Source organism: Methanosarcina sp., from assembly GCF_049706645.1.
Taxonomy (GTDB): domain Archaea; phylum Halobacteriota; class Methanosarcinia; order Methanosarcinales; family Methanosarcinaceae; genus Methanosarcina.
This window is the reverse complement of record NZ_JBNAKP010000043.1, coordinates 1-57,671: the sequence shown is the minus strand read 5'-3', so window position 1 is coordinate 57,671 and position 57,671 is coordinate 1. Positions and strand designations below refer to the sequence as shown.

Here is a 57,671-nt window from a genome sequence, read left to right as displayed (position 1 = left end):
AGCATTGAACTTTTTACCGGAGTAAAGCCTTTGATTGTCGAAAATTTCCGAATCAATCTTCCGTGCAAAGGCGATAGGCCGCTTTCCTGCAGTGGCGAAGATGCAATCTTTTTCCCGCCTGAGGGAACTAAAGTGAAAATCGACGGCAAAGAGGAAAACCTTGTCAATATCCTTTTCGGAGCGGAAAGGTTTGCTTTTTCGGTTTTCCTGCAGGGTTCGGGCATTACTCCAGCTATCCTGAAACAGGTCGGGAGGATTATTGACGAACAAAAGCCTGTACACACATGCTGCAACCTGAAAATGCTCGAACCCTGGTTCTATCTGGATATGCATACGTACCTTGGAATTAACACCACACTTACGAAACCTGAGTTCATTCTTGGAAAAACAGCGGTTATTGGCAGGAATACTGTCCTGCACGATGGCGAGAAGGCGGGGCAGGTCGAAAGGCATTCCAGGGTGGAAATCGACACGGTTCTTTCTTAACACTTTTTAATCCTAACTTCTGCAATGCTTGTTACAATGCTTGTGACATTTTGTGTAATAGTGCTAAACCTTCCTGTAATAGTGCTAAAACTTTCTGTAATACTGCTAAAACTTTCTGTAATATTGCTAAAACTTTCTGTAATACTGGTAAAAACGTACTTTCTTAAAATAAGAGGGGTAATGGTATGTCAAATAATACGGATGAGACTGATAAGTGCAGACTGCACCGATTCGAGAAAAACAACTATTTTTATGGCAAGTTAATGACGGTCCGAGATTTTGAGACCGAGCAGAGTTATTTTGACGGGAAAAACCACCTTATCAACAGGCTGCTTCACGGCTCCGGGCTTGTATGTGGTTTCGAAACCCTTGAGATCAAAGACAACGGCGACAGAATTACAATTAATTTTATAGACGGGGGTATGGCGCTTGACTGCTGCGGGCGCGAGCTTGTAGTGCCGGCAAACACACTGGGAAAACCGATAATAGACCGTGGGGGGAATTCCGTTCCTGACTTAACAGCCAGTCCGTATCTCTATCTGAAATATAAGCCCTGTTACGACGGGTATGTTGCTGCAGCTTCAAATCCTTCAAGCTGTGAAGAAAAATGCTGTCCCGGAAGGATTGTTGAAGATTTTGAAGTAATAGCCTCGAATGTAGAACCCGACTCAAAAAGCATTACTTGCCGTGCCGAATTATCAGGGGAGTCAGAAGAAACTATCAGTGTAAACGAGTGGCTGGAAACGCTTGAAATAGATCACATCTCCTGCCCTGAATGCGGGGAGAACCAGGAATCTAAAATTTTCCTTGGGAAAGTTGAGGCTGTGGAAAATGGTTTTGCAGTTAATCCGCGGAACACGGAGAAGTACAGGATTTTCTTTACCCGGAAGGAACTTTACCAGCTTTTAAAGTGCCATATCCTGGATCTGGATAACCCTCATGGGGTAACTGCCTCCCAGACCGGGGCACTCGTAAGTGTGGACGGGGTAAGCAATCCGGGTGGAAATGTTGATCTTGTTCCAGCAAATGCCATTGTTATTAATCCTGACGATACGAACAATCTTATCAATATAGGAGAAACCCATTCTGCAAAAACGGACAATCCCCATCAGGTTACTGCTGAACAGACAGGGGCACTCGTTAGTATAAATTCAGTCAGTAACCCCGGAGGGAATGTTGACCTGAAGCAAGGTACAAATATCACAATAACTGCGAACCCTGCAGCTCATACTATAGAAATTGCTTCCAAAGGAGGCGCAGACCCTGCAACGACGGTGCAAAGCGTGGGCACCAGCCTTATTGTGGGCACTTCGGATAAATATTCCCGTGAAGATCATGTACACGACCTCGGAAGAGAAGTTGTTGACTTCGGGAACCTTTCCGGAACGCTTCAGAACCAGCTCAATTTGCTTTTTATGTATCTGAGAGAGAGGGCTCTGAAATGTACGGTCAGTAATTTTAAAGCAGCTGCGAACAGGTTAGACAGTGGTATGGCCTTTAGAATTTACCAGGTAACCAGGGAGGTAGTAGATAATAGAATTTACGAAAAAGAGGAGGATTTCATTTCTTTTATGAAAGACCTTCTGGAGTTGATGATAGGATTTGCAGACGAAATTCAAGGAAGAGTTCCAGGTGATATTTTCGAAATATTTATGAGATTATTGGAAGAGCTCAAAGAAGCGATCAATTCAGGCGATGCTCTTCGGATAGCTATCCTGCAGGATGAGGTTTGCTTCTATGTTACGGAGATGGAAATACGAGGATGAGTTCCGGAACAAGCCAGGAATTCTCTCTTGAGTGTAGATTTTTCTGATTTACACTCTAACTATATTTTCAGTATCTTTTCTGATTGTTTTGATGGTTTAAAATCTATTAATTTTTTATTATAATTTTGAGGTACGGATCTTTCTCTTCCAGCAATCTAATTCTTGTTTTTGCACAGTTTTCAATTTTTAGCTGGCATATCTAAGTATAAATTACTAAACATAAATTTGGGACGGGTATATGGCTGAGAAAACTGGAGTTCATGCCAGAGTGCAGGAATCAAAGCCGAAATGTTCGAATTTTTGCAAACAAAAATCCGGCTATAATTCTTCAGGGTCTTCTGCTGACAGAATATTACAGCTTCAAAGGACTGCGGGCAATCAGGCAGTTCAGAGACTCATCAAATCAAGAGCTTTGCAGGCAAAACTTACTGTTGGCCAGCCCGGGGATATATATGAGCAGGAAGCCGACCGGGTAGCTGAACAGGTACTGGCCACGCCGACGCATCAGGTCGTTAGTAACACATCAACACGCATTCAATGCTTTCCAGAACAGTCGACTGGGCAGACGGGGGCGACGCCCGCGAGTGTTAACCAGGCACTTTCCAGCCAGGGCAGGCCGCTGGAGCCGGCTTTACGGCAGGATATGGAGCAACGCTTCGGCTACAACTTTTCAGAAGTGCGGGTGCATACCGGCGAAATTGCTGAAAAATCGGCCCGGGAGGTGAGCGCCAATGCCTACACTATGGGCAACAAAATTGTGTTCGGTGCAGGCCGATTCGCGCCAGAAACGCAGACTGGAGTCCGGTTGCTTGCCCACGAGCTGGTACATGTAGTTCAGCAGTCAGGAGCAGATTCAATGCGTGCCGGCCAGAGCGATAATGAACGCGGCTTGCCTCTTCTTGCCTCTTTGATTCCGCAGAGGCAAAACGTGCCGTCGCCGATTGGTGCCTCCATCGGCCAGGTGTCCGATCGATTGATTCAGCGCGACCAGGACCCCAAGAAACCGGAAAAAGGCATTGAAAAGGCTGCTGAGAAAGCCGAAAGCAAGGCGCTCGAGGAGTCAAAGAGCACTGCCCTGTCGGAGCTGAAGGAGATCGAGTTAAACTGGAAGGAGCTTCGGGACCCTGCGGCAGGCTTCGGCGATGTTACGGACTGGCTCGTCAAGGGCGACATGGTGATTGGCCTCCTCCGGAAGCATACGGAACTCGCGCTTGATGCTATCGACAAGGGCGACTTTGCTCTGTCGAAGTTCATGACGTCTATAGTGGAATCCGATATGGTGATGTACCGGTTTATCGCCTGGCACTTGGCAGTCTATGTTAACTTGCTTTCACTGGAACCAGATCTGAAGGATCTTATCCGTGCCTTTGACGCCGACGACCGCGCATTCACCGGGCGCGCCAAGGCGGAGGAGATAGTGAGGCTGCTTATACAGCTTGCAGGCAGGTATCGCAAGCAAGCTCCGAAGTGGCTTGAACTCGTTAAAATCCTGCCTGCCGAGGTAGAAAGGACAAGCGGCCACAAGATCAGTCTGACAGTAACAATCGCTGCACACCAGGATAAATCCGTTAGAGATCTCTTTGCTAATGAGACCGGGAAGTTCATCCAGGATCAGGCTGAGCTCGAGACCCTCGTTGGTGCGACAAACCAGTTTCTCGACACCGCTTTTGAAGAGGGACTCGTTCAGGCGGCAGAAGCCATTGTTGAGTTCTACTCTGTTAGAGGTGGCAAGCGCGGAGGGCCCAAGGCCAGCAGGAAGAAGAAAGAAAAAAAGAAGGAGAAAAAGAAGAAAAAATACCAGTGTACCGCCAAGTGCCAACAGCAGTGTCCGGGTGGGGTGGAAGGCACTGTTCCCGGCATATCTAACAAGAATTGCTCAGAGGCGACGCAAAGGGCAAAGAGCGCAATCCGTAAAGGCTGTTATCCTCGCCATTGCAATTGCAAAGATACTGAAGGCTTCATAGGCACGGGCACGCAATGTGAGAATCACACCCGGTGACCGCCATAGCTATTTCTTCAGATATCAAGAGACTTGACGCACATTTCGGTATAAAAAATCTATTTATTTTAAATATTTGACTTTGAGTAGTTCGTAGACCTGAATCTTTAGCTTGTCATATTTAATATATAAATTATCAAATACTAAACTGGAGACGGATACATGGCTGAAAAAGCTAAAGTTCGTGCCATAAAACAGGAACCAAAGCAGAAATGCTCGAATTCTTGCAAACAAGATACTAGCTACAGTTCTTCAGGAGCTCCTGCTAGCAGAATACTGCAGCTTCAAAGGACTGCGGGCAATCAGGCAGTTCAGAGACTGATAAAATCAAAAGCTTTGCAGGCTAAACTTACTATTGGCCAGCCAGGGGATATCTACGAACAGGAAGCTGATCAGGTGGCCGAACAGGTAATGAGAATGCCGACATCACCTTCTGCGGCAATGGGCCAGGCCACTATCCAGCGGCAAACCCTGAAAAGAGACGAAGTGACGCAGATTAAGCCACTGGCGTCTACCATTACTCCACTCGTGCAGAGGGCTCCCTCAAACTCGATGAAGAGTTTCGAGCCAGGGACTAATTTTGAATCAAAACTGAACATAAGCAGTGGGGGCATCCCTTTGCCTGCAAGCACACGCGCTTTCATGGAACCGCGTTTTGGGGCCGACTTCAATGGGGTGCGGCTGCACATGGACAGCCAGGCAGAACAGTTAAATCGCTCCATCAGTGCGCAGGCGTTCACTCTGGGGCAGGATATTTTCCTGGGTGGGAGCTGGAACGATCTCGAATCGAACACTGGAAAAAAGTTACTGGCACACGAGTTGACGCATACAATTCAGCAAAGTTCTGGGCAGGTTACCGGTCTACAGCGAACCATCGGTGAGGGGCATGATCTTAAATCATCGAGGTTTGCGGGCGATCCTATCCTGGAGGCATGCTACGATGATAAGGCCCGTCTAACCAGAGGATCTCAAGGCCGTTCGGTAGCGAAGATCCAGCAAGCGCTTATGGATCTTGGGTATGATCTTGGGCCGAAAGGTGCTGATGGCAATTACGGACTAATGACATGGAACGCCGTAAAACAATTCAAAACAGATCAACACCTTGGTTGGGAGCATGTGGGTGATGTCGGGCCTGGCACTATGGGCCGTCTGGATGAGCTTTTCCCATCGGGTCTGGATATCCCAGAAGAAGAGGACGAAGCTGCTGATGGTGATACAGAGGTTTTAGGCCTGGCTGAGGTTCCAGAAGAAGTGTCAGATACTCCAGAGATCTTAGATACGTTAACGGAAACTGTTCCTTTAGGAATTCAGATGTTTAAGATCCAAATGAAAGAAACTAGTAAGAAAAAGCCTAAAACTAGTAAGAAAAAGTCTGCTGCCAGTGCAGAGAAAACTATTACGCTGATTGAGGTTGACCAAGAGAAACAGAGAATGAAGATTACTTTTAGTGATGGTAACTCTGTTAGCCGTGCCGTATCCACTGGCAGAGGGCTGCCAAATACGAAGGATGACCCCTGTAAGACGCAGACCGAGAAGAATTGTACCCCGAACGGCACATTTAAGATAACTTCCAAGGGCGATGCCAAAACGGAAAATTCAGAAGGTGATGCCATGGCCTGGTATGTAGGTTTTGTGGATACAAGAGGTATCGGTATACACGACTCTCAACCAGTTCCAGGCGTTCCTCATTCACATGGTTGTGTCAGGGTTGGGGATTCACCCGAGGCTATGAAATTCGCAGAGATGATCAATAAGCGTTCCGTTTTAAACAAGACTATGGTAATCGTCAGGGGAAAGGCACCAACTCACCCCTGGAAGAAAAAGTTAGCTAAGAAGAAACCATAATAATATTGTCGGTGCATAATGTTATTCGAGCACCTTAACGCAGAGAGTCTGCACAATCAGTAAATGTGCAGGCTTATACTGTCAGACAAAATTGTCTCCGGAAAACCTCAGGACTCTCTACTTGAGGGCCTTCCGGCAGATATACAGTACAAATTCTTATTTTGACAAATAATTCTTTTAATTTTGATCATTTTTTGAGGCAAACTTTTTCTTTTCGATTTGATTCGTTTCCCAATCTAAGTCTTAACTGAAATATTTAATATATAAATTACTAACTATAAATTCTGGACGGGTATATGGCTGAGAAAACTGGAGTTCACTCCAGAACACAGGAACTAAAGCCGAAATGTTCGTATCTTTGCAAACAAAAACCTGGTTATAATTCTTCAGGATCTCCTGCTGACAGAGTGTTGCAACTTCAAAGAACTGCGGGCAATCAGGCAGTCCAGAGACTGATCAAATCAGGAACTTTGCAGGCTAAACTGAGAGTAGGTCAGCCTGATGACGTTTATGAGCAGGAGGCGGAACGGGTGGCTGAGCAGGTTATGCGGATGCCTGATGTTCCTTTGCATACCGGAGGTGCCCGAATCCAGCGAAAATGCTCCAGGTGTGAGAACGACAAAAGAGATGAGAAGTTACAGGCAAAAAAAACATCAGGTGAAATCTCTGAAGCCTTCTCGAATATAAGGGCAGATGTTAGCACAATAAGGGGCGGAGGTCAGCCTCTTCCTGAATCGGTACGTGCTTTCTTTGAACCTCGGTTCGGCCATGATTTCAGTCAGGTGCGGGTGCACACGGATTCGAAGGCTGCGAAATCAGCGGGGATGATAAATGCGCAGGCTTATACGATAGGGAGAGACGTGGTGTTCGGGGCAGGACAATACCTTCCGGAAACTAGCAAAGGAAATAGGTTGCTGGCTCATGAATTGACACACGTGGTGCAGCAAACAGGCAGCTCAATTGGATTGGACCATACTCCGGATTACCCTGAAATGTTTCACCCTGAGCGACCTTTTTCGGGAAGTAAAAGCGTTGAGACTGTGAGCACTGGTAGAACAAAATCTTTGATTCTCCAGTACCAGCTTGAAGAGCCACCTGGACCGCCAGATTTGCCCGAATTCCCAGAGTGCAAAATAGATCCGTTCAAAATAATAATGTTGCTCTTAGGGAGGGGAGATAAACAAACAGCGCAACAAGTTATAGACTGCTGCAATCTCGTAGAAGATATTGATTTATGTACAAGTGATATCATAGAGGCTGCGCAAAGATTACTGGAAAAACCTGAACTTAAATGCCCTGCTCCATTTAAACCAGGCTCAGGAGAAAATAGAGGTCTCTGTTGTGAGAACGAAAAGCGAGATAAAGATCATTGCTGCAATAACGATAGAATAAATCTTGAATCGAATAAATGCTGTCCTGAAGGGACATTCCCTTCTGGAAGGATATGTAAGCCTCCTTCTCCACCTTCTCCAATATCTCTTTGTCCAGAGTGGCAAAAGACAAAAGGTGGAATTTGCTGTAAGCCACCACTGGTTCCTCAGGAATATAGATGCATTTCGTCACCTCAGCCCTGCCTACCACAGCAGATGACAAGAGATGGAAAGTGCTGTAAACTGCCGCTGGTTCCGCAGGGATTCCAATGCATTCTGCCAGCAAAACCTTTGCCTCCATTGCCACATTCTGAAGAGATTTTCTTCAACTTTGATATGCCAAAAAGAGGGGCAAGCGGCGCATCGGCTTTTAGCAGTAGTATTACCTCCGAAGGAAGAAGTAACTTCCGGAAGCTTATCAAACAAATTAAAGCTAATCCGAACCTCCTGGTGCAGTTTATGGGGATGGCTTCGCCAGAAGGAAATATAGAGTATAATCTAAAACTTGGTGAGAGACGGGCGAATCTGGTTGCTGAAGCGGTAATCCGCGAAGGCATTCCGGAATCGCGCATAGCTGATCCACCTGCTGATTTGAGACCCGAATGCCAGACCGTGCGTCTAGGGATTGTCACATGTGGCAAGGCTGGAGGTACAGGTCCACGGGACCGCCGGGTTTTAGCACGACTCTTCGTGCCTAACCTGACTCAATGAAAAAAAGAGTCACTGATTTATTAAATTCAAAAACCATGTCAAGATTCAGGAAATAAAAACTATTGAGGGCAGGTTTATCGGTAGGAAATTAACACTTTTTCAATTTATAAGCAGGCATTCCTGAAATGTGAAACCTTTCGTATCTTTTGGTATGATTTCCAATATTTTTTAAAGCTCTTAATCTTTAACTTACATTTTAATCTCTAAATATACTATATTAAATGGGGACGGGTATATGGCTGAGAAATCTGGAGTTCACTCCAGAACACAGGAACTAAAGCCGAAATGTTCGCATCTTTGCAAACAAAAACCTGGTTATAATTCTTCAGGATCTTCTGCTGACAGGGTACTAGAACTTCAAAAAGCGGCAGGCAATCAGGCAGTTCAGAGATTGATCAAATCAGGAACTTTGCAGGCAAAACTTACGATTGGCCAGCCTGGGGATATATGTGAGCTGGAAGCTGACCGGGTGGCGGAACAGGTAGTAGCACCTCAGTTCCAGCGCAAGTGCCGACCATATCCCGAAGAAAAAGAGCTTGTCCGATGCAAAACCGCACCCGGTACAGAGGGCTTATCAGTCCAGGACAGTTTTATCCGTGACCCCGGACAGGGGCAGCCTCTTGACCCTGCTGCACGTGCATTTTTTGAGCCGCGCTTCGGACATGATTTCAGTCAGGTACGGGTGCATACTGGCCCTAAGGCTGCAGAATTAGCTGGCGCGGTAAACGCACTGGCATATACGGCTGGGAAGAATGTAGTATTCGGCATCGGGCAGTACCAGCCGAATACTGGCTTGGGAAGGAAGCTGCTTGCTCACGAACTGAGCCATACAATTCAGCAGGGGGCAGCACCGCGCCAGGAACTTGAGCCCGATTCTATCCGCAAGGACCTTGTCCGGACTCGCTCAAGAGGGGCGCACATTATCGCCAGAAAGAATGATCCGAAAGCCAAACGTGACGATATGCAGCTCAAAAGCACACTGAACCCTTCAGGCAAGGCACATCTCTATGCGAATCAGGTTGCATCAATTTACTTTACAACCAAAAACTATGTGCCTGATCAGGATGACCACAAAGTGCTCAGGCTTCTGGCCCAGGAATATTTTTACACCGCCCAGAGAAAAGGAGGGCTTAAAGGAAAGGTCATCGGGCACGCCGACATCGAATTCTCCTTGAACCCGGACAATCAGGAACTATCTTTTCAGCGCGCCAGGTGGACGGCTGCAATTTTCAAGCATCATCTGGTTGAAGCAGCCGCAGGCACAGCAAGAGTTTCGCAGGCTGATCTCCAGTTTGATATCGAGGGAAATGGGACTGGTTTCTGCCTGGGCGATCCGGATTGCGCAGGGAAAGTCCGGCCTGAAGCCCTGGCACGGTATCGTCGGGCCGATGTGCTCATCTTTACCGAAAAAATATCTGCCCCTGAGATTTCTTCCTGCCCGCCGGGTTCCGGAGCCGCCGTAAAAACCCTGGGCGAATACATAGAATTGATACGTTGTGCCGAAGTTAAAACCGGGTATACACCACGGCAGATGCTGGCAATGCTCAGACAGATGTATTACGGTAAGGATTGGAGTGCAACCTCTCAGGACCCGAACTGGAAATTCGTAATTCCATGCAGTCCTGATCTGGGCAATCCGAAAGGTAAGCTGGGAGAGAAACTTTTTGAGGCATTGTATAACAGCGACACGGTTGAAGGAACTGATCTCGGCCATGTTTTCACCGGATTGGAAGCAATGACATGCCCTTCATCGTCAGTGACCTTATCCAGAACAAAGACTTTTGCAGGTATGAGCATCGGAATCAGCCTTCGTGTTGATCTCAGTAACGAATCGTTTGCTACCTGGGGCGGAGACCTTGGCGCGGTGGCTGGCGCAATGACCGCCTGCTGGATGATGACCAATGAGGAGCGTGCGAAGAAATCGAAGGACTGTCACCAGGGGAATTCCCCAAAAGGCCTGATTTATTACTTTACAGAACTGCACGCACCCTCTCATGACCTTGAAGGGGATCTCGCCCCGTTTGTCATGCGTGCTGCGGAAGGAAAGGCATGCGGAGGTTCACTGGAGACACAGTTCACTCCCCAGGCTCCAATCTCCAGTATTTTTAAGAATTTCTTTTACAATATAGGCCCTGCCGGACGTACGGGCAAAGCTCGTTACCAATGCTTTGCGGTGGCTATCGGTGCGGATGTCGTAAATGGCAAAATAACCAACAGGGCATCACTGCTCAGTAAATATGAAGAAAAAGTGCTTTCCTTTGCATGGGCATACTATGTCAACCTCAAGCATGAAATCCCGCGGTCTGATCCGATTGTCCCAATGCTGCTACGTCATTCTCAGGGAGCCCTGAACCTGTTTTTCGACTGGCTCCAGGCGAGAATGCAGGAGTAAAATTCATAAGCCAAAAATATATACTGCCTGAACGCCATTTGAGCCAGGGTAAAAGGGATCTTTAACCATATATGCCAGGAGTGAAGAACCGATGTGGAAAGTAATTCACTGGAATTGCGAAAACTGCAAATGAAAATACTTGATTTTGGTTAAGATAAAATTTTTTTCTTTTCTATTTGATTTTGTTTTTTTATAGCTTTCAGTCTTTAGTCAGCATATTTAATATATAAATTACTAATTATAAATTGGGGATGGGTATGGCTGAAAAATCCGGAATTAGTGTCCGAACACAGGAACCAAAACAAAAGAGTTCGAATTTTTTCAAACAAAAGCCCAGCTATAATTCTTCAGGGTCTCCTGCTGAAAGCGTGCTGGAGTTTCAAAGAACAGCAGGTAATCAAGCTGTTCAGAGACTGATAAAGTCAGGAGCCTTGCAGGCTAAACTCAAAATAGGCAAACCCAACGACATATACGAACAGGAAGCTGATAGGGTGGCTGAGCAGGTCATGAGGAAATCGGATCCTGTTATCCAGCGCAAGTGTGCAAATTGCGCTGAGGACAAAAAAAAGATTTTACAGTCAAGAGAGTCTTCTGGACAGTTACTGGGGACCCAGAGCCAGGATATACCTTCTATCGTGCATGAAGTGCTGCATTCTCCCGGCCAGCCGCTTAACGCTGCCACGCGTACTTATATGGAACCGCGCTTTGGACACGATTTCAGCAGAGTGCGCGTGCATACCGACACTCATGCAGCGGAGTCGGCTCATAAAATAAACGCGCTGGCTTATACGGTTGGACAGAACATAGTTTTTGCAGCGGAGCAGTATTCCCCAGGAACCGAGAGGGGTGATAAATTGCTAGCTCATGAATTAACACACACTGTGCAACAAATGCCAAACCCTTCTGTTTGGCGGCGTCGTCTTTCTGCTTGTGATGACGAAAAAGAAGACGAATTCCTCGAGAAAGAAGGTGCGAGTTCTACACAAATGTTGAGGCGAACCCCTGCAATCGGTGGAACCCCGGTGACTACGGTTATGGAAAGCTACCTGGGCCTTGCCCTCCAGAGAGCGCCAGATGATGAAATTCTGGAAGAGACAGCTGGCAAGATCACCGAACGAAGCGCAGAGAAGGCCTGGTCTGAAACTTCACCAGGGATTACCAAGCAAGAACAGCCTCGGGAGAGCTTCCTTCTGATGAACTTCGCTATCAGCAAGGACGAGTTAAAGAAGGAGCATCAAGAATTTCTCAGGGACACGATTTACTTTAGAACTTTGACCAGTGACCCGATGGCGAAGATAGTAATCATCGGCCATGCTGATTCGACCGGCTCGAAGAGCTTTAATAACCGGCTTGCCAGGAGTAGGGCCCAGGAGACGGAGAAGGCATTCAGGCAGATGGGCAGGCACAACCTACGCATAGAAACTGTGACGGGTAAAGGAGCTAACGAACCTATCGCTCAGAATGACAGTGTCTTTGGCCGCGCCGAAAATCGCCGGGTTGAGATTCTCGTGAAGCCATGGAAGCCCGAAAAGCCTGTTCCCGAACTCCTGACCGAGCTGCAGAAAGGCATGAAGCCTTTTGTGGTTAAGGTGGATAATTTCACTGCGTGCCCGTTTCAAGACACCGTAAAGAGCATCGCGGAGGAGGCTTTTAAGTCTATCCCCACCGTCCGCTTTGATTGGGAAGGCAAGTCTACCACCCCCGAAGCTTTCATTTCCTTCGACGATACAACAACCTTTTCAAAGGCTCTGGGTCTTACCGGCGATATTTTCCTGAACAGTTTTAGAAAAAACAAAATTTGCAAGATCCCCGGAGATGACAAAACCTGTGAAAAGGTCTTTCCGGAAACGGCGAACTTTATGGGTCATGCCATCGCCAATACGGTCGTCCATGAAACGGGACACGCTCTTGCCCTGGATCATGTGCCCGCCACAGACAATTTTATGTGGACCCCTGAGCTACACCCACTACACGCCAAGGCTAACAAGACTTTTGATGAAAAGGTTCTCCTACAGCGCACGCTCCAGTTGGTGTCCGGGACGTTCAACGCTTCGCAATTTGTCCACATGGTTAACCGAATCAAAGAGAAACGCAAGACAAAACCAGGAGTTGTTGAGTTTGAGTGAGACCGCGTGCAAGCAATAGGAAGGGCCGCCTGTGAAGTATCCCGGAGAACCCATAGATCGGCGCCTAGGAAGTGACAGTCTTTGGCAAGCAGCTTCAGTGCGTCGGAAGAGGCAGGAAACAGCACTTCATAGCCGACTTTCTAATGGAACAGATAAAGGGACACAGTACCTCCGGCACGGTGAAGATGATCAGGAAGTGCGGGAAGGGAATTTAAGATTTCGTTGTTCATCGAGCCATTGAAGTTAGCATTCGGCTCTGAATGAGTTGGCCGACTTCAGGGTCAAACCGCCAAGCTGGGACTTTAAAGGATTGTTCGAATTGAATCTGCTACCTGTAAATCCCTGAGCTCTCAAACAAATGCGCCGATAATTCGCCTGCAGTAAACCAATTTGTTTAAAGGTTGTCGTGATGTTGCCTGATCACCCGATTACATCTGGGCACTCCATGATTCATAATTTTTCTCTTTATCTAACATATTTAATATATAAATTACCAACTATAAATTGGAGATGGGTATGGCTGAAAAATCCGGAATTAGTGTCCGAACACAGGAACCAAAGCGAAAGAGTTCGAATTTTTTCAAACAAAAGCCCAGCTATAATTCTTCAGGGTCTCCTGCTGAAAGCGTGCTGGAGTTTCAAAGAACAGCAGGCAACCAAGCTGTTCAAAGACTGATAAAGTCAGGAACCTTGCAGGCTAAACTCAAAATAGGCAAACCCAACGACATATACGAACAGGAAGCTGAGAAGGTAGCGGATTCGGTTATGCGGGCTTCTGAATCTTCGATGGTATCAGCAGGGGAGTTTCAGGTCCAGAGGAAGTGCTCAGGTTGTGAAGAAGAATTGAAAAGGCAACTTGAGGAAGAGCCTGTTCAGGCTAAGAAGATTACAGGCCGGAATCCTGAAGTAAATACGTTTATCGAGTCACCGATTAAAGGCTTGAAAGGAAATGGTCAACCTCTTTCTAAGGAAACAAGGGAATTTTTTGAGCCACTTTTTGGGCATGACTTTAGCCAGGTGAGGGTGCATACTGATGCAGATGCTGCGGAATCGGCGCAGAAGGTAAATGCAAAAGCCTTTACCCTTGGAAAGGATGTGGCTTTTGGCTCAGGCCAGTATACCCCGGAAACAGCTGAAGGAAAAAAGCTGATTTCACATGAATTAACACATGTGGTACAGCAGGGAAAAAGTTCCCGGTTGGGGGTACAACGGCGGGTTGGACCGAAAAATGCCTGCCGCAGTATCCACAAAAGACCCATGCCGGCAATAAATACTGATAAGATACCTGTTTCATCGCTTTATTCTTCCTCTGAAGTTATACAAAGAGCCATGATATGTTCCAAACGCCTCGAAGCTCCAGTAATTGGCTGGTTTGCGAACCATGCATATATCGACGACACCGGAGGTAATGACTGCCTGGGAGCCGGTGTATCAGGGAACTATGCAATAACTAATCTAATAAGAGGCAATTTTTTGAAGGGCTGTGCAACCAAGACGGACCATTCTGCTGATCCGCGCGGGCGCAAACCAAATAAAAAACCCTGTGAACCAAAACCTGGTGTAACAGATGTTTCCCAATGTTTGAGGAACGCTTTTAACAGTTATATCGATCCCAGCCTTTACAAAAATCCTTCAGGACCTAATAGCAACACTTTTGCCGGAACCCTTGCCCGTGCCTGCTGCAAAGATGCAAGTTCAAAAGGCCTTGGATGGGTGCCTGGCTGGAACCATGCACCTGCAACTCCCTGTCCTCCACGGACAACATCTCCGGCTCCAGTGCTTACAGCTACGGGGCTGAGTACAGGAGGAGGTTTCAGGGGTTTAATGGAAAGAGATCGGCAGAGAGTAAGGAAAATGCTTGAAGGTGACAGGGAGTAGACGACAACAGAAATAGTCGAAAAAAATAGCTGAACAAAATTGTTGAACCGTGTAATAATTGATGAATTACAAAAAGGTTCAAACTTGCCGATTTCCCTGGAAATCAAAATGATTAAACCATTTTCATCAGGACGGGATAGGTAATCAGCAGCTGGATATGAAAGCTTTTCACCTCATATACTAAGGATGAATCGGTTATGACAACAGAAGATGTGCGCAATATAATTGAAGATCTCAGCAGGCAATTTGAGGCTGCAATACAAACGCAAGATATAGTAAAAATCGTACAGTTATATACAGAAAAGCCGAAATTTATGCCGCGTGGCGGGGATATCCCGCAGTTCGGGCCCATTCCGGATGACCGCTGGTCCAGGGAATATATAAGTAGGTACTGGTACGATGTTTTCCAGGTCCCTGAATCTGGTTTTAAGTATGTTCAACGTGTATACGAGATCGAGGTGCTCGGTAATGTGGCATATGAGATTGGGACTTATTCTCTTGCAGCGGATACTGGAGTAGGGGACGATCTTGAGAAGGGAGTATACTTCATTTTCTGGAAGAAAGAGGGCGATCAATGGAAGATTGCAGTACATATTTTGAACACGGCAAGCAGTCCTAAATGGTTATTCGTACCTGAACTGTTAAAGAATATACAAATTTAAACCCCGAGAGTAACGAGATAGTTTAGTTTTAGCATTTTTTAATTCATGTAGGATATTTATTTAAAGAATTACACTTGAAATTGATAGAGGTTTACTTAGAAGCTTATCCCAAACTTGCTTCTTTAACTCGCGTGTTCTGGCGGTATGTTAAATTCAGTTCACCACAATAGTAACGTAAAACCGGTCTATTATCGAACTTTCTCCTTCCCAATCACGCCATTTTTTAATGCTAAGCCTGTGAGACCCAACTTCAGATACGCGAAACCGGAACACTCGCACTCCTCCTGCACCAATCGCATCTCCAGCTCTCTCGAAACTGTCACTTTCCATTTCCAATCCTCCGGCGGTCTTTATTTCCCGTCGGTATCAATCCCAGCGTTTTTCCTTATCCTTACAAAGAGATCAGTCACATCAGCATTTACAGATTATCAATCTCAAGCAATTTCGAGGCAACAGCTAGATTCATCCGGAGAATATCCAGTGCGAGTTCGTAGTTGATGTGATCAAGCGTGTCATTAGCAGTATGGACATTGTTATTCGAACTGTCGGTTCCTTCGATCGTGAGAACCGCAGGAATAAGCTCATCAATAAAGGGGACATGATCACTGTTGAATGGGTTCTCCGACACCTGAACTATCAGTGACGTATATGTAGCAGCTGCTTCAGCGAGCTCTCTCATCAGAGACCTGGAAACCGGAGCTCCTTCGAGCAGAACAGCCGGCAATTCGGTATTCAGGGTCGCAACCATATCCATGTTGATGACTGCAGCAATACGGGTTTTTTCACCCTCTGGTAACTCGCTGACGTACTGTGTGCTTCCGTGAAGCCCCTGCTCCTCTCCGCCGAAAAGGATAAACCGTAAGTCATGTTTTGCCGGATGTTCCGCAAGCACGCGTGCGATTTCCATAACCCCTGCAGCCCCGCTGGCATTGTCATCGGCACCCGGAGCGGGTGCATTCTTCCCGTCTCTTATGTTAATCGAATCCAGATGAGCGGTAATAAGCAGCAGTTTACGAGTTCCACTCTCACTTCCCGGGCGGTCTGCTACGACATTAAAGCTGCTATTACTTCCTACATTTATTTGGCGCTGTTCCGCCTGGTAACCAAAGCTCTGTAACTGATTGACAGCCCACGCCGCTGCGCTGGTAAATTGAGAACTTAAGGAGTGGCGTGTCTGGAAATCTACCAGTGAGCTCAGGTAAGAACCGTATGTAGCCTGTGATATAGCCTCAATATTCGCCTGCAGGCCGGGAAGGGCTAGCCTGGCTTCAGGTTTTACTATATCCATTATCACGCTGTCCACTGCCAGCGGGCGCACTGTCCACCATTCGTTTTTGCTTTCAGAAAGACGGCTTACTTCTTCGGGAAGTAAATCCGCCACCAGGTATCGGCCTTTTTCAACGACTATCCGAACTTCAGGATGTTCGTCCTGAAATGCCCTTCCGGTCTGGATAACAAGATAAAGCTGGCCTTCGAGCTCTCGACCTTCTGCCTGGTCCGGACTTATTCCAGCCTGTATGGCTTTACTGGCAAACCCGGTCCATTTTTCCGAAGCTGTCCATACTACAGTCTTATCCCCCAGACGGGCCCAGTGCGCCCCGGAGTTTCTTGCCAATTCCTCAGCACTGTGTTTTTCGCTTGAATCCGAGAGTACTATATATTTCCCCATAATTCCCCCAGTACACGGGTCAGGAAGATGCTGGCAATTCCCGTACCTTCAATATTTCTGAATTACACTGAAGGATCTCCAGGATTCGAGGTTCCCTTTCTTCCTCGAAGGATACATGCACATGCCCAGGTCCTTCCAACTTCCAGCGCCCATTAATTCCACGAAGGGTATCAGTTCGGCCAATTTCCCAATCGATGAATACTCCGGCTGGCCTGAACTCGATCCCGTCCCGGCCGCGAGCTAACGGAAACTCGTACTCAGCTGGCCTATATACTATTATTCCATTCGTATCTTCCTCAAAGGAATGCATCCATTTCCGGAAAATCTCGTCAGGTAACTCGGCCATAGTTTGTCCTTTATATACTCTTACCCGAACAGAACTCCTCATTTTCCCTGCTCACGGTTTATAAACAGGTACTGACTGGCTCAGTTTCTAACCATCATTCTTAATCCTTTTAATTGGCACAGAGAAAAATCGGTCACGAAGAACACATCAACGTGTTCTATCATTCAGGTGATATTCTTTTCATCCTGTCCACAGGCATTTCATCTTGGCATAGACATTTTACCTTCAGACGGTGGCTTTTCCATTTCTGCGCTTTCTGCAGCAGTGAGGAATGATGACCGTGGGCCTTCAAGGCATGCATTTATACGAATAGCCTGACCCTGTGTGAACATAACCATGCACCTGTCATCGACGTAATCCATGTAGTTCATGAACATATCGCCATTTGGTGTGTTATTGCAACTGGGATGCGGGAACCCCGGAGCACCATAGTTAGGCCCGCCCTGGTTGGGAGTGTCATCGACCTCGTCCGTGCCCGTACAGCCTCTACCGTCGTCGCCCCAGATATGATAAAGATTCAGCCAGTGGCCTATTTCGTGGGTTGCCGTCCGTCCCATGTCAAATGGCGGCCTGGCAGTTCCAGTGGTACCAAACCCCGTATGAGTGACAACAACTCCATCGGTTTCAGCGGGCCCGCCTGGGAACTGAGCGTACCCAAGTAAACCTCCACCGAGTTTACAAACCCAGATGTTCAGGTAACGGTCTGTCGGCCATGGGTTCTTGCCACCACCTAATTCGGATTTTACTTCATCATTGGTAGAAAAAGAGGTCAGGGAAGTCTGGGTGCGAGTTATTCCCGTAGTCGGATTTCCATCCGGGTCTTTTGTTGCAAGGAAAAACTCAATTCCCAGGTCTGCCGTAAGCTCACTCCAGATAGGAGGCACCTGCGAGATATCCGGATTAAATTTGCGGAAATCCTTATTGAGGACATCCATCTGGCTCTGGATCTGAGCATCAGAGATATTTTCCTCCTCTTTATTCCATACAACATGAACTACAACAGGAATTCGGATGGTTCCGACCCTGGAGACTGCCCGTAAGCCCAATTTATATGTAAGAGTCAGGTTTTCGATTCGATTGCGTTCCATTATATATGACTCGGACTCGGTGAGCAGCCTGCGGTGAACCTCCATTACCCCGCATTTACGCTTAGTTGGTACTTCTGAAGATTCTTCCCCTCTCTCCCAATTTTCAAACTTTTCCGCCATGCGTATACATCCCCACTAAGTTCTTTGTTCGGAACCCCGGATCTTACAGTCAGTGATAAGTTTCAATATTATCTCAGGTCAATATTATCTCAGGTTAAAGATCTATTTTGATACTCTTCAGGATCATCACATCCTGGTAAACCTGAGCATCGCAACTACATGAACCCCAAAATGCCTGTAACCCCAAAGTGCCAGAAGCTTACAATTTGCTTGCAGAATTAAACTTTAAAATTTAGCGGTCTGTCAAGTTTTTTCTGCGGAGGTAGAAATTTCCACATATAATAGAAGATCAAATTTGCTATCCAGGGCCATTTCTCTTAAGACTGCTTTTCGAGGCAAGGTTCAATAATCTTGCAAATTATAGAGAATTGTGCAAAGAACCTTAACTGACATACCACCTGAGATTAGCACACTACCCCAAATTTTGATCGTCTGTCACACCTGTTACAGACCAATATTACTGATTCCGGTATTCAATAAATAATGTTTAACTCTGGTAATTAGTTCCATCCTGACAGCTAGAAATAAATTAAACTTCCGAAGCTCTTATTAATTAAATAACAATGTAGATATTATATAATAATAATAGAACTTAAATTTCTCAATAATGATCAGGATAACTCAAAGTCCTTTCTTTTTGTTCAAATTCCCCACCCAATAGCGAAAACTAGCTATAACAATCTTAGATAAAAGTGATAAACGTTTTTATAAGGTTTCCAATGGTTTTATCTAATGCAGAGGATTTTTAACTGTAATAATAGAAAAGAAATATATAACAATGTAAAATTTGCGTATTTCCTCACCTGCTCTCCCCAGGTAAAATGGGCTGATTAATTTGATCCGATACAGGCTGGTTATTAGAGGTGAATGCAGCCAAAAAGTCAAAGAATCGCATCTACTTTCGTGATGAAAACAGGATTATCCAGCCAGTTCCCTCAGCGGGCCCAAAATATAAGAACTAAATGTAAGAACCTAATACAGGCTAAATAAGGATTTAATCCCGATTTAAAGTATGATTTTAACCCTGAATGAAAGTAAAAACTTATTCCATACTTCCCAGACTTCCATCTCTCATTCCTGTCAGACAATAGCTGTAAAAAATTGAAATAAGAGAGTTTAAACCATTATTAGTCTTTTCTAGGCTGTTAGTCTTTTCTAAGCTGTTCCCATGCAAGCTCCTGCAAAAGCTCTAATAATGATTTTAATTGATCCGGCACTGTGGCATCATTAAAAGTTAATGATTTTTTCTGACCGCCTTCATAAAGTGTAAGCTTGTAGATAAACGCATCAGGAGGGCCTGCCGTGCTGGGAGCGATTTCACTTTGCTGAAGTTCAAATACTCTGGAGCTTTCTATAAGCTTCAAGAGTTTACCTGCAACCTCTGGAGGAAGTTTATCAGTATCTCCACGATATGCTAAACTGATATTGGCGTATCCGCCTGAAGTTTCAAACTCAATGTGCATATAACCAGCGATTCCTGTTTCATTGTGAAGGACCTCCCTGTACTTTTAAAGCACAGGGAGCATGAAAAATTAAAACTGACTTAACTGGGCGGTAGGAGTGCTCGGTATACTGGTCTCATCTTTCGCTGGCAGTCCGACTTCTTTAAACGCTGCTCTCACCTTTTGCGTGGATCCGCTTCTTATTCTTTCACTTTTTATAAGAAGCTGCGTGGCTTTGACGATCTGCGTGACTGCGTCATTAAAAGTTGCCGTAGGCCAGAGATTCTGCAGTGCGGTATACCAGATAAGTGCTGCGTTCTCAGTCTCCAGTTCCCGTGCTGCAAGATAAAAAGCTTTGCTCATGATCCCGCTATTGATATGCACACCGCCGTTATCGTTAGGGCCTTTACAAAAATCTCTCATATGATCAGGCTGAGGTCCTTACCCATAAGCTCATTATCATATGCAGTCCCCGGAGCAGCCATGCAGCGAAGGGCCTCTCCGTACAATTTCGGTCCCATAATTTCGTCACCGATTAGCCAATCGGCATCGTCTGCGGTGACCCCCATAAGCGTCCCTATATCGGGAACTTCAGACGCTCTTTCTTTGCGGCTGCTCCTGTCCTGGTGAATGGTCAGGGTTGCATCCTCAACTCCGGCTTTTGCCGGGTTTTCTAGAATGAAAGACGGAACAAATGTGCAGAAGCATTTATGTCTGGCCCTTGAATTTGTAAAGTGATTTAAGTTTTTATCTCCCAATTATATTATTTAATCGCCTACTTGAGCATAATTCGGAAATCTATAAAAATATACATATATGATTGTAATAAAAAGAGAACCAACTCTTATTTGAAAACATTCATGATTAAATATGCTCCATATACGGTTATATTTTAAGGAAATAAATAATTAACGTGATTATAGTTTTAAGAGCATATTCCTGTAATAAAATACATAAGTCTGAACTGCTGGGTAATTCTCGTTTTAGTTTCCGGCAGGAATTGAGTTCCCGGGCTGGAAAAAAGATTTGTGAATTAATTTGAAGTCGATCTACTGTACCTGGTTGTCTTTGTCTTGATATCTGCTATCCGGATTAATCAGCATTCGGAGATGCAGCGATGCAAAATTTCAAGTTTTCAAGGCTGTTTGCAGATGGCCGTTTGCAGTTATATGAAATTTAAGTCCTCAAGGCAGTTCGAACTCTGCAACCACTGGCGCATGGTCGGATTCCGGAAATTTCTCTTCGGTCGCAAAGGCAATAGATTCGTCATGCAGCAGTTCGTTATGCACTTCCGATCCCTTAAAGTATCCAAGCAGGCTTCTTGATACCAGCAGGTGATCCAGCATTCTCCCTTTTCCCCTGTGATAAAGTGAAAAGCGAGAAGTTTCGGGGATACTGAGTTCGCAGGGAAGCATTACGCGTCTGGCCAGATTACGATTCCCTGTGTTTTCCACCTCACCCCGGATCGCATCTAAAGGCACTTCTCCCAGGTCGGCATTGAAATCTCCACAGACGAATATCCAGGCTTCCTCATCTTGATTGAAGAGCTGGTCAATCAGTATCCGGGTTTCCAGGGCCTGCCCCACCCTCTTCATGGAAGAGAGAAAGAAACCTTCCGACCAGCCAGACGCGGTTTTCCAGGTATAGGTGTCCAGTTTCTGGCCTTTAATATCCGTGGGTATCCGGGATTTAAAATGGAGGTTGACAACATCCAGTATCCTGTTCCCAATGCTGATCCTGGCATGGAGGATCGGTCTCTGCCAGCTTATTTTTTCCGCTTTTCGTTCTTCACCCTCTGCAGCTTCGGCTGTTACGATTTTGTAGAATGGTGCAGGGGCAAAATGGTGTTTGTACTGGTGAGACTCCAGGATCTCATGCCGGCTCAAAATGACAAGGTTGCGTTCATTATAAACTCCGGACCCGTCTTCGGCCATTGTGGATACCCGGTGAAAACCGGCATACCGGGTTTCCTGAAGCAGGGCATCGAGAGCCAGCAGGCGGCGTGGTGATCCTTCCTCCTCCTGTCCGTTGACCTCCTGAAGGCAAAGGATATCGGCATTTAGCCTGAGAAGCTGAGGCCGCATCAGAGAGATGCGTTCTTTTAATGCCGGAAGTTCGTTGGGTTTGTCATCCAGGTTCTCCAGGTTGAAGGTTGCTATGCGTAATTTGCTCATACTATCCCCGTAAAGAAAACTTTAGTTTTGAACCGATGTAAGCTGAGAATCCGTAAAAAATAATGAGCCTTTTAAAGTTCGGTTTTGTAGACTAGGGCTAATCACGGTAATGTGAAAAATAAAAATTATTGCTCTTTATATAATATATTGCAAATAATAACTGTTTTGAAACAATAATGCGTAATAATATTCTGAAACTCACCCTCTGAAATGGATTTCTCATGTTTTCTGTTTACGATATCGATTTTCTCAAAATACGAATCTATGGAAAATTTCCGGATCTAAAATAAATTATGCCTGTAGAACTCCAGAAAGCGGGGGAGATTACTCGAACCCGAAAAGTGAATACCTGCCGGATTAATTCAAACCCTCAGCCTGCTGACCATGAATGTCTTAACCGCAGCAAGCATTATTCGTTATACGACATCAGGCACCAGAAAAATCAAAAATCGTTGACTCTAAAAGAAAAAAGATTAATACAAAACTGTATGGATTGGCCTAATTAGCAGGAGGTTTTGGGAAAATGAAAGAAAATTTACTTTACAGGAATCCCGACCCGGTGTATACCACCCTCGACGATTGGATTCTGGACGAAGCAATTCCGTTTTCTGTCGATTCGTTCGAAACCTTCAACACCGCTGTCGATAGGGTCGTTGCCTCACTAGGTGACTCGGTGGAGTTGCTAGGCTTTGGGGAAGCACTCCACGGCGGCGAGGACATTCTTATACTCCGTAATCGGCTCTTCCAGCGCCTGGTGGAGGTACACGGCTACAGCGCCATTGCTATTGAGAGCAGTTTCCCCCGGGCTCGCCTGGTGAATGATTACATAACCGGCTGCGGCTCGGCATTGTATGAGGCTGTGCAGGACACCGGATTTAGCCACGGCTTCGGCCGGCTCAACGCGAATCGAGAACTCGTGGAATGGATGCGGCGATATAATGCCGATCCTTCCAATCACGTCAAACTCCGGTTCTACGGCTTCGACAGTCCGACCGAAATGACCGGCACCGATAGCCCACGCCAGGTCCTGCATTTTGTTCTCGATTACTTAACCTCGATTGATAGTATCAGCGCAAAGGAGCACCGCGAACGTATTGATGCGCTTCTTGGCCAGGATGCTGATTGGGAGAACCCCGCTGCAATGATGGACCCTACGCAGTCAATAGGCCTGTCACCGGCTGCTACTGCGCTCCGAATTGAAACCGAGGATCTCATTTCAGAACTGCATGTACGCCGCCCCGAGCTGGTGGCTAAAAGTGACAAAAGCCGCTATCTAGAAGCTGTGCAGTATGCAACGGTCGCACGGCAGTTGCTAAACTATCATGCTACATTGGCGCGAAAGTCGGAGCCAGGGAAACGGATTATTGAAGGTCTCGGCATCCGTGAAGTGATAATGGCGGATAATCTGGAGTACGTCGTGTCCCGTGAGCGTGACCGCGGGAAAGTGCTGGTCTTTGCTCACAACAGCCATCTGCAGCGCGGAAAGGCACAATGGCAACTGGGCACTGACTTATTAATATGGTGGCCTGTGGGATCTCACCTCAATGAGATGTTCGGCCCGCGCTATGCAGTCATTGGTTCTGCAGTGGGCGTTTCTGACTCCAATGGTATCAGCCAGCCCGAAGCCGGCACTCTCGAAGCGCGGCTGACTGCTGTGCAGGGGCCGGTGCGGTTTATTCCGACTCACAAAGGCCAGAGGCTTCCAACCTCTGAAATCGCAACCCTTCCGATTCGCTCGGGCAGTATGAAAAACTCGACCTACTTTGCACTAACTCCCCAAAGCTTCACCGACTTCGACTGGCTGGCTGTCCTGGACTCAACGGCATATACCCGCGGTGGGCCTCCGCTCCAATAATGGACATTAATTCCGGGCAGTAAAACTCTTCGATATTTTAAGATATCTAGAATTGAGAGTATTATGAATTTGCTACTCCTTGATTTCTTTAATAAATATCTCCGGGGTAAGGTTCCTCAAATAATAGGCACAGATGATTGCCTGATGATGTGATTTTGTTCAGAGAATAGTAGAAGTGGGTGAATTAAGGAAAATATTCAAAGTTGCTAAGATCACTCAAAACTAACGAGAGCCGCCGGAGGGACTCGAACCCTCGGCCTGCTGATTACGAATCAGCCGCTATACCGCTAAGCCACGACGGCAAATGTACGGGAAAAATAAGCAGACTTAAAATAGCGATCTAGAATTTAATTATTTCGCTTGTGCAAAGCTGTTTATTTTTGCAGGACTGTTTGTTTCTACAAGGCCTGGAGCCCTAACGCCCTTAAATAATCCAGTTTTCCCTTAAATAACCTTGGCTTCTATGCAGATATTATACTGGTGGGGGGCATACGAACGGACTACCCTTTTCTCCAGTACCTCGATTTTCCGTCCTGCTTTTTCCGCAGCTGCCTTTATGAGTTCGATGGAGCTTTCGAAAAGGTCATCTTCAGGGGTTATTCCGTAATAATGAATTATTCCGCCGGGTTTTGTCAGGAGAACCGCAGAATCCAGAAATTCAAAGGCGTTGTGAGGGAGATTCATAATCACATGGTCGGCAGTGCCTGCAAACTTCTTTGCTTCTTCCCTGGCATCGCCTTCGATTGCTTCGATGTTTTTCACAGAATTAAGAATTATATTCTCCCTGAGATAACGCACAGCTTCCGGGTTTTTGTCTATTGCCCGGACTTTCGAAGGCTTTTTGCTCTTTGCGATCAGGATGCTGTAAGGGCCGACACCTGCAAACATATCGACAACGGTATCCCCTTCCTTTACCCAGGAGAGAATTCTTGAGCGCTCGGTCGAAAGGCGGGGTGTAAAATAAGCCCGCACAAGGTCGACTTTATAGCGGCAGCCGTATTCCCTGTGAATGGTTTCGGTCCTGGGCTCGCCTGCAACAACCTCAAATTCCCTGACCCTGAATTCCCCGATTACAGGTGTAAGGGGCTTAAGTACGGTTTTTACATTCGGCTGGGTCCGGAGGAGAGCATCGGCAATTCTCGAAGCTTTCTGCGTATCGAGATCAGGATCCTCCAGCAGGGCAATATCTCCTATTACCTCATAGGCGGGGCTGAAACCAAGCAGGTCTTCAGGAACAGGTTTTTTTTCCTGGAGCTCAAAATCGCATTCTGTAAGTTCAGCTCCCTCAAGAAAACTCTTCAGCTCGTCAGGGGCAGGCTCTCTGGTCAGGGGAAGATAAAGAAATGTCTCATCTGCATTTATTTTTACGGAGTTATCAAGAATCTCAAGCTCAAGGAGCATTTTCCTTACAGGCTCTCCTTTCTTTTTAGGGACTTTTACGCACTGCCGTTTCATGGAAAATCGACCTTTCGGAAGCCTAAGGTTATACTTCTATTAAAAAGCTATCCAAAATTATCGGCTACCTATCCGGTTATTCACCTAACTATTTCTCTTATTACTTATTCTGCTAATTACTCTGCTACCTATCTAGCTGTTTATCCGGGTATTAAGCTTTGAAGAAACATGAGTAAGTTTTCCGGTAACGGAAGATTTCTCAGAAACTTTGCTTCCAAAGGGGTCTTCAAGCCTGGGTCTTATTTTCAAATAAGGTAAAAAACACAACTTAATTTTAAGGGGGCTAAAATTGGTAATGGGAGTGGGCACTAACCAGCTAAGGAAAATCTCGCTTAAATTGCAGATTTCGACACTGTTGACTTATATGCTTGGATTCATTGCATTGAAGCTAAGCGGTTCAAAAAAAGAAGGAATTCCGAGACATGGGAAGATAAATACTCTCGGATACACCCTGGGAGCATTATCTTTACTGTATATGATGTACTCCGGCTTACGGCGTATAATTGCCAGAGCAGCTCCTGCAATCCTTTATGTACACGGTTTCTTCGGGCTTATAACTCTGGCTCTTAGCTCCTTATTCGTAGCTAACAGGTGGAGCTGGAAAACTGTGAAAAATATGAGAATTCTTGTGGTTTTGTTCCTGTCGACTTTCAGCGGAGGAGTCTACATGTTTTCAAGGTTTTATAAAGAAGAAGGGGTTTTAAGAAGACAACAGATTAAAAAACAGCGGGTTAAAACCAGGGTGTAATAATTAGGACTTACGCACTTGAGGTACAAAATCAAGTACAATAGACATTGTAGTTTAACTGGTGTTTTAGACAGTTAAAGGTTTAATACCATTGATCTCTCAGTTCAACTGCGTAAGTCATAATAAAGGATTATGTCGGAAAGTAATTTCTAAAAACGCAAATTTGCAGATTTGCGATCCTTTAATAGGAGATTCCTCCTTTTTTAAAATTTTTGGTAAGGAATTACAATAAATGGTTTCGCAGATAGGAACCAAACGATAGGAACCCAAAAATAAATCCACGAAATCTTAAACTCAGGCCAGTTGAATTGAATTATTGTAATTAAGCATAAAGTATAACCCGAAAATCACAAGGAATGTCCCGCAGGTATAGAGAATATATCTATGCATTTTCGGGGATAACAGGGTTTTACCACGGCCAAATGATCCGGATACGGCAGTAAACCAGCCCAGGTCTGCGGTCCAGTGTCCTAACATGTAAGCCCCTGCAGTTATAATTCCCAGTTCATACTCCTTAAGTACGAGGGCACCACCTGCGGTTAGCCACCAGATCCAGAACTACGGGTTCGAAACTGAAGTTACAAGGCCTATAAGGGTAGGGCTGGAAGTCAGTCTCAAGCCTGAAGAATCCTGAAAAATCTGCGCAGAAGAAGCTGCGGCTCTGGCCTCCTTTAAGGTAATAAGCCCGAAAACCAGAAGCGAAAGTCCTCCTATAAGGAAAATTGCGGAAATCATGCCGCTGTCAACAAGCGAAGCAGCTCCAAAGAGGATCAGAATGTAAAGCAAAACTTCCACGATCATATGCCCGAATACGACCTGAGGGCCTGCAAGCCAACCTTTCTTCAGCGAAATCTCTATAGTTGCAAAAAGCATGGGTCCCGGAACGAGTGCACCTGTAAGCCCTACCGAGAAACCTAAAAGAAGAGCGTTCAAAATTTCAATTGTTAGCATTATAGACCAAAAGCTTTGAAATTTCTGGATTTGTTTTTAAGATAATCTTTACACAGCCGGAAAACCCGGATAAACAAAATAGATGCAAAAAATAGGAAATTTCTCTATATAATAACATAGAGAACCCGCTGGCGAAAGAAAAAATAAAAAAGAATTTAGAGGATAATTTCGATATCCAGTTCTTCTGCAAGCTCTTTATACCTGTTTCGGATGGTAACTTCCGTAACCCCGGCGACATCTGCAACTTCCCGCTGAGTCCTCCGCTCACCGCATAGAATGGATGCAATATAAATTGCAGCTGCAGCAACTCCTGTGGGGCCTCTTCCGCTTGTGAGTTCCTTTTCGGAAGCCTGCCTCAGGATCTCAACGCTCTTGGACTGGACTTCTCCTTTAAGGTTAAGACCGGAACAGAACCTTGGGACATAGTCGATTGGAGACGTGGGCATAAGCTTCAGTGCAAGTTCTCTGGAAATAAAGCGGTATGTTCTTCCGATTTCTTTCCGGCTGACCCTGGATACTTCTTCGATTTCATCAAGGGTTCTTGGGACACTGCACTGGCGGCAGGCGGCATAAAGAGCGGCTGCGGCGACACCTTCAATGCTTCTCCCACGGATAAGGTTCTTGTCCACAGCTTTTCTGTAGACAACAGCTGCGGTTTCCCTGACAGTTCTCGGCAGACCCAGAGCAGAAGCCATTCTGTCCAGTTCGGATAATGCAAATGCGAGGTTTCTTTCAGTTGCGTTACTTACACGAATTCTACGCTGCCATTTTCTTAAACGATAGAGCTGAGCACGGTTTTTGGAAGAAATCGATTTTCCGTAGGAATCACGGTTTCTCCAGTCAATCATTGTGGAAAGCCCTTTGTCATGGATTGTGTATGTCATGGGCGCACCCACACGGGAACGCTTCATACGTTGATCATGATCGAAAGCTCGCCATTCAGGGCCTTCATCCACAAAATCGGCATCAATGACAAGTCCGCAGTCCCCACACACAAGCTCGGCTCGCTCGTAGTCGTGAACAAGGTTCCTGCTGCCGCATTCTGGACACACGGCCTTTTCGGTCTCAAAACTTTGCTCTTTTTGCTTCTCTTTGCGAGCTTTGATCATGGCACGTATTTTTTCTCTTTCAAGAGTGTCCGAATAGCGAACTCTTTCGACTTCTACCATATTATATCACCTTACAAATTAAAATGACCATATGTTTATATTCCCCGGTACTTTGGCTGCACCATTGAAATTACTGTAAATATATATAATGAAGGAGAAGAAAAATCACGGCTATAACCAGCAAAAAATATATAAACCAGTTAATGTTAAACCATAATAAAGAATTCAAACGCGCATTCAATGTCAGAGATCTCACCGAATATAGACTCTTTCATTAACGAGAGCCCGAAAATCTGAATCAGGAGTTTGTTTAAAGCCCTTCACTAAAAAATATGGGTGATTTACAGGTCCAAAAACACTGACAATCGTACCAATCCGATTCAGGGCCTTATCTACAACGACCGAATTCAATTTAGGAAAACTACCTGAGACATTCTCGGGTTTTACCTCATCCCCTCTAATTATCAGGTTTTTAACACCTGATCTGTGCAGCACTTTACCGAGTCGTTTCATATCAGCCACGAATAATTAATAGCTATTTCTCCAGCTCAGGGCAAAAATCTCCTGGCTTTGAGCATGTTATTCTGTCAGTCATAAATAAGAATATATATTATAGACTGAAAAGCATATGTAGTCTACGCTCATTGTATATAAAGATATCGCAAGACCTATATTATACGTTAGTCTTAACTAATTTAAGATAGTAAAGTATAAAATCGAGGAGAGGGAATCCACAACCTTATATATTAAATGGACATTGTTGGCAGCAATCAGACCATATATATGGTCATTTTCAGTCACTAACTCCGATTAATGATCTCGTTTCAGGGAGGAGACTCATTGTCCAAGTTCGTATATTTTTTTGGTAAGGATGTAACTGATGGCAAAGGTAGTATGAAAGACTTACTTGGAGGTAAGGGCGCAGGCCTTGCCGAGATGGCAAATCTCGGAGTCCCAGTACCACCAGGTTTTACAATAACAACCGAAGTTTGCGTACTTTATTTAAAAAATCAGAACTATTCTGAGGAAGTACTCAAACAGATCGAAGAAGCGATCGATAAGCTCGAGACTTTAAACAACAAAAAATTGGGGGACCCGAGTGATCCGCTGCTTGTTTCTGTAAGATCCGGAGCCAGGGTGTCCATGCCGGGGATGATGGATACCGTCCTTAATCTTGGGCTCACGGACAAATCCGTTATCGGGCTCGCAAACAAGGTCAATGACGAAAGGTTCGCTTACGATTGCTATCGCAGATTTATCTCCATGTTCGGAGATGTGGTTTTGGGTATTGACTCCGATAGATTCGAGTCTCTTATCGAAGATAAGAAAAAAGAACTTAAAGTCGAATCCGATACCGATCTCGATGCAAAAGCACTGAAAGAACTGGCTGAAAGGTTCAAGGGAGTTATCAAACTTGAAAAAGGGTTTGAGTTCCCTCAGGATCCTAAAATCCAGCTTCAGATGGCAATTAATGCTGTTTTTGAATCCTGGAATAATCCGAGAGCCATCACTTACAGAAAACTTAATGAGATTGATGACAGCTGGGGCACAGCCGTCAATGTACAGACCATGGTTTATGGTAACAGAGGAAATACCTCAGGCACAGGAGTAGCTTTTACAAGAAACCCGTCTACAGGAGAAAAAAAGTTTTTCGGAGAGTACCTTATCAACGCACAGGGCGAAGATGTTGTTGCAGGCATTCGGACTCCGGACTTTATTGACACTCTTGGGAATAAAATCCCCGACGCTTACAAACAGCTTGTTGATATCTGTCAGAGGCTTGAAGCCCACTTCAAAGACATGCAGGATATCGAGTTTACTATCCAGGAAGGAAAACTCTACATGCTGCAGACCAGGACAGGGAAGCGCACAGCTGCCGCAGCCGTGAAGATAGCAACGGATATGGTGGCAGAAGGGCTGATTGATAAGGATACCGCAGTCACAAGGGTTAAAGCCGAACATATCGACCTTCTCCTGCACCCGAGAATCGATCCTAAAGCAAGACTGGAAGTAATCGCAAGAGGACTTCCGGCATCACCCGGAGCTGCTGTAGGAAAAGTTGTATTTACTGCCGAAGCGGCAGAGGATATGGCTGAGATCGGAGAAAAGACAATTCTTGTCCGAACCGAAACCTCTCCTGAAGATATAGGAGGAATGGCAGCTGCACAGGGCGTGCTTACCGTGCGCGGAGGAATGACCTCTCATGCTGCAGTTGTTGGAAGAGGTATGGGTAAGCCCTGCGTTGTGGGTTGCGGAGAAATCTCTATCGATACAAAGAGCGGCCTTTTCATGGTAAATGGTCACACTATCAAAGAGCACGATTATATTACTATTGACGGAAGTGCAGGCAGTGTAATCATCGGGAAAGTAGATCTGATTGATGCCGAAATAAATGACGACCTGAAGCAGGTTCTTCTCTGGGCTGATGACATCAGGACTCTCGGAGTGAGAACAAATGCGGATAATCCGGCAGATGCAGGCCTTGCCCGCGAACTCGGGGCTGAAGGTATCGGACTTTGCAGAACCGAACACATGTTCTTTGGAGAAGACAGGATTCCCGCAGTAAGGGAAATGATCATGGCCGAAGACGAGAAGTCCAGGAAAAAAGCCCTCAAAAGATTACTCCCCATGCAGAAGGAAGACTTCCTTGGGATCTTCCGCAGTATGGAAGGCCTGCCAGTAACTATCAGGCTGCTTGATCCGCCTCTCCATGAATTCCTTCCTGACAAGGAAGAGCTGGACACAAAGCTCAGGGAGCTCGAAGTCTCAGGAGACTGCGGAAAGATCGACGAGGTAAAGAAGATCATCCAGCGTGTAGTTTCCCTCAAAGAACTCAATCCTATGCTTGGCCACAGAGGGTGCAGGCTCGGAATAACTTACCCGGAAATCTATGATATGCAGGTTCGTGCAATCATGGAAGCAGCCTGCGAGCTTGCAAACGAGGGAATGCAGATTGTTCCTGAAATCATGATCCCGCTCGTGGGCCTTGTAAAAGAGCTTTCCGTTACCAGGGAAGAGGTCTGCAAGATGGCAGAAACGGTCATGGCCGAGAAAGGTGTAAAGATCGACTACAAAGTAGGAACAATGATCGAGCTGCCCAGAGCTGCAATTATCGCAGACAAGATCGCGATGGAAGCCGATTTCTTCTCCTTCGGGACAAACGACCTGACCCAGACAACCTTCGGATTCAGTCGTGACGACGTGTCCAAATTCGTGCCCATCTACCAGAAGGCAGGAATTCTTGAGCACGATCCGTTTGCAGTTCTGGACCAGGAAGGCGTTGGCGAGATCATGAAAATCGGCATAAAAAAAGGCCGCTCCGTCAAACCCGACCTTAAAATGGGAATCTGCGGAGAACACGGCGGAGAACCGAAATCCATAAACTTCGCCTATCAAATAGGCCTTGACTATGTAAGCTGCTCTCCTTACAGAGTCCCGATCGCAAGGCTTGTAGCTGCCCAGAGCACAATCGAGTCCAGAAAGTGAATAAACCCTGAAAGTCGAACATTAATTAAAAAAGGAGCAGGATGAAAGTCCTGCCCATATTACTTTTTTTGAAGATTTTAACTGCGTGCCGCAGGTCTGGAAACTCAATCTGAAAATCCTGATTCTTAAATATGTATTGGCTCTTAAAACTATATTACCTGATGTAGTTTTTAAAACTGGATTTAAAACAGGGTTTAAAATAGAGTTGACACCCGTTATTTAAGGAAAAATCTGAAAATATGACAAACCTAGTATAAATCTAGTATATATCTATTGTAAGTACAGTATAAATCTAGTGTTAAATACAGTTAAATACAGGTTATTGCGGCTAATGGAGCCGCAACTTTCTGTGATGTTTCCGGCCGCTCGGGCGGCTTCCGGAATTAGTATTCCCTTGAGATCATATAATCAGCAATCTGAAGGAGAAGTTCTTTTTCCGGGCAGTCCCTCAGGACATCCAGTTTTGCTTTACCTTCGCTAATGTATGAAGTTGCAAGATCTTTTACGTAATCAATTGATCCGCATTCGGTTAAAATCCGGACGGCTTCGTCGGTTTCTTCTGGAGTAGCTTTCCCTTTCCCGAAAACGTCAAGTTTCACACCCTTTTCGAATGCATCGATTACGATAAGGGTATGTTTTCCTTCCATAAGGTCGCTGCCTCTGACTTTACCGAGTACTTCTTGCGGAGTGACCATATCCAGAACATCGTCATACATCTGGAAGCCAATCCCTATAAGGCGCCCGTACTGGTATAAGGCCTCTGCAATCTCATCAGAAGCACCCCCAAGAAGAGCCCCGATCTTAGCTGCAGCGGCATAAAGGACCGAGGTCTTTTTTTCCACCATCTCAATATATTCAGGTTTAGTAACTTTCTCTCTTTTTTCGAAATCCATATCAAGCCACTGGCCTTCACAGATTTCGGTACAGGTCTTTGAGAGGACATCCATACATTTTAAGATCCTTACAGGTTCATTTTCGACTTTTGACAGGATCTCAAAAGCTTTGGAATAAAGCGTATCGCCTGCAAGAATTGCTCCGGCTTCACCCCAGATCGTGTGGACCGCAGGTCTCCCTCTGCGAATATCGTCCCTATCCATTATGTCATCATGGATCAGAGTGAAATTATGTACAAGCTCCACGGCCACCGCTGCAGGTAGAACCGATTTGAGATTCGAGCCTGCAGCTTCGGCTGCCAGAATAAGAACTGCGGGACGGAGGCGTTTTCCTCCGGCATCTACCAGGTAGCGAGAAGCTTTGTACAGCTCCTCGGGATGGACTACCGGAAGCAGCTCATTAATTGCGGCATCAACATGGACGCTTCTTTTTTTGATCTCATCAATTAGCATCATAAACATCACGAGGTACGGAATATACTTCCTATACAATAATTATTCTTCTATATATAACACTTCACCGTTTCTGAGGAGGTGTACGGTATCTCCCAGTACATATCCGGCATCTTCCGCCATCTCGATGTAGTGTCCGTGCATCTCCATATCCCCATGGGCAGGGATTACATGTTCAGGATTCACCATGCGCAGAAGTTCCCAGTGGTCTTCCCTGTATGCGTGTCCTGAAACGTGCACATTGTCATAAATCCTGGCGCCCCGCATTTTAAGCTTGGTCTCAAGGGCATAACGGTTAGCCTGAGTCATGGGGCTCGGGATCACATTTGCAGAGAAAATAATCCTGTCTCCCGGTTCAACCGTGTAGGGCGTCTCCCCGTTTGCGATTCGTGTAAGTATGGAACCCGGTTCCCCCTGGTGCCCGGTGACGATTGGGAGGTACTTGTTCTTCCCTTCCTGGATAATACGTTTGAAGGCCCTATCAACATCTTTTCTCTGGCCGTACATCTCGACATTGGAAGGCAGCTCCAGATATCCGGTGTCTCTCGCAGCCCCGACATAGCGTTCCATTGAGCGGCCCATAAGCACAGGAATCCTGCCCATTTCCCCGGCTGCTTCAATAATTGCTTTTAGCCTGGGAATGTGGGAGGCAAAGGTGGTGATGATCATCCCGACATCGGACTCTTCCGTTCCGAGCAGCACATCCCTCACCATATCTTTTGCAATCTGTTCCGAAGGAGTTTTTCCTGAGCGCCCGGCATTCGTACTCTCTACAATCATTGCAATAACCCCTTCCTTTCCGAGGGCTTTGAGGCGCTCGAAGTCCGGAGCTTCGCCCATTGTCGGAGTCCGGTCCAGTTTGAAGTCGCAGGCGTAAAGAACCGATCCAACTGGAGTGTGAACTGCTGCAAGCACACAGTCAATAATGCTGTGCTGGACATTGATGAATTCAACGGAAATATCTTCCGTAACCTGGTAGGTCCCACCCGCATTCAACGGAATAACCCTGTTGCAAACCTCAAACTTGCGCTCGGCCTCGATCTGCTGTTTGATAAGGGCCGCTGTATATGGTGTAGAGATAATCGGGGCATTATACCTGTGGGCAAGTTTCGGAATTGCACCTATGTGGTCAAGATGCCCGTGGGTACAGACAATTGCCCGGACAGTACCATTAATTTCTTTCATAATGGTATCATCAGGAATTGCCCCCATCTCGATAAGTTCGAGTGAATGCATTTTGTCAATTTCAACGTCTTCATGGATCTGAACCCTATCGAGCCGAAGCCCCATGTCCAGAATGATAATATCTTCACCTATGATTACCGCAGTCATGTTACGGCCCATCTCATTATAACCGCCGACTGCAACAATTCCTATTTCAGTCATATTTTTACCTCTTATGTATTTTTTTATCCTTGTGAACCCCAATCCTCAAAACATGGATCAGGAGATGACCTTAAAGTTATATCATGATGTGAATGGAAAGCATAATATAGAATCTAACACAGAATCAGCCTTAGAGCAGTCACTACTCAGACCCTGCTCGCAGGGAGAACTCAACCCCCGGATGAGACGATTCATTTGCATCTCTTGCAGAAGAATTCCACTTTAGATATATATTTGTTTCAGTATACAAATATTCAAGTGCCTGTTAAGTGCTCCAGAACTGCCCAGGACTACCTTCAAATCCTCTTTTCCTCAGATGCATTCCTTCAAAGGATTTTACCTGCCAGATCGAACGATTTCTGGCTACTAGTTCAATTAACAGAAGCCTTTACGTGCTCTTCCTTTACTGGCCAGTATTTCAGTATTTCTTAAGAACCTGATTCTCAACCAGTTCTGCAGGGTAAGATTTCCGACTTTAAAGTGCTTTCATAACGTAAAGTCCTCTATTTAAGCCGATTCTCCGAGGGCTTATCCAGTAACCTGCTTTGCTATTTGGGTCTATTTTTAATTGATTCTTATTCCTGATTCTTATTCCTGATTCTTATTCCTGCTGATTCTCACTAATCCATTCTTACCTGGATTATTCCTATCATGATAACTCTCATCAGTTGATTCCTGAGTCGACAATTATCATAAATTATTCCTATTCCAATAATGAAATCACTTCATACTAAGTAATTTCAGCCTGGGTAACTGTGAAACTAATTCTTAGTTTAATTGATTTTACAGTAATTCTATGAAACTAATTCTCTGGTTTAACCGATCTTAGATACTCTATGAGACTAATTTGTTAATTTAATGGATCTTGGGTAATTCTCTGAAATTAACCCTTAATTTAGCCAATTTTACAGTGACTGATATTCTGGTATTTTGTGAATCCTGATGTAGATTCTGGGGTAATTGCTACTGACTTCCAGATAGTTCAGTCAGACTTAATAATTGTCCTTAATGATCCTGGATAGATTTTCCATTATCTGGAAATATGAAATATTATTCATATATTAAAGATTTATTTCGAACATTACTTTCATATCATGTATAAATATTGTTATGGAACGAACCTTCTAATGAACGTATCTGCTATTAGACTTTACCGGTATAATGTAAATTTTAATACAGATAACAGGCAAAAGTAGCCGAAGATCTTTGCTATGCTTTAAAAAGCATCTCCTGCTACTGCATAGTCTTTTACGTTAAAGCCGCGTTGCCCCAGGTACTCAAGGGTCCAGCCAGTAACAACCACAGGTGCGTTACGCAGATCCTGTATGTTTGCACAGCCGCAGAGAAACATTGCAACCCTGAATTCATCCAGCATGCGGGAAAGTACCCTGACAACCGATTCTTTCCCTTCAAGGGCAGGGCCCACAAAAGGCAGGGCTGCACTTGCCGCACTGGCTCCGAGAGCAATGCATTTAGCTATATCTACCCCTGTCCTGATCCCGCCTGTTGCGATAATTGGCAGGGAAACTCTGGCTTCTATAATGCTGGCAACTGTAGGAATTCCAAAATCCCAGAAAAGTTCCCCAAGATGTTCCGAGGTCGAATCTCCACTTTCCCTGGCCCTGTATACCTCAACACCTGCCCAGCTTGTACCTCCTGCGCCTCCTACATCAATTGCGGACACGCCTGCTTTCTGGAGGAGAAAGGCATCTTCCCTTGAGATTCCGGCTCCTGTTTCTTTAATGATTACTGGCGTGCCCAGTACTGAGCAGATCTCTTTTATCATATCGAGGCAGCCAGTGGCATCCCTATCTCCTTCTGGCTGGATGGCTTCCTGCAAGAAGTTAAGGTGAATGGCAAGGGCGTCGGCATCGATCATTTCTATGAGTTTTTCAACTCCGTCAACCCCATATTCGCGAATCTGGGCAGCGCCTACATTCCCATACACAAAGGCATTCGGAGCTTTTTCCCTGACAATCCTGAAAGACTTTTCCTGTGCAGGGTCATCGATTGCAGCCCTCTGGCTGCCAACTCCTATTCCTACTCCCAGTTCTTCGGCTGCGGCGGCAAGGGAAGCGTTTACAGGAATCGTATCAGGATGCCCTCCAGTAATCGACGCGATAAGGAAAGGAGCTTGCAGGCGCTTTCCAAAAAGGTCTACAGACAGGTCCAGTTTATCCATATCGAGTTCCGGAAGCGCCCTGTGGATCAGGGTCACATCCTCAAAGCCCGCGCTGACTTTTCGGGACTCAACCGGGCTTTCAGCACATAACTTCAGGTGTTCGATCTTTCGCTTTGAAGTCGTGTTGATCATACTTCATACCCTTTATCCGGACTGATTCTAGTTCCTATGGAGTCTCCATTTAAGAACCGATATATGTTATCCTCTTTTCCGGCATTGAATATATGTGATGTAATACAAGACGTTTTGCTAAGTTCCAGAAGTTCCTGCACTTTCCCGAGCATACCACCCGTAACATCGGTGCTTTCCGAGCCTCTTATGTAATGCTTGAAATTTTCAAAAGTTTCCGGGGTGATTTCAGGTACGGGTTTTCCATCCTTATCAAGTACTCCATCCTCTGCCGACCCCAGCCCAAGTCGGGTGATCTTGAGTTCTTTTGCAAGGTAGGGAACGATCTGGTCTCCTGAGAGCACGCACGCTCCGAGTTCAAAATCCATAACAACGTCTCCGTGCAGCACCGGTACAAAACCTTTCTCGAGCATGAGCTTAATGTTATCAAGGTACATGCTCTCGATTCGCCCATTTCTGCAAACCGTACAGCCCATAGGATGTACAGCTATAGCCCGGGTTCCATACTCATTCAGAGCATCTACCACCCTTGATGCAAGTTTCTTGACAGATTCATGTGTTATGATCGCTCCTTCCTGATCAAAACTCCTGTCAAGCCCGTATTTTTTAGCGTAAGTGTGCCCAAAGGAACCTGCACCGTGAACAACAATTATTTTTCCCCGGTATTCGGAAACTTCCTTTGCAATCCTCAGGAGGTCAGCTTCTCTTACAACCCCTTGATCTGCAGCTTTGTCAGTAATGATGCTGCCTCCAAGTTTCAGGATAACAGGTTCTGTTGAGACCTTCATGCCATATCACTTAATACCTTTTTTAAATTTCCTTTACTGGTAACCGCGAAATAATGAAATAAAGCTTCAGAAATATTGAAATAAGCTTCAACAAAGTAGAGGTTCTCCATATAGTACGGATCCCTCAATTCGATACAACTTCTTCAATTCGATACAGCTTCTTCAATTCAATACAGCTTCTTCAATTCAATACAGCTATTCGATAAGGTACAATTTTCTCAATTAGGTACCGATTTATTAGAGTGGATTCGAGATGCTCACTCGGATTTCAAGCCCTGCTCAGTGGGTTTTGTTATGGTTTCCTTGCCACCTGCCTTTGCAATGGCTTCGGCAACCTGTATGCATTTATCAGGTGCGGTAAGGGCAACCATGCATCCTCCCCCGCCAGCGCCTGTAATTTTTGCCCCGAAAGCCCCGGCTTTCCGAGCTGAATAAATTAGCCTGGAAAGTTCGAGAATATTTACTCCAAGGGCATCCAGAATCCCCTGATTTACGTTCATAAGCCTGCCAATGGAAGGGTAGTCGCCTGCAAGGACAAGAGATTCCCCGATTTTAGAGATCGTACCGATTGAAGCCATGAGGGGCTCGATAAGTTCGGGGTAACTTTCACGGAGCTTCCTGACATCTGCCACAAGCTCTTTTGTGGAGGAAAAAACTCCTGTATCCCCTATTATAATTCCGCAATCCGGCGTCCTCAACCTCCTGCGGTCAGGGATGGTAACAACCCCTCCGAAAGTAGAAACATAGGTATCTGTGGGGCTTGCCGCTCCCTGAACCTTAATTTCGATCTCATGGCCCAGTTTTGCAATCTCGTTAAGAGAAAGCCCGCAGCCAAACAGCTCATTGAGAGCGCCTATACTCGCAATTGTCACAGCTGCAGACGACCCTAGCCCGGAACCTACAGGAATATCGGAATCAACATCCAGCATAACGCCTTTTATCGGGACGATTTCTCTTATTTTTTCAATAACTGAGGAGATATAGGGATGCTTTTCAAAATCAATCCCTGTTCTGCCGATCTGTGACTGGATTACTACAGAATCGCTGATTTCTGCCCTGACACGGGTCCTCAACTCAACAGCACACGCTATTGCAGTTTCTCCGTAAACGACTGCATGCTCTCCGAAGAGATAGATTTTCCCGGGTGCAGAATATGAAATCATGTTATTCCTCTGAAAGTCCCAGATTTGATTGAAGCATGTAAAGCAGTGATTTATACTTTAATATGAAAGCGAATTTATTTTTGAATGCAATAGGAAACTTATTTTTGAATGTAATAGTAAATTTATTTATGGATACACCGTAAATTTGTTTCTGAATATTAAAATCAATTTATTTTTGGATGTCTACCTTATTTTTCAAACCTATATTAAGTAGATAGCGGTGAAAATCCATAAAAAATTTATTCCGGTATAAGTAAGTATCCCGGTATCCTTGAATTGAAAACGAGTATGTTCCATTTTCCGCAGAATTTCTCTACTCCACGATAATCGCGGCATATCCCACAACTGCGTTCATATCTCCTGAAACATCCCCACTGTTTGAATAGTTAAGCAGTTCGGCCCGGTTCGCACCAAGCTTCTGTGAAGCTGTTAACATCGCGGCAATCGGCCCATATCCGCACACGGATGCGTTTCTCCTGTAAAGCCTTTCATATATTCCCGAAATATCCAGATTAAGGATAGCCTCTATAACTTCATTGTCTATTTCCCTTGCAAGGTTTGCAGGCTGGTAATGAGTAAAATCGCTGGATGCAATGAAAGCTATTTTTTTCCCGCTTTCGGAAGCAAGATTGGCTACAAGGTTCCCCACCTCGGTTGCGGTTTCTTCATCCTGCATACCCAGGCAGATAGGAAGAATCCTGAAATCATTATCGAAGCGGTATTGAAGGAAAGGAAGCTGAACTTCGATAGAATGCTCGTACCGGTGTCCGAGCTCATCCGCATCAATAATACTTCCTGACAGCCCCCCGGCAAGTTCACGATCAACCTCGAGTGTTCCCAGGGGAGTTTTCCAGGTATCCGTAGATACTGATACAGGTGAGCCGTATCCCGTATGGTTGGGACCGAAAATAACATATGTGTCGGCTTTGGGAAGAGCTGCATAAACATGTGCAGCGACCTTCCCTGAATAGACATACCCGGCATGCGGGCAAACTGCCCCGAGGACATTTCGTTCCCGGATCTCCAGACCTTCAAAACATTGCTTGAGTTCTTTCTCCAGATTTTCAGGACGCAGGGGATAGAACTGCCCTGCAACTGCTGGCTGTCTCATTTGTATCACCCATATAAGATATGGGTCATTTTTATATAGCCTTGCAGTATGCAGGACTGCTTCTCGGGATCAGAGAGGTGTTTCGAAGTCGGTCAACTCGTAGTTGAAAGGAGTGCCATTAAGCCGGGATACTTCCCTTGCAAGCAGCCAGTAGACAAGGGAAAGAGCTTTTCTACCTTTGTTGTTTGTGGGAATTACAAGGTCCACGTTTGAAATCAGGTTGTTGGTATCACAGAGTGCTACAACGGGTACACCGATACTGGAAGCTTCCTTCAGAACCTGGGCGTCGCCTGCAGGGTCGGTTACGATTACAACATCAGGCTCAAAGAAACCGTGGATCTGAGGGTTTGTAAGCAAGCCGGGAATGAATCTTCCGAGCATTGCTCTGGTGCCGAGTGCCCTGGAAAACATCCTTGCAGGGTGCTGCCCGTACTGCCTTGAGGAAACCACAAGAATTCTTGAGGGATCGTAATGAGACAATAACTTTGATGCAACTCTGATTCTTTCGTCTGTTGACTGGATGTCAAGTACATATAATCCGTCAGTTCTGACCCTGTATACGAAACGCATCATATCCTGGGTCTTCTGCTGGGTACCTATGTGAACACCTGCTGCCAGGTATTCGTCAATGGACACAAGGGATGTGGAACCTTCTTTAGCAGAAGCTGCTTCATCCTCGGTTTCTACAGGAACAGATCCGGTTTTTGCTGCGGCTTCCTTTTCAGGTGCAGGTTTTGCTTCAGCCACGGCATTTTCTTCAGGCACAGGCTGTTCTTCGGTTTCCTCCTGCCCTGTTTGCTCAATTTCCTCCATAAAGTCACCTCATAATATAGAATCAACAATAAAACACATTCGATATCTGAAAATGTATCCCACTGCGTTTTCAATTGATTTTACGTTTGACCGTGATAGGAATAACTCCGGCCTTCAACTCTTCAATAGCGACACTGAGAGGATCCAGCCGCCCGTCATCTTCAACAAGCACAGGAGCCCCCATTGCAATCTGCAATGATCTTGCACCTACAATTCGTGCACGCTCGAACCGGGTATACTTTTCCTTGACCAACTGATCACCCTAAACTTAAAAACGCTCCGATGAATTCCGATAATTGAAAATCATGATAAGTTTGATATTTTACAGTACATGCCTAAAACCAGCACCCTTGAAATAGGGAAATGGGACCGCTGAGATTCGAACTCAGGTTCCGGCGTCCCGAACGCCGAAGGATGGACCAGGCTACCCTACGGTCCCTTACTGGTACGGCGAAAGCACATCAACGAGTTCGACATGGCTTAGAATCATTCTGCGGCAGCAGTAGCGGGTGATCCCTAGATCATCCAGCACTGCGGCACCATCTTCGCCATCATTGACACGTCTTTTGTACTCATCCCAATAGTTTGAGATTACTTTTCCACATGAGAAACATCGGACTGGGATCATAGTCTTACCTGTAAGATTTCTGGTATTTAGCCCTTGCTCCAGGTCCACCAAAGTTCTTTGACTCTTTCTGCCTGGAATCGCTTACAAGTAGATTGCGGTCATAGCTTGCGAAGTTATCTCTGATGATTGTGTCATTTGTCCATTCCACAATACCTCTGGCAACTGCGGTTCTTACCGCATTAGCTTGCCCGATAATTCCACCGCCCCGGACATCTACATTAATATCAAGCCCGGAGACCACTTCATTTCCTGCGATCAGCAGAGGTTCTGAGATCTTCATCATTACAAGCTCTGGAGTATATAGCTCGAGCGGAATTTTGTTGATCCTGACCTTACCGGTTCCTTTCGTGACTGTTGCACGTGCAGTTGCAGTCTTGTGCTTTCCAGATGAATTAACTACTTTGACCATGAGGACTCACCCTTTAGAACTTCGAACCCATTTTCTGGCTCACTTCACCAAGCTCAATATATTTACTGGAGCTTAAAAGCCTCATATCGGCATCTGCAATGGTGATTGTTTCAGCGCCCTTGAGTTCATAGGGGACACCTACATAGACTTTGAGCCTGGACATTGCGTCCCTGCCTCTTGCTCTCTTATAGGGCAGCATGCCACGGATAGTCCTCTTAAGGATGCGGTCCGGACGCTTCGGGAAGTAAGGCCCGAATTCCGTAGCTCCTCTTTCCCGGGTCTCCCGGTAATCTTTGAGGGTGGTAGCCCTTGAGCCAGAAATTACGGCTTTTTCAGCATTTACAATATAAATCTTTTCGTCTCCTGAAAGCAACTGTTTTGCAACCGTACTTGCAAGACGCCCCAGAATAAGCCCATTTGCATCGATAACCGTCATCTTCGACACCTCAGCGGAATATCCGGATACCGGACCCTTTTGGATTTGCTTCCATTATCTCTTCGAGACTCAGGCACTTGCCACCGGCCCCAGTGATCTTGTCAATTGCAGAGTCACTGAAGGTTAGAGCTGCAACAGTTACAGAGTGGTCAAGGAGACCTGCGCCCAGAACTTTTCCCGGAATAAGCAGGATATCATCCTGTGCAGTGTGCCTGTTGATCTTACTTATATTCACAGCCGCATAGTTTCTGGACGGCATCTCAAGACGTTTCGCGATATCCTTCCAGATGGGGGCATTGTTTGCGTTTGCCCCATCTTTCAGGGTAAGAATCAGAGAAACGATTCTTGGATTTGTTTTTCTTGTCAGTTTTACCAGTGATTTTTTACCCAATGTATGTTCCTCCGCAAGATTTGTATAATCTCACTCACGCGGAAAAAAATTCCCGATCGCGTTCGAACATCGCTATAATTGCCTCTGCGGGACTTAATCCCGGAAACGGCAAATTAAAGAACAAGCGATTAGTCGGAATTGGTATGATGTGAATAACATTTCTAGTACATAAAGATTATGTGCATACGTAGTTTCAATTTGCTAGACTCCAGATAATAAAAATGTTTATTTCTTTTCCATCGACTTGTAACGCGTAACGTTTCGGAATAAAGCTGTGCTGGCATGTGTCCCATTACAAGCAGCAGATACACTGGCAGATACACTAGCACAACTCCGGTATAATCCGCTCACTGAAAACCGGCATTTTCGTTTATTACAGTATTTTCGTTTATTATTAATTATAAAGCCAATTTCGGAGCTAACTGATGGTCAGGACGTATTGAGAAAAAACCCTATTTTTATAATATTAAGTGAATTATATCACTAGGGGAATGATCAATCTCGGGGGAACGGGCAATATCGTGCTGGGTCAGTATCTTATATGTGAGCAAGCACCGAAACCACCGGATTTCTACGTAGATGTCAAAACTAAGGTGGACTGCATGTTATCAGGGCCTTAAGACAAAGAAGCCTGCATAACTAGCCCTGTCACTCCTGCTCTGTCTGCGTTCCGATAGCTGCTGGGGAACCTGCGACAGCCCCGCTTCGAGCCTAAAAGTAACCAAACTTCTCAAAACTGATGAAAACCGGGCTTGACCGATGTAATGAGATAAGTAAACTCAACCGGGTGGTACTACTATGCCGACAGTTATTCAATATCTTCTTGATAGATTAAAGCAACTGGGTATAAGGGATATTTTCGGCGTGCCAGGAGACTTTGCGTTTCCTATCAACAATGCCATATGTGATGATAAGGAACTTCGCTGGATAGGCTGTTGCAACGAACTGAATGCCGCTTATGCTGCTGATGGGTATGCTCGTATTAATCGCATGTCAGCACTGTGTACTACCTTCGGAGTGGGTGAACTCTCCGCATTATGCGGTATAGCAGGCTCTTATGCGGAGCACAATCCGGTATTCCATATTGTCGGAATGCCGAAAATGCAGGTACAGAAGAGACATGCCATAGTGCATCACTCACTGGGGGACGCAGAGTACGGCACATTTACAGATATGGCTTCGTTAGTCGTATGCGCGGAAACCATACTTACACCGGAAAACTGCGTTGAAGAAGTCGAGCGTGTTATCGATGCAGCTCTGGAAAACCGCCAACCTGTCTATATTGCAATACCTCACGATTATGTGAATACAGATATCTTATCCTTTACGGCACCGGCAAAAATGCCTGTAAAAAGTGATCCTGCAACTCTTGAAGAAGTGGTCTCGATTATTGAAGGTAAATTATCGAATGCAAAGCAAGCCTGTATTATGCCGGGTTTCCTTGTTGACCGTTTTGGCCTCAAGGGCCTGGCTATGGTTGTTATTAATGCTTCAGGCTTGCCCTATGCTACTATGGCGCTGGATAAGTCGATGCTTGACGAGACTAATCCCTCCTATATGGGATTATACATGGGACAGCTTATCAATCCTGAAATTAAGGAGTTTGTGGAATCCTGCGACTGTATACTTGCCATAGGCACGATCCTATCCGATATTAATCTGGGCATGTTTACGGCAAAACTGGATAAATCCCGAATTATCAATATCATGCCTTCCAGTGTCCATATCGGGTATACTGATTACATAAACGTACAGATGCTTGATGTACTGGAGGAGCTCACCAGAAGGCTTGATAAGCGTACCGATATTAAGTGGCCTGTGGCCAGACATCCCGCAATTCCAGAGGTAAATGCTGAAGACCCGATAACGGCTGACTACTTATACGCCAGATACGCCGAATTTTTTAAGCCCGATGATATAATTATAGCTGACTCTACCTCATCCTTTTACGGGTTACTGCCTTTACCTTTACCGAATGGAGTTAAGTTCCAGAGCCAGATGCTCTGGGGAGCAATAGGCTGGGCTACTCCGGCTTCTTTCGGCGCTGCTCTGGCTGCACCTGACCGGCGGGTGATTCTTATAACGGGCGAAGGGTCACACCAGATGACAGCTCAGGAGATTAGCCAGTTTTACCGCTATGGTCTAAAGCCTATTATCTTCGTGCTGAATAATCACGGCTACCTGATAGAAAAAATGCTATCTAAAAAATTAGATTACTGTTATAATGATATTCCAGAATGGCAATACCATAAGTTGCCAGAAGTACTTGGTTGCAATAACTGGATAACAAGAAAAGTCACTACCTGCGGTGACCTTGATAAGATCATGAGAGAGCTGAATAATGCTAAAACAGGTGCATATATAGAAATAGTTACACCACAATTATCAGCTCCTCTACTTATGGAAACAATTCATAAAAATCTGTAAAGTCCGTAAATTAAATCCTCAGTCTGTAAATTAAATCATCACCTTAAAATTAAATAATTAAAGAGATTATAAGAATATTGTCTAAGAATATTGTCCAGGAAGGCAGCTTTCATCTTGACTTTATTTTGACTTCATTTTGGCTTTATTTTGACCACTTAAGAGAGCTGCGACTTCCTTCCCATCTATTTGAGTAATTGAAGAATTTTGTTAAAAAGAGATACTGAGTACAGACCTGGCAACTTTTCCGAAGATTGCTTCAATGTCACACCCAAACTTTTTTGCCACGATAAGTGCTACGATTCTGATATCCACAAGGTAGGAAAGCCGGTCCTGCATGGAGTTAATTTCAGAAACGAGTTTCTGCCGGTTTATCCCGCTATCTGCGGAAATAAATTCCAGAACCTGCTCAAAGGAAATTTCTTCTTTTACCTGCGTTTTTCCTCCGGAGCTTTTTTGATTTTCAAGAAAATTCTCCGACGGCTTGAAAGCATGCGGAAGCCGGATACTTTCCACATTAAAGCAAGGCACAAGAGCCCCGGCTTTAAGGGAGAGAAGACCTTCTTCAAGGGCTTTTTCCCTAACCTTTGAGGCGATTTTCGGGGAAAACCATTTCAGGTCAAAAGCCAGGGAGTACTCAAAATCCTTTTCCGAAAGAGAAGCTGAAAGCGTTTTTTTAAAAGGAACGGAAACTACGCGTTTAAGTTCTTCCATTAACTGACCCCTTAAAAATTGATACTGGCAAGAAGAGTATATTATTAGTCTATTATAATACTGAGAGTTTAATGTGATGGCTTAAGTTTAATGTAATAGCTTAATAACACTCTGAGATAAATAAATTTCAGATAACGAAATTTCAGATAAAGAAGTTTAAGATAATAGTTTAAGATAATAGTTTAAGATGAAGAAGTCTAAGGTTAGACTTGAAAAATTTAAACGCTCCGGCTCAGGATTTTTCATCCTGAGCTTTTGCCGGAGTAAAACCTTCCTGAAAAGGAAAGTTTAGAGGGTCACAAGTTTGGCATCGAGTATTCCTTCAACTTTCCGGACCTCATCAAGGATAGGGTCAGAAACTTCAGAGTCTACGTTAAGGACCATCATGGTCACGCCTCCGATTTCCGCCCTGCCAACCTGCATGCCTGAGATATTGATATTGTTTTTGCCGAGCACCAGGCAGCACGGTCCGATAACATTGGGCCTGTTAATGTGTTTGGCAAAGATCATACGGCCTGCAGGGAAGATGTCTACCCTGTCCTCATCGACGGCAACGATTTTAGGTTCATCCCCGACAACCGTGCCTGCAACCAGTTTCGCCTGTCCGTTGCTGCTAAGCCTGATACTGATAGTTGAAGAGTATTCCTCCGAAGATTCGGACTTGCTCTCCACGACTGCAATCTTTCTGGATTTTGCAAGGATAGGGGCATTAACATAGTTTACTCCGGAACCTAGAGCCATCTCAAGCAGCCCTTTGAGTGCCGAGACTGTAAGGGGCCTGGTGTCCTTTCCGGAAATCTCCCCATTGTACCCGATTTCTACCTTTTCGTAATTTCCATTCACGAGCTGCCCTGCAATCTTGCCCATAATCTCCGAGAGCCTGATATAAGGGGCAAGGACTGCCATAGCTTCCGGCTTTACCGAGGGGATATTGATTGCGTTCTTTGCAAGCCCGCCTGTAAGAACGGATACTACTTCCTTTGCAATATCAATTGCCACATTGACCTGGGCTTCCTGTGTGGAGGCTCCAAGATGAGGAGTAACAACGACATTGTCATAATTCAGGAGAGGGCTGTTGAAAGGAGGCTCTTCGATGAAAACGTCTATTGCTGCGCCGCCCACTTTTCCGCTTTCAAGAGCTTTTGCCAGGGCTTCTTCGCTAATAATGCCGCCGCGGGCGCAGTTGATGATTCTGACGCCGGGTTTCATCAGGGCAAACTGTTCTTCATCGAGAATATTCCTGGTTTCTTTAATAAGAGGAGTGTGCACTGTAATATAGTCGGCTGCTTTTGCGATTTCGTTAACTGTAGCCAGTTTGACTCCAAGCTCGACGGCCCGCTTTTCGGAAATAAAAGGATCATACCCCATAAGGTTCATCTCAAGTCCTGAAGCCCTTTTTGCGACTTCGGAACCGATTCTTCCGAGCCCTATGATTCCCAGAGTCTTGCCTTTGACCTCAATGCCCGTGAATTTATTGCGTTTCCATTCCCTTGCTTTCAGGGAAGCGTTTGCCTGGGGGATGTTCCTGGACATTGCCATCATCATGGCAATAGTGTGCTCTGCTGCCGAAATCATATTCCCTTCGGGAGCGTTAGTCACAATAATGCCTTTCTTTGTAGCTGCATCCACATCAACGTTGTCAACTCCGACCCCGGCTCTCCCGATAACTTTCAGGTTGTCGGCAGCCTCGATAATCTTTTGAGTGACCTGAGTGCCGCTGCGTATTACAAGAGCATCGTAATCCTTGATTTTTTTCACCAGCTCGTCTTCGGAAAGCCCGGTGGAAACGTCAACTGTAAAGTGTTCTTTTAAAATCTCCAAACCTTCGTTGGAGAGTGAGTCGCTGACCAATACTTTCATGTCAATTTCTCCAGATAAATACGATAAGCATGAAACATTAAATTTTAATAGAGAATACCAATCAACCTGATTACACTTAAGCATTATCACCCATATTAGAGGCGAACCCTGCTCGTTTTGTTTTTATTAAGGTTTTCTTCCCTGCAAGATTATCCTACCAGCCTGATTATCCCTATCTTCGGTTCGTAACACTGCCCGCCCGCAAGCAGAGCACGGATTACCTCTTCTACAACCTGCTCAGAAATGCCTCTGGAAGCCGCAGCGTCTATAAAAGCTGCGTAATCTACTCCTTTGTTTCCACCCATTTCCCTGAGCAATTCGAGCACAAATTCCTTCTGGTCAGCCTTGGCGCCTGTACCATCGCCTGAATCCAGATCCAGGGTTTTGAGGCCCTCCCTGATGGAAGACCGAAGTAGTTTTGCAAACTCACCGGGAGAACGTTCCCGTTCAAGCGCAATGGAAATCCCTTCCGCAAGCTCGGAAGAAACGCCTTTCTCCATAAGGTATTCTCGAAGTTCTTCTCCATGATATCCGCTGGCGAGGGAATCCGAGAAGGCTTCAAGCCTCTCAACCGTCTGTTCTGCGGTATCTACAACCCATCTGTTGCGGATTTCCTCGTCCACAACATTTGCCTCTTCAGCCCGGATAGAGACAAAAACCGAGCCGGGCTCTGGTTCGTAGATCCTGGCTTTTCCTGTAAGGGCAATGAAAGCAGGAACCTGTACCGTTGAAAAGAAGATAGAAGCTTCAGGCTGGTACTGCCCTGCGTATACCGTAAAAGCCCCAGTCGGATCAACTATCCTGGCCTTCCACATCTCGCTCTGTGTTCCTATGTTGTCAAGTTCCGTGACAACCCCAACCACAAAAACACGATTAAGGATGAGCCCAAGCGGGCTAATAAGCAGGTTCGGGATTTTCGAATCTGCGGTTTCCGAGTCAGACCGTGCGGATTTTTCAAGTTCTCTGCAGGCTTCGAATTCCCTTGCAAAAACCCGCTTTGCAACCTCTCGTTTAAGCAAGGTCAATTCCCCCACCGGAAACCTGCGAACACGTATCCTGTCCATCCTCTTCATCCGGCCCGAGCCTGCGAAGCAGTTCCACTACCCTGACCGCAAGATCATCTTCAGGTACCCAGGCCTTTTCAGCTACAAATGAAATTCCGTATTCGCCTTTGGAAGCGTTGCCCCGTACTGCAAGATAGCGGCCTGTAAGAAAGCGCCTTAAATCTTCATAGACTGCATCTTTAGAGACATCAGAGAACATCAACTGTTCGGCTTCTTCAAGAGTTTTTCCATAGATAATTTCCGCAAGTTCTCTTGGAAACATAACTGACATGGAGCCTGTTCCGTCATCCAGTACGGCTTTGATCCGCATATCCCGTATCCCTTCTACCTTGCCGTGCACCCTGCAGCTTCCTTTCTGGATTACACGGCCGCATTCAGGGCAGCGGGAAATAATGCCTGAACCGGGCCTGACTGAAACCACATTGCCTGCTGCGGCTACGTCAAACAGGCTTTCTCTGGAATCGATTTCTTCAATTTTGAGGGGAGCGGGATCTCCGGCTGTGGATTCGAAGGTAAATGCGAGTTTTTTAGCCTCTTCCGGCCCGACCTGGGAAACTTTTGTGCTGCTCAGGATATTGACCGACGGCATTCCTCTAAACATCCTGACCTGAGCTCCCTCGATCCGGATAATGCTTCCTATGTCAATGCCAGCAAGTTCAGTCCAGGCCGTAAAAGGCAGCCTGCCGGTCTCATCCCCAAGCACGCCTGAGATTACTCTGGACTCGCGTCCTTTTACTAACACTTCCCTGTGAGAAAGCTGAAGCACGCAGGCTACGGTGTCGACGGAAAAATCCGCAGCTCCTATGTCAATTAACTTTTTTGTCTGGCTTCCTGAAAGTGTGGATAGGGGAGGAAGCGCAGAGTCCGAAATTTTAGATACGAGAGACTGCTCCCCTATCGAAAGCCTGATCCGGTTCTGCCAGATACGGGTATAGGCGTTTTTGATGTTAATAACATCCCCGATCGAACCTGGCAGCTCCCTCCAGGAAGAAAACAGAACTGACCCGGTTTCGTCCGCAAGAACTCCGGTGTAAAGCCTGGAAGGGCCTTCCTGAGCCCCTTCCTGCGGGCGGATTGATTTTTCCCCAAGATCCAGGATCCTGCCTGTAAGCTCAAAATTTTTAAGGTTAGCAGACAGGTCCTTTATTTTCAGGACTTTCCTTTTTCCTCCGAACTTGCGGAGAATACTCTCTTTTGCAACATCAGGCGGCACGCGAAAAGCAATGAGTTTCTCAAACTCTGCCCGGATGCTAGTCTTTTCAAGGTCTCCAAGCGCCCTGGTTAACTCTTCAAGGTGGGGCGCAATCTTCTCATCCATTTTTAGGCCTCCATTCGAGACAATAACAAAACAATAAAACTTTAGAATATTATGGGATTTTACAGTATTTAAGGCTATAATTGAAAACTAATTTCCTTTATCGTAGAGGATAGTGAACTATTATTTAAGGATAGCTGTTTAGAATTTTTGATTTCCAAAGGTATATTAATTTCGGGATAAAATTTCTTTTCTGGTAAAGTATTGAGAGAAATTTTGCTAAAAATTGGTAAAAATCCTGGAAAAGGGAAACTTTTCTTTTTCTAGAAAGCTAAAGCCTGATTAAAGGAAATGAAAGCTTGAAACGGTAAAGGGAGAACTAATATGAGAAGACTAAAAGGAAAGAATTTGAGAGCTTTTAAGCTGACAGCACTTGCGATTATTCTGGCAGTTCTCTGCACCTGCTCGGCCGCCTCGGCCTCGAATTTAAGGGTAAGTTCGGAAGCGGAAGGGGATTACATCTCTATACAGGCCGCAGTAGATGCCGCAGAAGCCGGAGACACGATTTTTGTAAAGCCTGGAACCTATGTTGAAAACCTCAAAATAAATAAAGGGGTGAGAATCTGGTCGGACTCGAGAAAGCCTGAAGAGACAGTTATAAGGGCAGCCGACCCCTCGGAAAGCACCGTTGAAATCAGCGTGGACCGGGCATCTTTCAGTGGATTTGGCATTGAAGGCTCGGAGAAAGCAGGAATCCTGCTAACAGGGGCTAAAAACTGTTATGTCAACAATAACAGGGTCCAGGGGGCCGAATACGGCATTCTACTCAATGGTTCCGAAAGCAATACTATAAGCAACAATCTCGTTGCCCTTAATGAAAAAGGAATAAGGCTCGAAAGCTCCAATTCAAACGACATCCTGGACAATATAATTGCCTACAATTACGGTCCCGGAATCTCCCTTGAAGCGAGCAGCAGGAATTTTATCTATAATAACTACCTCAAAAATACCGAAAACGTCGAAGAAAAAGCCGTAAACTCGGAAAATCTCTGGCAGAGCCCTCTCGTGACAAGACAGAACCTCGTCCGGGGCCCTTACATTGCCGGAAACTTCTGGGCTAACCCTGAAGGCAAAGGCTACAGTGAAACCTGTGTGGATGAAAACAGCAACGGGATTTGCGATGCCCAATATAATATCACAGGCGGAGGAACCGATAAGTCTCCACTTTTCCCAAAAGTCCCGAGTGCCGTTAAAGCCCTTGAAAGCAGCCTGAATGCCAGTGCTTATGAGCAGGGACTGGCCGACAGGGAGAATGCAACCGGCTCAGAAACGTCAGCAAATGAAACCGGAGGAACAGCGGAACCAACAGCTGAAAACGCTACAAATGAAGAGGCTTCAGGAGAAGCCGAATCGCCTGGCCCGGGATCTGGAATTGTGGCTATAGCTATAGGCGCGGCTTATTTCCTTACAAGGGCAGGTAAAGACGAGTAAATAGCTTCAAAATTTTCTCACTGGAGTAATCTTCCTGACGCTGGGGGAAGTCTGCACACCGGAGTGACCGAAAGTCGCTTCCTGAGACTCCTTCAGTTTTTGATGAAATTTGAAGAAACAGGCATTAGTAGAAAATCAGGTTCACGTAAAAACCCTGCAGTATTTCGGTACAAAATGTGAAAAAAACTTTAGAGTTTTGAATAAACTTAATAAGGTTACTAAAGTGGACAGCAGGTAAATTGCTTAAACACGGTGAATAAAAAAGCTCTCAAATATGAAAAAAGGATAAAAAGGTCAGCTGGTTAGATAGAATCACTCTTCTTACCCGTGACCTTATTTTACTAATTCAGTTTAAAATATTTACTTGCTTTTTACCGTAATACGTCCAGACTTTATTACCGTATTACTTCCTATCACATTCTTTACTGTCAAGCCGACAGTGTACTTTCCTGCTTTACTATGTGTATGTGCAGGACTCTGAATGTTGAATATCTTCCATCTTGTTTCTTGAATCAGTTGTCAAGAGAGCCGTATCCGTACCCTTTTGCTACCCAATTCTCAACGTTGCGATCGGATGGCCCCAGTGTATTTGAGCCTGATCCTACCTGAACGTAAGGTGACACGTTCCACATAACGTTATCATGGACCTTAATTGAGCCGCTTGCATGAACGTTTCCAACGCCTGCACTGCTGCTTGATCCTTTGAAATCATGCATGATATTGTGGTGGACATTCGCATTTGTCAATTTATTTTCCAGCTCAACGCAGCACCAGCCAGATCCGGCACTACCTGAGAAGGTATTATGGTCCACTTCAATGTTTGCGCAATTGTCTATCCTGACACCTGTATTGGTTTGAACCTCAACATCACAGTTATACATTCTGGAATCCTTGGTGCCTGATAAGAATGCTACACCATCATGTCCTACGGAATACATTCTGCAATTATATACATCTATTCCGGAACTTTTACTGATTCTGACACCATCACTATACAGATAGCGAGTGAATAAAATGTCATGTACTTTACTATTGCTCACAGACCTGAATTGTATGCAGTTTCGATAGTTTCCGTGACCACCATCACGAGGTCCGGTTGCCGTACTTTTGAATTGAAGATCACATACTTCAACGTTGGAAACACCTGACCCGAATACGTACGCAGATGATCCCTCTGAGTTACAAACTGAACCAGTGGCAAAGATTATTGTATCGTCGCCTGCACCTTTCAGTACTATATTAGATTTCAATATTATAGGTGCACTTATCTTATAAGTGCCAGCACCAAGGATGACATATCCCGGGTTACTTGATGTTGCTTTTGATGCCACGGAATTTATTGCTTTATTAATTGCAGCCTGGGCATCTGCTCCAGATGTCGCATTTACAGTTATTGTATTCTGTGCGCCTAATGCAGCGGGTACGCTTGTTAAAATAAGGCATGTTACTAGGAATAGGGTTCCTATCTGTCTTTTTAGCATCGTATCACCTTTGGGTTGAGTTTGGAATCTGAGTAAACTCAAAAAACTTTATAGGGTCAGAGTATATTTTTTCCCAGGGCATATACGGCCGTTAAGCTAAGATCTACTGTCAGGAATAGGGTTTCCTGCTTCATTTCCAGCATCGTATCACCTTTGGGTTGGAGTTCGAATTTGGGCAAACTCAAAAAACTACAGGATAGCAGTATGTTTCTCCAATAGTTGATACGGTTGTTAAAATAAGACCTGCTGTCAGGAATAGGGTTCCTAGATTCTTTTTTAGCATCGTATCGCCTCTGGATTGGACTTCGAATTTGAGTAAGCTCAAAAACTCCAGGATAATCGTATACTCTTTCCCAGATATTTCTCAAAATTCCATATTACGTTACTCGTAATGTTTTTCCGAACTATCTAATTAGACCGAGTCTATATCAAATATCTAATTATGCCGGGTCTATACGGTAATTCAAAGATTCTAATTACGTCTGCGTAATATTTTGAATCTATCCAATTCGGTTCTCTGCGATTTATGTGGGGCGGACACGCTGCACACAGAGTTTCACTCTCCAATCACATTATAGGGATCAGTCATCGGAGGTGGGGCCGGACATAGAAGTTCTGGCTTCTATCACTCAAAATCTGTTACTGACCACAGGATATTACTGATTATGGTCAATACCTGGTGTTTCACTAGATACGGCCTCTAACCAGGTCAACTCTTTTGAAAAGCTTTCGTTTATCTGTTGTTTAATTGCTAAGTTGACATCTAAGGTTTATACCGATTATATTATAAAATATTTTTGCTTTTTTGAATAAAAATTTAGACAATGTGCTCTATATAACGACAAAAAGTTATTAAAAAAGGACCAACTTTAATTGAATATTTCTACCATTAACTTCAAGAATTCAAAATACTTCAATGAAGCTGTTTAGAAATTGAAGACGAAAATATTTTTGCTTTCCTAATATGATAACTGAGAAAAATTATGAAAATAATATGTTAATTCTAACCAGTGATTTATTTCCAGAGGTTGTCTTAAAATTCAATCATTTTCACAATTGGATAATGGGTAATTTTAGGTGCTGTGGGTAACGTTAACTGTTTCAAATGGGCAGATCCTAATAAAATAAACTGATTAATCCATGCCTTCTCATTAATGTAAAAAACAAAAAATTAACGGAAAGTAGATAAAAGAAAAAGAACAGTTATCTGCCCCTTTTCTGTCCCAAAATCATTTGTGGGCAAAATATGCCACAACCTCTTCTTCATCTACGGCATCGATCCTGCAAAAACCGAAACGTTCGAACTGTACGATCCTGTCAAGTTCGGTTGCAATTCCGTGCTCACCGATTCCGTTAATATCGCCTTCGGGGCCGCGTACTTTCACATTTATTCCGTCAAGCGGAGCCCAGTGTATAATTTTCGCTTTTGCTTTTTTAAGGGCTTCAAGAGAAATATCAGAGAGTTTTGCCTGAAGCGGGGAAAGCGAGGTAATTTCGATATTGCAGAAATCTTTTAAGCGGATTACGGAACCCAGTTCCAGCTTTTCGGTATCATCCAGGCAGACAAGCACCTTATTTCCTACAGCAATTTCCCGAACCCCTCTGGAATGGTCAGTAGGATGGAGAGGAAGCTTAGCAACTGAAGGTTCGGCATCTGTTATTTCCAGTTCGACCGGATTCCAGACAAAGAAATAGCGGTTTGCAACAGGGTCTATAATTTTGCGGTTTTCGGCGTAAAGAGACTCCATGCTTATGCTTACATCGGTCATTCCGACTCCCATCTCGATCATGAACTTCTTGAGGGCTTCCGCCTGAATTCCACGACGCCGGATTGCCCGGATTGTGGGAAGCCTCGGGTCGTCCCAGCCGCTGTATTCCCCTGCTTCTATGGCTTTTCTCAGGGTACTGGTGCTGAACTTTCCGAATTCGTGAATCTTGACCCTGCCCCAGTGGGTTGTTTTTGGGTACTTCCAGCCGAAGTATTTGTAGATATAGCCTTGACGCTTTTCGCTGTCTATAAGGTCTTTTCCCCGGATGATGTGGGTCATGCCCAGTTCGTGGTCTTCGATTGCGCCTGCAAAATCCAGAAGGGGCCAGACAACGTATTTGTTCCCGATTTCAGGGCGGGGGTGCGACATCTTTCTTATCCTGAAGGCTCCCCAGTCCCTCAAAGCAGGGTCCTTGTGCTCTATATCGGTCTTGATCCTCAGCACTGCCTGCTGGTCTTCATACTCCCCGGCAAGCATTTTCTCCCAGTGCATAAGATTTTCTTCAGGGCTGACATCCCTGTCTGGGCACGCTTGTTTGGCATCCTTGAATTGCTTGAAATCTCCCCCTTTACAGAAACAGACATAAGCTTTGCCCATCTCGATAAGCTTTCTTGCGTAATCGTAATAGATAGGGAAATGGTCAGAGGCGTAAACAACCTGGTCAGGCACAACCCCGAGCCATTTGAAGTCATCGAGATACCAGTCATAAGCCTCAAGCATGGGCCGTTTTATATCAGGGTCGGTATCATCAAAACGCAGGACGAACTTTCCTCTGTATATTTTCACGTATTCGGAATTGACTACCATGCCTCTTGCGCTGCCCAGGGTCGCAGGCCCGTTGGGATTCGGGGCAAAACGCATTACAACTTTGCCGATTTCTGCTCCTTCAAGGGGTTTTAAGCCTTTGTCAGGCTCCTTTTTTACACTCAGGGCTTCGATAAGTTCGGGGGCAATTTCAGAAAGCTTTGCTTCCCAAGTTTCAGGATTCCCTGTGCCAATTTCGGCAACAATGGCTTCAAGAGCCTCCGACACTGCCTTCGGGTCGGATCGGAGTTGAGGGCACTCCCCCATTACCTTGCCCATTACAGCCTTGGGCTGGGGGGGTTTCCCGTATTTTACAGCGTTTTGATAAGCATATTTTTCAATTGTTTTAAGATCTTCAGGACTTAAGGTCATAGAAGTTTCTCCAAAAATAAACTGGATTGAATGATTCAGAATGCAAGCTTTTTCACAAACCTTTTCAAAAAAGGCTTGATCGCAAACCTTTTCAAAAAAGGCTTGATCGCAAACCTTTTCAAAAAAGGCTTGATCGCAAACCTTTTCAAAAAAGGCTTGATCGAAAACGGCGAGTCTGTGAATGAGAAATATTTATAATCCCTAGGCCCTATCCGGCGTGATCAAACGGCGCAACGTTTGTGGCTCAGCGGTTGAGGCTCAACTCTGGGTTCGAGAGGACTAATTTACAAATAAAGATACTGAAGTGAGCTTAATAGGGTTGATTTAGGAGCAAAAAAGATTATACCGTTTGCTCGACTGGTTTGCGAAAATATTATTTTATTCAGATAATAAAATGTTCTCTAATAATATATCCCATGAGTTTGGGAGTAGTTGTTGGAAATTACATTTAAAATTGATATTTTTCTTTCTTCTTAACCCTTTATAAGTTTATTTTGAATTCTTAAAATTGTGGAATCTACATTCTAAAGACAAGATTCAATCGCTTGTTTGTTTTTGTTCGGCAATATCATTTGCTGTTGCATATGGGTGAGAATATCTTTCGTTTTCTTCTGTGTATGATTTCATATAGATTTTTGATTTAATTTGAACAGCTTTCACAGGACAGTAATTGAGACAGGCGTAACAGAAAAAGCACTTCACATTTTCCTGCCACACAGGTTTATTATTAATCATTTTTATTTTTCCGGACAGGCAAACCTTTTCACATTTTCCGCAGCCCATACACCTCGAATTTGCATAAAAATAATCTTTTGCACCATTGAATTCGGCGTAAGCCATTCCCAGCCGAACCAGACGTCCTAATCCACGACTGGCTGGAATGAACTCGGAATCTTTTTCCCGGCTATTCTCTTGATTCATGATAATTTTTTGAATTGAATTGAGTCTATTCCGGACTTCAAATTCCAGTTTTGCGATTTCTTCATTTACTGAGGGACGATAATCCTTAAATTTCGGATCGTTAGAGGCCATGTTCAGAGTGAAATACGAATTAAGGCTTTTACCTCTTTTTTTCAGTATGTTATCTATTTCCATGAATGCTATATGCTGGGTGCCGGCTCGTGTAGCTATAGCAAAAATGTATCTGGTTGGCTTTAAATCCAGTTTTTTAATGAATTTCTTTACAGGGATAGGAATAGTCATACCATGAATAGGAAATACAAAACCTACCGTATCCGCACTGGTCTCTATGACATCTTTATTTAAGAGACTTACAATTGGGATCAGATTTGCTTCTGGAAGTCTTTTTTGTAATTCCTTTGCTACATATAGCGAATTACCGGTTCCTGAAAAATAATAAATCTCTACTTTAGTCATCAAAATCCCTGATTTCAGTCCTTTTGATTATTGCCCCTTTATTTTTATCTGGCTGATATTATATATATGTAGAAGAAGATTAAACTTACATTGAACAAGATTTCCTGTTCAAAAGAAAATGCGATATGAGATAGTAATGTTCCATTGGATATTAGTACTACAGACACTTTCGACAATGCCTGATTTATAGCAATATTCAGAAAATTGCAAAAACGAAGAAGACCTGTGTTATTGCTAGAATTAAAAGACTTGGAAGTTCTTATTCTTCTTGCTTATTTTTCACCTGCCAACTTTCCATTTGAAGGGCGATGAATGCAGAAATCAAAACCAATCCTTTTTACTGAAATTGGAGTAAGATGCTAAGAATCAAAGACTGAATCTACTGAAGAGCTATAGCTAACTTAACAAAAAAGTACCTGACTCAATAGAAAATTATCGAACTCAGCAGAAAAGTATAATTTTAACTTAAAAAAGAAGAAACTTCCGTGTCAAAAAGACACGGAATATTCATATTTAAATTGTGTTCCTGATTAATTATTTTGGAGGCCAGTTCTTTTCCATCCAGCCTGGGAGCCTTCCGGAGTCCATTGGACCAACCAT

Annotated in this window: 45 protein-coding genes, 2 tRNA genes and 1 pseudogene (1 of these 48 running past the window's edge); 15 read left to right on the top strand and 33 right to left on the bottom strand. The window is 45.0% G+C overall.

All coding sequences use genetic code 11. The features are described from left to right. The 9 genes from ACPK8D_RS14155 to ACPK8D_RS14115 all read left to right on the top strand — a co-directional run. Positions 1-486: the 3' portion of a phage tail protein gene (locus ACPK8D_RS14155; RefSeq protein ID WP_424718500.1), read on the top strand. Its footprint begins 1,635 nt before the window's first position; 486 of the gene's 2,121 nt are visible here — the last part of the coding sequence; its start codon lies off the left edge, out of view; it ends in the stop codon at positions 484-486. A gap of 185 nt (positions 487-671) precedes the next feature. Continuing rightward, positions 672-2,252, top strand: coding sequence for a hypothetical protein (locus ACPK8D_RS14150; protein ID WP_424718499.1), 1,581 nt, complete (start codon positions 672-674; stop codon positions 2,250-2,252). A gap of 238 nt (positions 2,253-2,490) precedes the next feature. After that, the gene (locus ACPK8D_RS14145; RefSeq protein WP_424718498.1) at positions 2,491-4,251 is read left to right on the top strand and encodes a DUF4157 domain-containing protein; all 1,761 of its coding nucleotides are present in this window, start codon (positions 2,491-2,493) and stop codon (positions 4,249-4,251) included. Between the two features lie 162 nt (positions 4,252-4,413). Beyond that, positions 4,414-6,096, top strand: coding sequence for an eCIS core domain-containing protein (locus ACPK8D_RS14140; protein ID WP_424718497.1), 1,683 nt, complete (start codon positions 4,414-4,416; stop codon positions 6,094-6,096). 296 nt (positions 6,097-6,392) lie between these two features. Continuing rightward, entirely contained in the window at positions 6,393-8,177 is a 1,785-nt protein-coding gene (locus ACPK8D_RS14135; RefSeq protein WP_424718496.1) for an eCIS core domain-containing protein, read from the top strand. Positions 8,178-8,412: 235 nt separating this feature from the next. Beyond that, positions 8,413-10,569: a DUF4157 domain-containing protein gene (locus ACPK8D_RS14130; protein WP_424718495.1), complete on the top strand. Its 2,157-nt coding sequence runs from the start codon at positions 8,413-8,415 to the stop codon at positions 10,567-10,569. A 257-nt stretch (positions 10,570-10,826) separates the two neighbouring features. Further along, positions 10,827-12,695, top strand: a complete 1,869-nt coding sequence (locus ACPK8D_RS14125) for an eCIS core domain-containing protein (RefSeq protein ID WP_424718494.1) — start codon at positions 10,827-10,829, stop codon at positions 12,693-12,695. 516 nt (positions 12,696-13,211) lie between these two features. Beyond that, entirely contained in the window at positions 13,212-14,573 is a 1,362-nt protein-coding gene (locus ACPK8D_RS14120; protein WP_424718493.1) for a DUF4157 domain-containing protein, read from the top strand. 197 nt (positions 14,574-14,770) lie between these two features. After that, positions 14,771-15,235, top strand: coding sequence for a YybH family protein (locus ACPK8D_RS14115; RefSeq protein ID WP_424718492.1), 465 nt, complete (start codon positions 14,771-14,773; stop codon positions 15,233-15,235). A gap of 153 nt (positions 15,236-15,388) precedes the next feature. Here ACPK8D_RS14115 and ACPK8D_RS14110 read toward each other — a convergent pair whose 3' ends face one another. From ACPK8D_RS14110 to ACPK8D_RS14075, 8 genes are all read right to left on the bottom strand, one after another. After that, on the bottom strand, positions 15,389-15,571 hold the full coding sequence (locus ACPK8D_RS14110; RefSeq protein ID WP_424718491.1) for a protease inhibitor I42 family protein: 183 nt from the start codon (positions 15,569-15,571) through the stop codon (positions 15,389-15,391). An 82-nt stretch (positions 15,572-15,653) separates the two neighbouring features. Then, a complete protein-coding gene (locus ACPK8D_RS14105) occupies positions 15,654-16,904 on the bottom strand; it encodes a M28 family metallopeptidase (protein ID WP_424718490.1) in 1,251 nt (416 codons plus the stop codon). Between the two features lie 19 nt (positions 16,905-16,923). Beyond that, positions 16,924-17,250: a hypothetical protein gene (locus tag ACPK8D_RS14100; protein WP_424718489.1), complete on the bottom strand. Its 327-nt coding sequence runs from the start codon at positions 17,248-17,250 to the stop codon at positions 16,924-16,926. 200 nt (positions 17,251-17,450) lie between these two features. Continuing rightward, positions 17,451-18,458: a zinc metalloprotease gene (locus ACPK8D_RS14095; protein ID WP_424718488.1), complete on the bottom strand. Its 1,008-nt coding sequence runs from the start codon at positions 18,456-18,458 to the stop codon at positions 17,451-17,453. A 1,145-nt stretch (positions 18,459-19,603) separates the two neighbouring features. Beyond that, entirely contained in the window at positions 19,604-19,921 is a 318-nt protein-coding gene (locus tag ACPK8D_RS14090; protein ID WP_424718486.1) for a protealysin inhibitor emfourin, read from the bottom strand. A gap of 69 nt (positions 19,922-19,990) precedes the next feature. Next, positions 19,991-20,323, bottom strand: coding sequence for a M4 family metallopeptidase (locus ACPK8D_RS14085; RefSeq protein WP_424718485.1), 333 nt, complete (start codon positions 20,321-20,323; stop codon positions 19,991-19,993). Next, positions 20,320-20,658: a M4 family metallopeptidase gene (locus ACPK8D_RS14080; protein WP_424718484.1), complete on the bottom strand. Its 339-nt coding sequence runs from the start codon at positions 20,656-20,658 to the stop codon at positions 20,320-20,322. The genes ACPK8D_RS14085 and ACPK8D_RS14080 overlap by 4 nt, the downstream gene beginning before the upstream one ends. A 426-nt stretch (positions 20,659-21,084) precedes the next feature. Next, positions 21,085-22,074 carry an endonuclease/exonuclease/phosphatase family protein gene (locus tag ACPK8D_RS14075; protein WP_424718483.1) on the bottom strand — a complete coding sequence of 330 codons (990 nt, stop codon included), beginning with the start codon at positions 22,072-22,074 and terminating at the stop codon, positions 21,085-21,087. A 523-nt stretch (positions 22,075-22,597) separates the two neighbouring features. On the opposite strand from ACPK8D_RS14075, the gene ACPK8D_RS14070 reads away from it, so the two are divergent. Continuing rightward, positions 22,598-23,929 (top strand): erythromycin esterase family protein, encoded by a 1,332-nt coding sequence (locus ACPK8D_RS14070; protein WP_424718482.1) that lies wholly within the window; start codon positions 22,598-22,600, stop codon positions 23,927-23,929. Positions 23,930-24,159: 230 nt separating this feature from the next. Here ACPK8D_RS14070 and ACPK8D_RS14065 read toward each other — a convergent pair. Together ACPK8D_RS14065 and ACPK8D_RS14060 are read right to left on the bottom strand one after the other, a co-directional pair. Next, positions 24,160-24,231, bottom strand: a tRNA-Thr gene (locus ACPK8D_RS14065). A 142-nt stretch (positions 24,232-24,373) separates the two neighbouring features. Further along, a complete protein-coding gene (locus tag ACPK8D_RS14060) occupies positions 24,374-25,384 on the bottom strand; it encodes a class I SAM-dependent methyltransferase (RefSeq protein ID WP_424718481.1) in 1,011 nt (336 codons plus the stop codon). A gap of 289 nt (positions 25,385-25,673) precedes the next feature. On the opposite strand from ACPK8D_RS14060, the gene ACPK8D_RS14055 reads away from it, so the two are divergent. Further along, positions 25,674-26,132 (top strand): hypothetical protein, encoded by a 459-nt coding sequence (locus ACPK8D_RS14055; RefSeq protein ID WP_424718480.1) that lies wholly within the window; start codon positions 25,674-25,676, stop codon positions 26,130-26,132. A 294-nt stretch (positions 26,133-26,426) separates the two neighbouring features. On the opposite strand, the pseudogene ACPK8D_RS14050 reads toward ACPK8D_RS14055, so the two are convergent. The 3 genes and pseudogenes from ACPK8D_RS14050 to ACPK8D_RS14040 all read right to left on the bottom strand — a co-directional run bounded on the left by ACPK8D_RS14050 (position 26,427) and on the right by ACPK8D_RS14040 (position 28,705). Beyond that, positions 26,427-27,083, bottom strand: a pseudogene (locus ACPK8D_RS14050) (LysE family transporter). A 155-nt stretch (positions 27,084-27,238) separates the two neighbouring features. Further along, positions 27,239-28,252, bottom strand: a complete 1,014-nt coding sequence (locus ACPK8D_RS14045; RefSeq protein ID WP_048142134.1) for a transcription initiation factor IIB — start codon at positions 28,250-28,252, stop codon at positions 27,239-27,241. Positions 28,253-28,444: 192 nt separating this feature from the next. Continuing rightward, positions 28,445-28,705, bottom strand: a complete 261-nt coding sequence (locus tag ACPK8D_RS14040) for a Gar1/Naf1 family protein (RefSeq protein WP_424718479.1) — start codon at positions 28,703-28,705, stop codon at positions 28,445-28,447. Between the two features lie 327 nt (positions 28,706-29,032). On the opposite strand from ACPK8D_RS14040, the gene ppdK reads away from it, so the two are divergent. Continuing rightward, positions 29,033-31,678, top strand: coding sequence for a pyruvate, phosphate dikinase (gene ppdK, locus ACPK8D_RS14035; RefSeq protein WP_424718478.1), 2,646 nt, complete (start codon positions 29,033-29,035; stop codon positions 31,676-31,678). 383 nt (positions 31,679-32,061) lie between these two features. Here ppdK and ACPK8D_RS14030 read toward each other — a convergent pair whose 3' ends face one another. From ACPK8D_RS14030 to ACPK8D_RS13970, 13 genes are all read right to left on the bottom strand, one after another. After that, positions 32,062-33,027: a polyprenyl synthetase family protein gene (locus tag ACPK8D_RS14030; RefSeq protein WP_424718536.1), complete on the bottom strand. Its 966-nt coding sequence runs from the start codon at positions 33,025-33,027 to the stop codon at positions 32,062-32,064. A gap of 39 nt (positions 33,028-33,066) precedes the next feature. Further along, on the bottom strand, positions 33,067-34,410 hold the full coding sequence (locus ACPK8D_RS14025; protein WP_424718477.1) for an RNase J family beta-CASP ribonuclease: 1,344 nt from the start codon (positions 34,408-34,410) through the stop codon (positions 33,067-33,069). Between the two features lie 1,216 nt (positions 34,411-35,626). Continuing rightward, on the bottom strand, positions 35,627-36,724 hold the full coding sequence (fni, locus tag ACPK8D_RS14020; RefSeq protein WP_424718476.1) for a type 2 isopentenyl-diphosphate Delta-isomerase: 1,098 nt from the start codon (positions 36,722-36,724) through the stop codon (positions 35,627-35,629). After that, the gene (locus tag ACPK8D_RS14015) at positions 36,721-37,509 is read right to left on the bottom strand and encodes an isopentenyl phosphate kinase (RefSeq protein WP_424718475.1); all 789 of its coding nucleotides are present in this window, start codon (positions 37,507-37,509) and stop codon (positions 36,721-36,723) included. The genes fni and ACPK8D_RS14015 overlap by 4 nt, the downstream gene beginning before the upstream one ends. A gap of 257 nt (positions 37,510-37,766) precedes the next feature. Beyond that, on the bottom strand, positions 37,767-38,672 hold the full coding sequence (locus ACPK8D_RS14010) for a mevalonate kinase (protein WP_424718474.1): 906 nt from the start codon (positions 38,670-38,672) through the stop codon (positions 37,767-37,769). Positions 38,673-38,985: 313 nt separating this feature from the next. Further along, positions 38,986-39,789, bottom strand: a complete 804-nt coding sequence (locus ACPK8D_RS14005; RefSeq protein ID WP_424718535.1) for an MEMO1 family protein — start codon at positions 39,787-39,789, stop codon at positions 38,986-38,988. 63 nt (positions 39,790-39,852) lie between these two features. Continuing rightward, positions 39,853-40,596: a 30S ribosomal protein S2 gene (rpsB, locus tag ACPK8D_RS14000; RefSeq protein WP_424718473.1), complete on the bottom strand. Its 744-nt coding sequence runs from the start codon at positions 40,594-40,596 to the stop codon at positions 39,853-39,855. A 70-nt stretch (positions 40,597-40,666) separates the two neighbouring features. Beyond that, a complete protein-coding gene (locus ACPK8D_RS13995; protein WP_424718472.1) occupies positions 40,667-40,849 on the bottom strand; it encodes a DNA-directed RNA polymerase subunit K in 183 nt (60 codons plus the stop codon). A 111-nt stretch (positions 40,850-40,960) separates the two neighbouring features. Beyond that, positions 40,961-41,035: transfer RNA gene (locus ACPK8D_RS13990), tRNA-Pro, on the bottom strand. Further along, the gene (locus tag ACPK8D_RS13985; RefSeq protein WP_310575648.1) at positions 41,036-41,224 is read right to left on the bottom strand and encodes a DNA-directed RNA polymerase subunit N; all 189 of its coding nucleotides are present in this window, start codon (positions 41,222-41,224) and stop codon (positions 41,036-41,038) included. 4 nt (positions 41,225-41,228) lie between these two features. Continuing rightward, positions 41,229-41,633: a 30S ribosomal protein S9 gene (locus ACPK8D_RS13980; RefSeq protein ID WP_424718471.1), complete on the bottom strand. Its 405-nt coding sequence runs from the start codon at positions 41,631-41,633 to the stop codon at positions 41,229-41,231. Positions 41,634-41,646: 13 nt separating this feature from the next. Next, positions 41,647-42,069, bottom strand: a complete 423-nt coding sequence (locus tag ACPK8D_RS13975; protein ID WP_424718470.1) for a 50S ribosomal protein L13 — start codon at positions 42,067-42,069, stop codon at positions 41,647-41,649. Between the two features lie 10 nt (positions 42,070-42,079). Continuing rightward, a complete protein-coding gene (locus ACPK8D_RS13970) occupies positions 42,080-42,460 on the bottom strand; it encodes a 50S ribosomal protein L18e (RefSeq protein ID WP_424718469.1) in 381 nt (126 codons plus the stop codon). 798 nt (positions 42,461-43,258) lie between these two features. On the opposite strand from ACPK8D_RS13970, the gene ACPK8D_RS13965 reads away from it, so the two are divergent. Continuing rightward, complete coding sequence (locus ACPK8D_RS13965) at positions 43,259-44,887, top strand: alpha-keto acid decarboxylase family protein (protein ID WP_424718468.1); 1,629 nt, start codon at positions 43,259-43,261, stop codon at positions 44,885-44,887. Positions 44,888-45,094: 207 nt separating this feature from the next. Here ACPK8D_RS13965 and ACPK8D_RS13960 read toward each other — a convergent pair whose 3' ends face one another. The 4 genes from ACPK8D_RS13960 to ACPK8D_RS13945 form a co-directional block, all read right to left on the bottom strand. After that, a complete protein-coding gene (locus tag ACPK8D_RS13960; RefSeq protein WP_424718467.1) occupies positions 45,095-45,598 on the bottom strand; it encodes a DUF2240 family protein in 504 nt (167 codons plus the stop codon). Between the two features lie 288 nt (positions 45,599-45,886). Further along, positions 45,887-47,458: a phosphoglycerate dehydrogenase gene (gene serA / locus ACPK8D_RS13955; protein WP_424718466.1), complete on the bottom strand. Its 1,572-nt coding sequence runs from the start codon at positions 47,456-47,458 to the stop codon at positions 45,887-45,889. Positions 47,459-47,607: 149 nt separating this feature from the next. After that, positions 47,608-48,477, bottom strand: coding sequence for an RPA family protein (locus ACPK8D_RS13950; RefSeq protein ID WP_424718465.1), 870 nt, complete (start codon positions 48,475-48,477; stop codon positions 47,608-47,610). Continuing rightward, positions 48,470-49,840 carry a Single-stranded DNA binding protein gene (locus tag ACPK8D_RS13945; RefSeq protein WP_424718464.1) on the bottom strand — a complete coding sequence of 457 codons (1,371 nt, stop codon included), beginning with the start codon at positions 49,838-49,840 and terminating at the stop codon, positions 48,470-48,472. The genes ACPK8D_RS13950 and ACPK8D_RS13945 overlap by 8 nt, the downstream gene beginning before the upstream one ends. 321 nt (positions 49,841-50,161) lie before the next feature. Between ACPK8D_RS13945 and ACPK8D_RS13940 the strand changes: the two genes are divergently transcribed. After that, entirely contained in the window at positions 50,162-51,268 is a 1,107-nt protein-coding gene (locus ACPK8D_RS13940) for a right-handed parallel beta-helix repeat-containing protein (RefSeq protein ID WP_424718463.1), read from the top strand. A 512-nt stretch (positions 51,269-51,780) separates the two neighbouring features. Here ACPK8D_RS13940 and ACPK8D_RS13935 read toward each other — a convergent pair. Together ACPK8D_RS13935 and ACPK8D_RS13930 are read right to left on the bottom strand one after the other, a co-directional pair. Next, complete coding sequence (locus tag ACPK8D_RS13935) at positions 51,781-52,749, bottom strand: glycosyl hydrolase family 28-related protein (protein ID WP_424718462.1); 969 nt, start codon at positions 52,747-52,749, stop codon at positions 51,781-51,783. Positions 52,750-53,978: 1,229 nt separating this feature from the next. Beyond that, the gene (locus ACPK8D_RS13930; RefSeq protein WP_424718461.1) at positions 53,979-55,694 is read right to left on the bottom strand and encodes a glutamate--tRNA ligase; all 1,716 of its coding nucleotides are present in this window, start codon (positions 55,692-55,694) and stop codon (positions 53,979-53,981) included. 30 nt (positions 55,695-55,724) lie between these two features. Here ACPK8D_RS13930 and ACPK8D_RS13925 point away from each other — a divergent pair, with 30 nt between their 5' ends. After that, positions 55,725-55,892: a hypothetical protein gene (locus tag ACPK8D_RS13925; RefSeq protein WP_424718460.1), complete on the top strand. Its 168-nt coding sequence runs from the start codon at positions 55,725-55,727 to the stop codon at positions 55,890-55,892. Between the two features lie 339 nt (positions 55,893-56,231). Here the strand turns inward: ACPK8D_RS13925 and ACPK8D_RS13920 are convergent, their stop codons facing one another. After that, a complete protein-coding gene (locus ACPK8D_RS13920; protein ID WP_424718459.1) occupies positions 56,232-57,071 on the bottom strand; it encodes an EFR1 family ferrodoxin in 840 nt (279 codons plus the stop codon). Between the last annotated feature and the right edge of the window lie 600 nt (positions 57,072-57,671).

Bases quoted from the DNA above. Each gene is read 5' to 3' on its own strand.
- ACPK8D_RS13945 (WP_424718464.1), bottom strand. From the start codon at position 49,840: ATGGATGAGAAGATTGCGCCCCACCTTGAAGAGTTAACCAGGGCGCTT.
- ACPK8D_RS14085 (WP_424718485.1), bottom strand. From the start codon at position 20,323: ATGAGAGATTTTTGTAAAGGCCCTAACGATAACGGCGGTGTGCATATC.
- ACPK8D_RS14060 (WP_424718481.1), bottom strand. From the start codon at position 25,384: ATGAAACGGCAGTGCGTAAAAGTCCCTAAAAAGAAAGGAGAGCCTGTA.
- fni (WP_424718476.1), bottom strand. From the start codon at position 36,724: ATGATCAACACGACTTCAAAGCGAAAGATCGAACACCTGAAGTTATGT.
- ACPK8D_RS13940 (WP_424718463.1), top strand. From the start codon at position 50,162: ATGAGAAGACTAAAAGGAAAGAATTTGAGAGCTTTTAAGCTGACAGCA.
- ACPK8D_RS13980 (WP_424718471.1), bottom strand. From the start codon at position 41,633: ATGGTCAAAGTAGTTAATTCATCTGGAAAGCACAAGACTGCAACTGCA.
- ACPK8D_RS14145 (WP_424718498.1), top strand. From the start codon at position 2,491: ATGGCTGAGAAAACTGGAGTTCATGCCAGAGTGCAGGAATCAAAGCCG.
- ACPK8D_RS13965 (WP_424718468.1), top strand. From the start codon at position 43,259: ATGCCGACAGTTATTCAATATCTTCTTGATAGATTAAAGCAACTGGGT.
- ACPK8D_RS14095 (WP_424718488.1), bottom strand. From the start codon at position 18,458: ATGGCGGAAAAGTTTGAAAATTGGGAGAGAGGGGAAGAATCTTCAGAA.
- ACPK8D_RS14015 (WP_424718475.1), bottom strand. From the start codon at position 37,509: ATGAAGGTCTCAACAGAACCTGTTATCCTGAAACTTGGAGGCAGCATC.
- ACPK8D_RS14115 (WP_424718492.1), top strand. From the start codon at position 14,771: ATGACAACAGAAGATGTGCGCAATATAATTGAAGATCTCAGCAGGCAA.
- ACPK8D_RS14030 (WP_424718536.1), bottom strand. From the start codon at position 33,027: ATGATGCTAATTGATGAGATCAAAAAAAGAAGCGTCCATGTTGATGCC.
- ACPK8D_RS14045 (WP_048142134.1), bottom strand. From the start codon at position 28,252: ATGGTAGAAGTCGAAAGAGTTCGCTATTCGGACACTCTTGAAAGAGAA.
- ACPK8D_RS14140 (WP_424718497.1), top strand. From the start codon at position 4,414: ATGGCTGAAAAAGCTAAAGTTCGTGCCATAAAACAGGAACCAAAGCAG.
- ACPK8D_RS14150 (WP_424718499.1), top strand. From the start codon at position 672: ATGTCAAATAATACGGATGAGACTGATAAGTGCAGACTGCACCGATTC.
- rpsB (WP_424718473.1), bottom strand. From the start codon at position 40,596: ATGGAGGAAATTGAGCAAACAGGGCAGGAGGAAACCGAAGAACAGCCT.
- ACPK8D_RS14125 (WP_424718494.1), top strand. From the start codon at position 10,827: ATGGCTGAAAAATCCGGAATTAGTGTCCGAACACAGGAACCAAAACAA.
- ACPK8D_RS13930 (WP_424718461.1), bottom strand. From the start codon at position 55,694: ATGACCTTAAGTCCTGAAGATCTTAAAACAATTGAAAAATATGCTTAT.
- ACPK8D_RS14090 (WP_424718486.1), bottom strand. From the start codon at position 19,921: ATGCACATTGAGTTTGAAACTTCAGGCGGATACGCCAATATCAGTTTA.
- ACPK8D_RS13985 (WP_310575648.1), bottom strand. From the start codon at position 41,224: ATGATCCCAGTCCGATGTTTCTCATGTGGAAAAGTAATCTCAAACTAT.
- ACPK8D_RS14100 (WP_424718489.1), bottom strand. From the start codon at position 17,250: ATGGCCGAGTTACCTGACGAGATTTTCCGGAAATGGATGCATTCCTTT.
- ACPK8D_RS14025 (WP_424718477.1), bottom strand. From the start codon at position 34,410: ATGACTGAAATAGGAATTGTTGCAGTCGGCGGTTATAATGAGATGGGC.
- ACPK8D_RS14040 (WP_424718479.1), bottom strand. From the start codon at position 28,705: ATGAAACGACTCGGTAAAGTGCTGCACAGATCAGGTGTTAAAAACCTG.
- ACPK8D_RS14010 (WP_424718474.1), bottom strand. From the start codon at position 38,672: ATGATTTCATATTCTGCACCCGGGAAAATCTATCTCTTCGGAGAGCAT.
- ACPK8D_RS14105 (WP_424718490.1), bottom strand. From the start codon at position 16,904: ATGGGGAAATATATAGTACTCTCGGATTCAAGCGAAAAACACAGTGCT.
- ACPK8D_RS14075 (WP_424718483.1), bottom strand. From the start codon at position 22,074: ATGAGCAAATTACGCATAGCAACCTTCAACCTGGAGAACCTGGATGAC.
- ACPK8D_RS13960 (WP_424718467.1), bottom strand. From the start codon at position 45,598: ATGGAAGAACTTAAACGCGTAGTTTCCGTTCCTTTTAAAAAAACGCTT.
- ACPK8D_RS14120 (WP_424718493.1), top strand. From the start codon at position 13,212: ATGGCTGAAAAATCCGGAATTAGTGTCCGAACACAGGAACCAAAGCGA.
- ACPK8D_RS13925 (WP_424718460.1), top strand. From the start codon at position 55,725: ATGATTCAGAATGCAAGCTTTTTCACAAACCTTTTCAAAAAAGGCTTG.
- ACPK8D_RS13920 (WP_424718459.1), bottom strand. From the start codon at position 57,071: ATGACTAAAGTAGAGATTTATTATTTTTCAGGAACCGGTAATTCGCTA.
- ACPK8D_RS14135 (WP_424718496.1), top strand. From the start codon at position 6,393: ATGGCTGAGAAAACTGGAGTTCACTCCAGAACACAGGAACTAAAGCCG.
- ACPK8D_RS14070 (WP_424718482.1), top strand. From the start codon at position 22,598: ATGAAAGAAAATTTACTTTACAGGAATCCCGACCCGGTGTATACCACC.
- ACPK8D_RS13935 (WP_424718462.1), bottom strand. From the start codon at position 52,749: ATGCTAAAAAGACAGATAGGAACCCTATTCCTAGTAACATGCCTTATT.
- serA (WP_424718466.1), bottom strand. From the start codon at position 47,458: ATGAAAGTATTGGTCAGCGACTCACTCTCCAACGAAGGTTTGGAGATT.
- ACPK8D_RS13975 (WP_424718470.1), bottom strand. From the start codon at position 42,069: ATGACGGTTATCGATGCAAATGGGCTTATTCTGGGGCGTCTTGCAAGT.
- ACPK8D_RS14130 (WP_424718495.1), top strand. From the start codon at position 8,413: ATGGCTGAGAAATCTGGAGTTCACTCCAGAACACAGGAACTAAAGCCG.